This is a genomic window from Paenibacillus sp. Y660, from assembly GCF_057221575.1.
This window is the reverse complement of record NZ_JBXBBJ010000014.1, coordinates 1-57671: the sequence shown is the minus strand read 5'-3', so window position 1 is coordinate 57671 and position 57671 is coordinate 1. Positions and strand designations below refer to the sequence as shown.

At 45.0% G+C, this 57671-nt stretch carries 46 protein-coding genes (1 of these 46 running past the window's edge); 14 read left to right on the top strand and 32 right to left on the bottom strand.

Annotated features, from left to right (window positions below):
* Both AC2TDN_RS16520 and AC2TDN_RS16515 read right to left on the bottom strand, forming a co-directional pair.
* A protein-coding gene (locus tag AC2TDN_RS16520; RefSeq protein WP_482068346.1) for a carbohydrate ABC transporter permease crosses the window boundary here: on the bottom strand, nucleotides 1-834 show its 5' portion. Its footprint begins 120 nt before the window's first position; only the first 834 of its 954 coding nucleotides appear in the window; its start codon is at nucleotides 832-834; the stop codon falls past the left edge of the window.
* A gap of 143 nt (nucleotides 835-977) precedes the next feature.
* Nucleotides 978-2291, bottom strand: a complete 1314-nt coding sequence (locus tag AC2TDN_RS16515; RefSeq protein WP_484689017.1) for an ABC transporter substrate-binding protein — start codon at nucleotides 2289-2291, stop codon at nucleotides 978-980.
* Between the two features lie 215 nt (nucleotides 2292-2506).
* On the opposite strand from AC2TDN_RS16515, the gene AC2TDN_RS16510 reads away from it, so the two are divergent.
* Both AC2TDN_RS16510 and AC2TDN_RS16505 read left to right on the top strand, forming a co-directional pair.
* Nucleotides 2507-4249, top strand: a complete 1743-nt coding sequence (locus AC2TDN_RS16510; protein ID WP_484689015.1) for a cache domain-containing sensor histidine kinase — start codon at nucleotides 2507-2509, stop codon at nucleotides 4247-4249.
* Nucleotides 4246-5739 (top strand): response regulator transcription factor, encoded by a 1494-nt coding sequence (locus AC2TDN_RS16505; protein WP_484689013.1) that lies wholly within the window; start codon nucleotides 4246-4248, stop codon nucleotides 5737-5739. Before AC2TDN_RS16510 ends, AC2TDN_RS16505 begins: the two co-directional genes overlap by 4 nt.
* A gap of 87 nt (nucleotides 5740-5826) precedes the next feature.
* Here AC2TDN_RS16505 and AC2TDN_RS16500 read toward each other — a convergent pair whose 3' ends face one another.
* The 3 genes from AC2TDN_RS16500 to AC2TDN_RS16490 all read right to left on the bottom strand — a co-directional run bounded on the left by AC2TDN_RS16500 (nucleotide 5827) and on the right by AC2TDN_RS16490 (nucleotide 9021).
* Nucleotides 5827-6702: a carbohydrate ABC transporter permease gene (locus AC2TDN_RS16500; protein WP_484689011.1), complete on the bottom strand. Its 876-nt coding sequence runs from the start codon at nucleotides 6700-6702 to the stop codon at nucleotides 5827-5829.
* A gap of 21 nt (nucleotides 6703-6723) precedes the next feature.
* Nucleotides 6724-7527, bottom strand: a complete 804-nt coding sequence (locus AC2TDN_RS16495) for a carbohydrate ABC transporter permease (protein WP_484689007.1) — start codon at nucleotides 7525-7527, stop codon at nucleotides 6724-6726.
* 159 nt (nucleotides 7528-7686) lie between these two features.
* Nucleotides 7687-9021, bottom strand: a complete 1335-nt coding sequence (locus tag AC2TDN_RS16490; RefSeq protein WP_484689005.1) for an ABC transporter substrate-binding protein — start codon at nucleotides 9019-9021, stop codon at nucleotides 7687-7689.
* 782 nt (nucleotides 9022-9803) lie between these two features.
* Here AC2TDN_RS16490 and AC2TDN_RS16485 point away from each other — a divergent pair.
* Nucleotides 9804-11150, top strand: a complete 1347-nt coding sequence (locus AC2TDN_RS16485) for a lytic polysaccharide monooxygenase (RefSeq protein ID WP_484689003.1) — start codon at nucleotides 9804-9806, stop codon at nucleotides 11148-11150.
* Nucleotides 11151-11285: 135 nt separating this feature from the next.
* Here AC2TDN_RS16485 and AC2TDN_RS16480 read toward each other — a convergent pair whose 3' ends face one another.
* The 3 genes from AC2TDN_RS16480 to AC2TDN_RS16470 form a co-directional block, all read right to left on the bottom strand.
* Nucleotides 11286-11702, bottom strand: coding sequence for a VOC family protein (locus AC2TDN_RS16480; protein ID WP_484689000.1), 417 nt, complete (start codon nucleotides 11700-11702; stop codon nucleotides 11286-11288).
* A 113-nt stretch (nucleotides 11703-11815) separates the two neighbouring features.
* Nucleotides 11816-12265: a DUF1801 domain-containing protein gene (locus AC2TDN_RS16475; protein ID WP_484688997.1), complete on the bottom strand. Its 450-nt coding sequence runs from the start codon at nucleotides 12263-12265 to the stop codon at nucleotides 11816-11818.
* Nucleotides 12266-12383: 118 nt separating this feature from the next.
* Nucleotides 12384-13664, bottom strand: coding sequence for an MFS transporter (locus AC2TDN_RS16470; RefSeq protein WP_484689145.1), 1281 nt, complete (start codon nucleotides 13662-13664; stop codon nucleotides 12384-12386).
* A gap of 191 nt (nucleotides 13665-13855) precedes the next feature.
* Between AC2TDN_RS16470 and AC2TDN_RS16465 the strand changes: the two genes are divergently transcribed.
* From AC2TDN_RS16465 to AC2TDN_RS16455, 3 genes are all read left to right on the top strand, one after another.
* On the top strand, nucleotides 13856-14452 hold the full coding sequence (locus tag AC2TDN_RS16465; protein WP_484688995.1) for a TetR/AcrR family transcriptional regulator: 597 nt from the start codon (nucleotides 13856-13858) through the stop codon (nucleotides 14450-14452).
* A 97-nt stretch (nucleotides 14453-14549) separates the two neighbouring features.
* A complete protein-coding gene (locus AC2TDN_RS16460) occupies nucleotides 14550-15098 on the top strand; it encodes a helix-turn-helix transcriptional regulator (RefSeq protein ID WP_484688991.1) in 549 nt (182 codons plus the stop codon).
* Nucleotides 15085-15924 carry an alpha/beta fold hydrolase gene (locus AC2TDN_RS16455; RefSeq protein WP_484688989.1) on the top strand — a complete coding sequence of 280 codons (840 nt, stop codon included), beginning with the start codon at nucleotides 15085-15087 and terminating at the stop codon, nucleotides 15922-15924. Before AC2TDN_RS16460 ends, AC2TDN_RS16455 begins: the two co-directional genes overlap by 14 nt.
* Nucleotides 15925-16041: 117 nt before the next feature.
* Here AC2TDN_RS16455 and AC2TDN_RS16450 read toward each other — a convergent pair whose 3' ends face one another.
* From AC2TDN_RS16450 to AC2TDN_RS16440, 3 genes are all read right to left on the bottom strand, one after another.
* Nucleotides 16042-16335 carry an ethanolamine ammonia-lyase light chain EutC gene (locus AC2TDN_RS16450; RefSeq protein WP_484688987.1) on the bottom strand — a complete coding sequence of 98 codons (294 nt, stop codon included), beginning with the start codon at nucleotides 16333-16335 and terminating at the stop codon, nucleotides 16042-16044.
* Complete coding sequence (gene eutB / locus AC2TDN_RS16445; protein WP_484689141.1) at nucleotides 16304-16504, bottom strand: ethanolamine ammonia-lyase subunit EutB; 201 nt, start codon at nucleotides 16502-16504, stop codon at nucleotides 16304-16306. The genes AC2TDN_RS16450 and eutB overlap by 32 nt, the downstream gene beginning before the upstream one ends.
* 81 nt (nucleotides 16505-16585) lie before the next feature.
* Nucleotides 16586-17614 (bottom strand): glycoside hydrolase family protein, encoded by a 1029-nt coding sequence (locus tag AC2TDN_RS16440; RefSeq protein ID WP_484688984.1) that lies wholly within the window; start codon nucleotides 17612-17614, stop codon nucleotides 16586-16588.
* 505 nt (nucleotides 17615-18119) lie between these two features.
* Between AC2TDN_RS16440 and AC2TDN_RS16435 the strand changes: the two genes are divergently transcribed.
* A complete protein-coding gene (locus tag AC2TDN_RS16435) occupies nucleotides 18120-19829 on the top strand; it encodes a methyl-accepting chemotaxis protein (protein WP_484688981.1) in 1710 nt (569 codons plus the stop codon).
* 82 nt (nucleotides 19830-19911) lie between these two features.
* Here AC2TDN_RS16435 and AC2TDN_RS16430 read toward each other — a convergent pair whose 3' ends face one another.
* Both AC2TDN_RS16430 and AC2TDN_RS16425 read right to left on the bottom strand, forming a co-directional pair.
* On the bottom strand, nucleotides 19912-20118 hold the full coding sequence (locus AC2TDN_RS16430; RefSeq protein WP_484688980.1) for a hypothetical protein: 207 nt from the start codon (nucleotides 20116-20118) through the stop codon (nucleotides 19912-19914).
* Nucleotides 20119-20126: 8 nt separating this feature from the next.
* Nucleotides 20127-21155, bottom strand: a complete 1029-nt coding sequence (locus AC2TDN_RS16425; protein ID WP_484688978.1) for an AraC family transcriptional regulator — start codon at nucleotides 21153-21155, stop codon at nucleotides 20127-20129.
* 175 nt (nucleotides 21156-21330) lie between these two features.
* Between AC2TDN_RS16425 and AC2TDN_RS16420 the strand changes: the two genes are divergently transcribed.
* The gene (locus tag AC2TDN_RS16420) at nucleotides 21331-21912 is read left to right on the top strand and encodes an NAD(P)H-dependent oxidoreductase (protein WP_484688975.1); all 582 of its coding nucleotides are present in this window, start codon (nucleotides 21331-21333) and stop codon (nucleotides 21910-21912) included.
* An 85-nt stretch (nucleotides 21913-21997) separates the two neighbouring features.
* Here the strand turns inward: AC2TDN_RS16420 and AC2TDN_RS16415 are convergent, their stop codons facing one another.
* Nucleotides 21998-23002 (bottom strand): alpha/beta fold hydrolase, encoded by a 1005-nt coding sequence (locus AC2TDN_RS16415; protein ID WP_484689139.1) that lies wholly within the window; start codon nucleotides 23000-23002, stop codon nucleotides 21998-22000.
* Between the two features lie 353 nt (nucleotides 23003-23355).
* On the opposite strand from AC2TDN_RS16415, the gene AC2TDN_RS16410 reads away from it, so the two are divergent.
* Nucleotides 23356-23736, top strand: a complete 381-nt coding sequence (locus AC2TDN_RS16410; RefSeq protein ID WP_484688972.1) for a GNAT family N-acetyltransferase — start codon at nucleotides 23356-23358, stop codon at nucleotides 23734-23736.
* Between the two features lie 180 nt (nucleotides 23737-23916).
* Here the strand turns inward: AC2TDN_RS16410 and AC2TDN_RS16405 are convergent, their stop codons facing one another.
* The 7 genes from AC2TDN_RS16405 to aceA form a co-directional block, all read right to left on the bottom strand.
* Nucleotides 23917-29334, bottom strand: coding sequence for a PQQ-dependent sugar dehydrogenase (locus AC2TDN_RS16405; RefSeq protein ID WP_484688968.1), 5418 nt, complete (start codon nucleotides 29332-29334; stop codon nucleotides 23917-23919).
* A 264-nt stretch (nucleotides 29335-29598) separates the two neighbouring features.
* Entirely contained in the window at nucleotides 29599-31293 is a 1695-nt protein-coding gene (locus AC2TDN_RS16400) for a M3 family oligoendopeptidase (RefSeq protein WP_482068366.1), read from the bottom strand.
* A 133-nt stretch (nucleotides 31294-31426) separates the two neighbouring features.
* Nucleotides 31427-31813: a hypothetical protein gene (locus AC2TDN_RS16395; protein ID WP_484688963.1), complete on the bottom strand. Its 387-nt coding sequence runs from the start codon at nucleotides 31811-31813 to the stop codon at nucleotides 31427-31429.
* 205 nt (nucleotides 31814-32018) lie between these two features.
* Nucleotides 32019-36272 (bottom strand): chitobiase/beta-hexosaminidase C-terminal domain-containing protein, encoded by a 4254-nt coding sequence (locus AC2TDN_RS16390; protein WP_484688961.1) that lies wholly within the window; start codon nucleotides 36270-36272, stop codon nucleotides 32019-32021.
* Nucleotides 36273-36559: 287 nt separating this feature from the next.
* On the bottom strand, nucleotides 36560-37906 hold the full coding sequence (locus AC2TDN_RS16385) for a DRTGG domain-containing protein (protein ID WP_484688959.1): 1347 nt from the start codon (nucleotides 37904-37906) through the stop codon (nucleotides 36560-36562).
* Nucleotides 37907-38044: 138 nt separating this feature from the next.
* A complete protein-coding gene (gene aceB, locus AC2TDN_RS16380) occupies nucleotides 38045-39661 on the bottom strand; it encodes a malate synthase A (RefSeq protein ID WP_484688957.1) in 1617 nt (538 codons plus the stop codon).
* Between the two features lie 72 nt (nucleotides 39662-39733).
* Nucleotides 39734-41020 (bottom strand): isocitrate lyase, encoded by a 1287-nt coding sequence (gene aceA, locus AC2TDN_RS16375; RefSeq protein WP_482069556.1) that lies wholly within the window; start codon nucleotides 41018-41020, stop codon nucleotides 39734-39736.
* 580 nt (nucleotides 41021-41600) lie between these two features.
* On the opposite strand from aceA, the gene AC2TDN_RS16370 reads away from it, so the two are divergent.
* A complete protein-coding gene (locus tag AC2TDN_RS16370; RefSeq protein ID WP_482069555.1) occupies nucleotides 41601-42542 on the top strand; it encodes a serine O-acetyltransferase in 942 nt (313 codons plus the stop codon).
* A 94-nt stretch (nucleotides 42543-42636) separates the two neighbouring features.
* On the opposite strand, the gene AC2TDN_RS16365 is transcribed toward AC2TDN_RS16370, so the two are convergent.
* The 6 genes from AC2TDN_RS16365 to zwf all read right to left on the bottom strand — a co-directional run bounded on the left by AC2TDN_RS16365 (nucleotide 42637) and on the right by zwf (nucleotide 49634).
* Nucleotides 42637-43230, bottom strand: coding sequence for a TetR/AcrR family transcriptional regulator (locus AC2TDN_RS16365; protein ID WP_484688953.1), 594 nt, complete (start codon nucleotides 43228-43230; stop codon nucleotides 42637-42639).
* 39 nt (nucleotides 43231-43269) lie between these two features.
* Entirely contained in the window at nucleotides 43270-43749 is a 480-nt protein-coding gene (locus AC2TDN_RS16360) for a DoxX family protein (RefSeq protein WP_482069553.1), read from the bottom strand.
* 195 nt (nucleotides 43750-43944) lie between these two features.
* Nucleotides 43945-45354 (bottom strand): NADP-dependent phosphogluconate dehydrogenase, encoded by a 1410-nt coding sequence (gene gndA, locus AC2TDN_RS16355; RefSeq protein ID WP_484688951.1) that lies wholly within the window; start codon nucleotides 45352-45354, stop codon nucleotides 43945-43947.
* Between the two features lie 93 nt (nucleotides 45355-45447).
* A complete protein-coding gene (gene fsa, locus AC2TDN_RS16350; protein WP_484688948.1) occupies nucleotides 45448-46110 on the bottom strand; it encodes a fructose-6-phosphate aldolase in 663 nt (220 codons plus the stop codon).
* A gap of 19 nt (nucleotides 46111-46129) precedes the next feature.
* Nucleotides 46130-48124 carry a transketolase gene (tkt, locus tag AC2TDN_RS16345; RefSeq protein ID WP_484689136.1) on the bottom strand — a complete coding sequence of 665 codons (1995 nt, stop codon included), beginning with the start codon at nucleotides 48122-48124 and terminating at the stop codon, nucleotides 46130-46132.
* Nucleotides 48108-49634 carry a glucose-6-phosphate dehydrogenase gene (gene zwf, locus AC2TDN_RS16340; protein ID WP_484688945.1) on the bottom strand — a complete coding sequence of 509 codons (1527 nt, stop codon included), beginning with the start codon at nucleotides 49632-49634 and terminating at the stop codon, nucleotides 48108-48110. Before zwf ends, tkt begins: the two co-directional genes overlap by 17 nt.
* 187 nt (nucleotides 49635-49821) lie before the next feature.
* Here zwf and AC2TDN_RS16335 point away from each other — a divergent pair, with 187 nt between their 5' ends.
* Both AC2TDN_RS16335 and AC2TDN_RS16330 read left to right on the top strand, forming a co-directional pair.
* Nucleotides 49822-50703 carry a LysR family transcriptional regulator gene (locus AC2TDN_RS16335; RefSeq protein ID WP_484688943.1) on the top strand — a complete coding sequence of 294 codons (882 nt, stop codon included), beginning with the start codon at nucleotides 49822-49824 and terminating at the stop codon, nucleotides 50701-50703.
* Between the two features lie 186 nt (nucleotides 50704-50889).
* Nucleotides 50890-51534, top strand: a complete 645-nt coding sequence (locus tag AC2TDN_RS16330) for a transmembrane-type terpene cyclase (protein WP_484688941.1) — start codon at nucleotides 50890-50892, stop codon at nucleotides 51532-51534.
* 69 nt (nucleotides 51535-51603) lie between these two features.
* Here AC2TDN_RS16330 and AC2TDN_RS16325 read toward each other — a convergent pair whose 3' ends face one another.
* The 5 genes from AC2TDN_RS16325 to AC2TDN_RS16305 all read right to left on the bottom strand — a co-directional run bounded on the left by AC2TDN_RS16325 (nucleotide 51604) and on the right by AC2TDN_RS16305 (nucleotide 55416).
* A complete protein-coding gene (locus AC2TDN_RS16325; protein ID WP_484688939.1) occupies nucleotides 51604-51873 on the bottom strand; it encodes a DUF1292 domain-containing protein in 270 nt (89 codons plus the stop codon).
* A 230-nt stretch (nucleotides 51874-52103) separates the two neighbouring features.
* The gene (locus tag AC2TDN_RS16320) at nucleotides 52104-53090 is read right to left on the bottom strand and encodes a cell wall hydrolase (RefSeq protein ID WP_482069546.1); all 987 of its coding nucleotides are present in this window, start codon (nucleotides 53088-53090) and stop codon (nucleotides 52104-52106) included.
* Between the two features lie 133 nt (nucleotides 53091-53223).
* Complete coding sequence (locus AC2TDN_RS16315) at nucleotides 53224-54150, bottom strand: NAD(P)-dependent alcohol dehydrogenase (RefSeq protein ID WP_484688936.1); 927 nt, start codon at nucleotides 54148-54150, stop codon at nucleotides 53224-53226.
* Nucleotides 54151-54319: 169 nt separating this feature from the next.
* Nucleotides 54320-55057: an SDR family oxidoreductase gene (locus AC2TDN_RS16310; protein WP_484688934.1), complete on the bottom strand. Its 738-nt coding sequence runs from the start codon at nucleotides 55055-55057 to the stop codon at nucleotides 54320-54322.
* Nucleotides 55058-55152: 95 nt separating this feature from the next.
* Nucleotides 55153-55416, bottom strand: a complete 264-nt coding sequence (locus tag AC2TDN_RS16305; protein WP_484688932.1) for an Atu4866 domain-containing protein — start codon at nucleotides 55414-55416, stop codon at nucleotides 55153-55155.
* 160 nt (nucleotides 55417-55576) lie between these two features.
* Between AC2TDN_RS16305 and AC2TDN_RS16300 the strand changes: the two genes are divergently transcribed.
* Both AC2TDN_RS16300 and AC2TDN_RS16295 read left to right on the top strand, forming a co-directional pair.
* Nucleotides 55577-56497, top strand: coding sequence for an AraC family transcriptional regulator (locus AC2TDN_RS16300; RefSeq protein WP_484689133.1), 921 nt, complete (start codon nucleotides 55577-55579; stop codon nucleotides 56495-56497).
* Between the two features lie 181 nt (nucleotides 56498-56678).
* Nucleotides 56679-57326, top strand: a complete 648-nt coding sequence (locus AC2TDN_RS16295; RefSeq protein ID WP_484688930.1) for a transcriptional regulator — start codon at nucleotides 56679-56681, stop codon at nucleotides 57324-57326.
* Nucleotides 57327-57671: the final 345 nt, after the last annotated feature.

The following is a 57671-nucleotide window of genomic DNA, read 5'->3' as shown; positions in this document are numbered from 1 at the left end:
TAAATTGTACATCATCGTTGAAAGTGACATGGAAGCGTAGCCGGGACCACCGTTAGTCATCGCAATGATGACATCAAACAGCTTCAGGCCGCCGATTATATTGACCACGATATTAACCGTAATCGCAGGCATTAGCAATGGAATCGTAATATTTTTAAATCGGGCAAACCAACGAGCACCGTCGATTTCAGCCGCTTCGTAATAATCCTTGGGAATTGACTGTAATCCAGCCAAATAGATAATCATGGCAATACCCATGTATTGATAAGTATTTACGAATGTAATAATCCATACAGCCATCGGCCCATTAGAGAGCCAATCCTTTGGCGCCATTCCGAACAATGCCGTAATATCATTTAAAGCTCCATTGTTATACTGAAAGATGAAATACCAGATGTAACCCATAATAAGCGGGCTAATAATAACCGGAAGATACACAACGGTACGGATTAATGCCTTAGCCCGGATCTTCTGATCAAGAAACAGCGCATAGGCCAGACCAAACAAGTTTTGAAGCAATGTGCTGCCAAGACCGTAAATCAATGTATTTTTGAAAGTCGTTATCACTTTTTGGTCAGATATCATCATTTTGTATTTCTCAAAGCCGACCCAGATCATATTTTGCGAAAATCCGTTCCAGTTATAGAAGGATACTTGAAAGCCTCTGATAAGCGGATAGAAAATAAAGATGGAGAACAAAATCAAAGCGGGTACATACATCAAATTCAATAGGCCTGGAAAACGAAACAGCTTTTCGAAACGACTCGATTTCCGTTTATTTGTATTGTAAATCACTTGATCTGTCGACTTGACGACAATTTTTCCAGCTGGCATCTCCAAACCTCCTTCCTCATGTACGGCTTCTTTTTTTTTTCAAAAATGAGCCGCGGCCGCATGCGTGATTAGCCGCATTCGGCCGCCGCTATCTTCGTATGCCGTTTTCTAAGTTGTTCTTTTGTTATCGCTTGTTATTAAAATTATTTGCTTACTGCTCTCAGACGCTCAAATTCCTGCTGCATGTTTTTAGAGAAGTCTTCCACTTTAATGCCGCCTGCCAACAGATCGGCACCGTTTTTGCACATTACATCCCACATTCCGCTCGGCAGGAATACGCGGTCGAAGTAAGGAATGATGCGTGTATCATTATATTTTTCATAGAAGGCTGTCAGGTCACCTGCATCAACTTCAACACCGCTAAGACCTGGAGGAAGCGCAGACGATTTAGCCATTGCTGCGATATTTTCCGGTTGTGCAAAGAATGCTACGTACTTCTTAGCTGCATCAATATTCGCGGAATCCTTCCAAACGCCGAATGTTGTTTTTTCTCCACCTGCAAATGTTGCAGTATCACCCTCTTTAATAGTAGGAACCGGCATAAATCCGCCTTTGAATTCAGGGTTTAGCTTCTTAGCTTCTTCAATAATGTAAGAACCGTAAAACTCGAATGCTGTTTTGCCTTCAGCAAGCGCCTGAGCATCATCGCTGTATTTCGCTGTAAGAACGTTTGTGTTCAAGTAGCCTTTTGTTTTCAGATCCAAGAACATCTGTGCAAGCTGATCCCATTTCTTCCAATCAAATGTGCCATCTACAAACGATGCAGAATCATTTTCTGTTGGGCTAATGAAGAGTGGTGTAGCAAAGTAGTTGAAAAATTGCCCAAGCGTCCAGCTGTCCGCACCACCGATATGGAAGGGAACAACTTCGCCTTTGCTTTCCGTTTTGATCTTTTCAGCAGCAGCCATTAGCTCGTCATATGTCTTTGGAATTTCAATGCCATACTTCTCAAGTACATCAGCGTTATACGCCATACCGGATTTGTCTTGATCCATCGGCAGCGCATACACTTTACCGCTTGCATCAATTACCGCTGGCTTGATCGCCTCTTGCAAACGGCTTACCCATTCCTCATCCTTCAAGTCAGCCAAGTAATCGCCGTAACGAATTTGTGACCAGCCATGTGTCGAGAAAACATCCGGAAGCTCATTCGAAGCCATTTTCAGCTTCATAATGTTCTCGTATTCACTGCCTGGAGCAGTAAGCTCAACTTTAATATTCGGATTTTCAGTCATAAACTTTTCAGTCAGCTCTTGAATCAATGCCGCTTGCTCGCCTACTACGTTCGTTGATGCTGTAATCGTTACTGGCTTCTCTGTGTTTGTGCTAGAATTGTTCGCATTGCCACCATTAGTAGCGCTTTCATTTTCCTTTGAACCTTGTGAGCTGCAGGCCGACAGCAGGAATACCAGGACCAGCGTCAAAAACATCAATCTTTTCGTGTGCTTCATCGTCATCTCTCTCAATCCCCTCAATGTTTGTTGTCTTGTTGACTACGCTTACATAATAGCATGCAAATGTGACACGTCCATATGCTAAAGTTCTACGAAGTTTGCGCTGATTTCTACACCAAATTTTGAAAACGTCTACAAGTTGGTTGACATTCGTGAATGCGATTTCATATGCTATGCATGAGAGTTGGCAACCAATCACATTAAAGGAGGGGCTGCAGTTGAACGGTGTTCATACGCTGCGCTTTAAATTAACGCTCATCTATTCGCTCAGCATCGTAGCTCCATTTATAGTGCTGGCCTTTGTCCTGCCCTACTATTTCCAAGGCCTGCTAACGAAGGATACGCAGCAGCTTACAGCGAATACGCTGGCGGCTGTAGCAGAGAATATTGAAACCTATTTCGACGATTTGGAGAGGTTAACCGCCTCTCCTTATTTAAACGACAATGTTATTCAGGCGCTAAAAATCAAAGCAGGCAATCAGTATGACACGGCCAATGACTATGTTCGACTGCAAACCGACCGTGCTCTGACGAGTACGCTTTCTACTTTCTTCAGCAACACGAGAGAAGATATTATTAGTACAATTGTCATACCTATTACTGGACAAGCTTACTTGAATTCACGCGATCATACGTTGAAGCTCATACATGATTATCCATTCGAGGGAGAAGACTGGTACAAAAAAGCGGAAGCTGCCAACGGAAAAGCAGCTTTTATCAATTCGCATCATCAAGCCTATTTGAACAGTGATTCGCCAGCCCAAGTGTTTTCTGTCGCGCGGCTCCTCAAAGATCCGGAGTCCGGTCAACCGCTTGGCGTTATAATGTCTGACGCGGCAACAAGCGTGCTTCGCAAAATTACGGCCAACATTCATTTTAATGTCAGCTCCAGCGTTGCCATCCTGGATGAGAACAATCAAATCATTTATGCCAATCAGCCTTTATCAGCCAAAATCGTGCAGCAAATGAAAATGAAGCCGGAATCCATTAAAGACGGACAAGCTGAATATGCAGCCGTTTACAATAAGATCGATTCAGCAGGCTGGAGCATCGTCGCTTTACTCGACAAATCGCAGATCAATGAAAAAACAAGCTGGATTTACGAGACAGGGGTTTTGCTATCCTTCGGCGGCTTGCTCGTAACGTTTCTTCTCTTCTTATACTTGTCGCGATGGATTGTTGAACCGTTCAAACGAATGTACCACGTCATGATGGAAGTCAAGCGAGGCAATATGAAGATGCGCTATGAAAGCAAAGGCAGAGATGAGATTGCGCAATTGGGAGGCGCACTAAACAGCATGATCTCTCAGATCAATGAACTCATCAACTTGCAGTACAAAGCAGTACTCGCGCAAAGAGATGCCGAATACCAAGCTTTGCAGGCGCAGATTCAGCCTCACTTTCTATATAATACGCTCAATGGTTTTATAGCCTTGAACAGAAATGGAGATAACAAGAAACTAGAGAATGCGATTTTTTCCTTAAGCGGCATGCTTCGCTATATATTGCGGGATCATGCATTGTCTACCGTGGAGAGAGAATTTGCGTTCCTATCCCAATATTTAGAGCTGCAGCAATTGCGTTTCGAGGATGATTTAACGATATTCATTCATTATGATCATGAGCTTGCGGGCTTCAAGCTGCCGAAGCTGCTGCTGCAGCCGCTCGTTGAGAATGCTATTATCCACGGCACTGAACCTGACGATAAACCAAATGAGGTACGAATCATTGCCCGCACGGTAGTTGGCAAAGGCGGGCAGCTTCTTGCCATTGAGATTTCCGATAACGGAGTAGGCTTTGAAATAAAACCAAATATCGATAAGGAACATATCGGCATTGCCAATGTAAGAAGCCGGCTGCAGCTTGCCCATCCGGATTCCGAGCTAATTATCAACAGCCGCATCGGCCATGGAACCGTAATCAATATTTACATCCCCATAAAGGAGGACCATTACAAATGAATATTATACTAGCAGATGATGAGAAGCTCGCTAGGCATGTTTTAGTGAGCATGCTTAGTGAAATGGACCTCCCTATTCAAATTAAAGGCGAAGCCAAAAATGGAGAGGAATTGTTAAGACTAATCGAGCAGCATCAGCCCGATCTTGTGTTTGTCGATATCCGTATGCCTAAGCTTAATGGGATCGAATCGATTCGAATCGGAAAAAACCTTTCTCCGCATACGAAATGGATTATTATATCGGGCTTTAATGATTTCGCTTATGCGAGAGAAGCACTGCTGCTTGGCATCACTGATTATTTAGTCAAGCCCGTACCTCACTCTGAATTGGAACAAGCTGTGCGGCTGGTTCTTGCGGAGCGTACTGAAATGATGATGCGGTTGAATCGACAGTTCGAATATGATCTGTTGTCCGTGCTTCACAGCTCGAGCGAGCTGGATCATTCCAATCTGCGACTGCCTGAGCAGATGAAACGCTACCGATATGCCATCACCTTGCTGAAAGCGTCGTTGAATGGTTCACAGGAGGATGCCGGCCCGCAGCTCGCATTTAATCATCATCAGATCATAAAACCGCTGCTTTCTCGCAGCGATATTCGCTGCTGCTTGATTAAAATGCCGCAAGGCTCGACCATCTCCTTCCTAGGATGGGATCCGCAGAGTGAACGGATCGGCGAATCGCCTCTTGCCATATACAACCGCCAGCTGGCGTTTAACTTCAAAGACTCACGCTCGGATTCATTTTCTATCTATGCCCTGCAAGCGCCAATATGCGAGGAAGTAGGTATAATTCCGGAAACAATTGCACTGCTTCACCTTTTTACGCCTCTGCTTTCACTGCTTCCGACTGGACATCTGCATCAGTGTGACGATTTGAAGCAGCTCGACAATCTTGAAGGTCATTTAAAAATCGGCAATTGGCTAACCCGTGTAACCCAGCTTCATTTGCAGAATGATTATTTGAATTATGCAAAGGCGCTTACTGCATTTGAGAAGGACCTGAAAAGCATTGTCCTAAGAAAACCTGCCGATTGGTCCCATGCTGCTGCTTTTTTGAATCGTCAGCTGCCCTGCTCACTCATTGGGGAAAGCTTGGAGGAGTGGGTGCCAAGTCTGCAAGCTTGCGGAATAAACATGCTTCATGTGATGTCTGATGCCAATCGTGAGCAAGGTGATTTGATCGCAAAGGTAATCGCCTATGTCGACCAGCATTATATGAATGACATCGGAATTGCCCAGCTTGCTGAGGAAGTCGGTATGAGCCCGAACTACTTAAGTGCGATTTTCCACAAAAAATACGGAACCACCTTCACCAAATATTTAATTGAAACCCGGATGCTTAAAGCGAAAGAACTGCTATTGTCGCAGCCAAATCTGCAGATTCAGAAAATCGCCGAGCAGGTCGGGTATTACAGCCCGCGCCATTTTACCAAGCTATTCACCCAATATTTTGGCAGTTACCCTTCAGAAATACGTGAGCAGTTCAAATAGTGGGGTAGCCGGTCAGGGTACAATAGACACAAAAACCCCCGCAATGCTTCTTCCATTGCAGGGGGTTTTTGCGTCTCTTATGATCAATCAACCTTTGATAGCACCTTCGGTCAGGCCTTTCTCAATAAATCGCTGAATGAACAAGTATATAATTAATACGGGGATGACCGTAAGGGAAACGGCGCTGGCCATAAGTCCAAAATCGGTTCCGTATTGTGAACTAATCTCATTTAATAGAGCAACGATCGGACGTACATTTTCCTTGTTAACAAAAATTAACGAGGAGAACAAATCGTTATAGGACCATAAAAATACGAAAATACTGGCTGACGCAAATACCGGTCTTGAAACAGGTAAAAATATTTTCGTAAACATGGAAAAACGATTACATCCATCTATAAAAGCCGCTTCCTCTAAATCCTTCGGAATGGTAGCCATGAATCCGGCAATAACTAGCGTAGCAAAGGCTAAATTGCCCGCGGTTTGAGGAAGAATCAGTCCTAAGTAAGTATTAACCAGTTTCCATTTGATAAGTATCTCGTATACCGGTACGATAGTCGCAAACGTAGGAATTAATAGCGTTGCGACAAGCAGGGAGAAAATAACGTTTCTGCCCCGAAAACGGAATCTTGCGATTACATATGCCGCCAAACCGCCAAATACTAATACGAGCAGCACGCCGCTTACGGACATAATCAAGCTGTTCATATAGCTCTGACCCATATTGATTCGATCAAACGCATTTTCATAGTTGATCATAACGGGCTTTGACGCAAAGCCAAACGAGTTGTTCATAACATCTCTGGACACTTTAAACGAATTGTTCACGACCCAGAGCAAAGGATATATGGTCGTTAGAGCCCATAAGCTCAAGCAAAGGTATACAAAAATATCGCTGGCAGCAAAACGTTTTTCCATCGTCGATTTCTTCACTTTGCGAGTCTCCACATTCATTTGTTGCATTTCCGGTCCCCCCTTCCACAGTTAGTAAGTAATTTCTTCTCTTTTGAGCAAACGATTCGTAATCACCGACAGCACTACGCCAAATACAACGATAAAAATCGCCACCGTTGAGCCATAGCCGAAATTCAAATCAATCAGCGCTTTCTTGTACATGTAGGTTCCTAGCACTTCCGTGCCGTTCTGTCCTCTCGCCAAAATCCAAATGAAATCAAATACTTTGAGCGTACCGGTAATCGCAAGTATCAAGACGACTTTAATATCGCTGACAATGAGCGGGATGGTTAAATAAACGGTCTTCTTTATGCCGGAGATTCCTTCCATCTTCGCCGCCTCGTAGAAATCCGAAGGAATCTTGGACATCGCCGTAAGGAACAAGATGAAATAAAAGCCTACGTAATGCCATACTGTTGGAACGGCGATCGCCCGTAGAGCGCCCGTCTCGCTAAGCCACAAGATCTTTTCCAATCCTAGCTTAGCCAAAGCGCTGTTAAGCAGCCCGAACTGGTAGTTGTAAATCAATACGAACATCAAAGAGATCGCTGCGCCGGAAATGACGATTGGGAAAAAAAACACGGTTCGGAAAAATGTTTTCCCCCACTTCAAGCTATCCACCATAACCGCCAATATTAATGCAATGCCTACCTGGAAAATAACAACATAGAGCATAATCTCTAATGTGTTAAGCGTTGCTGCACCTAGCATTTCATCCGAAAAAAGCCGCTTGTAGTTTTCAAATGCAACGAACTTCTTATCAAAAAAACCGTTTGTCCGAAAGAAGCTCAAATATATGCTTTTAAGAAAAGGATAATAAATAAAAATCGACATTAAAACCGCAGCCGGAAACAAAAATAAAAAGATATACTTCCTATCGCCCTTCATACAATCACCTACGGTGTAAGTTTTTTTGATCTTGAAAAGATATCGCCGCCCTTGCAAGTAGAGGGGCGGCGGATATCATTTGGAGCATAACGACATTATTTCAGCTTACTTATTCGCATCCTCGATTTTCTTAGCAGCCTCAAGCGCTTCTTTCGGCGTTTTCTCGCCCGTTACGATTGGTTTAATAAATGAACGAATCGTCGTGAAAGTCTCAGGAGACATTTTGCTGTCTACAGGCATGCTGATTGAAGCAGCCTTAGCAGCCATTGCAAATCCGTCAAGAACAACTTGCGGATGACCTGTTACTTCTACGTCAGCTGCTGGCGTTCCGCCATTGGCTTGAGCGATCGTTTGGATGCTCGTTTTCGAAGTAACATGCTTCAACAATGCGATAGCTGCATCTTTTTTCTTCGCATCGTCGAACGTTTTTTGAGCGAGATAGAAGCCAGTTCCGAATCCGCCTACGATATCATTTCCGCTGCCTTTACCGCCAGCAACGGCAGGGAACGGAAGTACCGTAGTTTGGGCTTTGCGCTCATCGCTCATGCCGCCAATTGCCCACGAGCCTTCAATCAGCATGGCAGCAAGACCTTCGTAGTAGTAGTTCTGAGCCATTCCAAGATCGATTGTTGCAGCATCCTTAGGGAATCCGCCAAGGTCATATAGTTCTTTCAAGCCCGACAAGCCGAGCTCCCAGTTAGGATCAATTCCGTCTTTTAGACCTTTTGCTTGGCTTTCAGGACCGGCAGCAGCCAGAATCGAATGCTCGATCAGGTAGTGCGATTGGTCAAATGGCGCGGAGATTGGAATGATTCCTTTTTGTGCAAAAACTTTAACAGCCGTTTTCAGCTTTTCCCAATCTGTAGGAAGCTCAACTTTGTTGTCTTCAAACAACTTCTTGTTAACGAACATCCCCTCGTAGAAGCCGGTTACAGGAATGGAGTAGATTTTGCCGTCCGCTTGTTTAGCAAGCTCAAGCGCATCAGGGATAAAGCCGCCTTTCCATTCTGGATCAGCGTCCAGGATGTCATTCAACGGCACGGTTTTGCCAGCGTTTACAAAGCCTTCAGCATCTTTGCCGATGAAGTAGAATAATAGATCCGGCTCGTTGCCGCTGTTCATATCCGTGTTCACTTTTGTTCTGAAACCGTCGTCATTCGCAGACATGATATCATTTTCAACCGTAATGTTAGGATTTGCATCCGTAAATTCTTTCAGAACCTTCTCAAAAGCTACTTTACCAGGGTCCGTACCACCGAATGTGGAGAATACGCGAAGCTTAACTTTTTCTGCCTCTGGCGCTTTCGTCGCTTCGCCTTCTGGCTCCGCGCTTGGCTTATTGCTGCTGCCAGCCTTATTGTTACCGTTATTGCCGCATGCTGACAAAATCAATACGCAGATGAGTGCTAGAGACAGAAACAATTTTGTACTTTTAAACATTTTTGTTAATCCCCCTTAAAATAGTGTTATTTTGTATATGCCGCTTCTTGCTGCTACTAAAATTTTATGGGATAGTTTAGTTCATTTCAATGGGTCATTTGGTAAAATAAGGGGTTAATATCTCTAGAAACAGGGGTAAAAATATGCGGCTATTCGGGGTCAAGGGATAAAAAAATACTATTATTTTTTGCCGATTGATGCCTTGGTGAAAAAGCTTCCTTTCGATGCTTTCTTTATCTGTCTTAAGCTGAATCAGATTGCTATCGTGATGTCTGGCGTACTGCAGACGGGCTTTTTTGTTTAATATGATAAAGAAGACCTATTGCATATATTAGTATCCATACAACAAACCTTGCAGCTCGCAAATCAATTTTCATTCAAAAAGCTAGTGGCTGCGCACAATTGACTACTATTTATGACCATTTTTTTCTTGTTAATGATGTCATAAATCATGATTTTGATAAAATAATCCAAAATACTCTCATAATTATTAAAAAAGTGTAGTACACTGATTTCAGTCGCAGTTCCAATGACAAATATATCCCCCCCTCCGAGAATGTTCCTACCGGTAAATCACACGGCTTCGCCAAAAGACCATTTCATAGCGTTCAACTTCTATTTCCGATTCTGATATGAACTCATTATGAGTTTATATATACAGCTCCCATATGAAAGGAGGCTTTGTTCCCCCATCAACGGCATTGTTTTTCGACATGTATATTTGCTATTTGTTTAAGCGCTTATACATTTCGGCAATACCCAATTTGAAGGAGGTTAATTCATTGTCAACCATTCGTTTATCCCATTTTAAGGTGAAAAGTTTCCGCACTTACTTGAGTATTTTGATTATTACCGCACTTGGAATGACGCTTTTCTCGCAACTGCTCTTTGCCCATGGCTACGTTGAAGGTCCTGCCAGTCGCGCCGCCCTCTGTAAATCAGGTCAAAACACAGATTGTGGAACGATTGTCTATGAACCTCAAAGTCTAGAAGCGCCCAAAGGCTTCCCTGCTGCGGGACCTGCAGACGGTAAGATCGCGAGCGCAAACGGAGCTTTCCCGAAGCTTGACGAGCAATCGGCTACACGCTGGTCGAAAGTGAACATTTCCTCCGGTCAACATACATTTACTTGGAAGCTTACCGCCAATCATTCAACAACAAGCTGGAAATATTATATTACGAAGCAAAACTGGAATCCAAATGTTGCTCTCACGCGCGATTCCTTCGATTTAACGCCATTCTGCTCGGTTAATTACAGCGGTCAACCGCCTTTCTCCTATTCGAATACTTGCAACGTGCCTGCCCGCACCGGCTATCAGGTCATTCTAGCTGTATGGGAAATTGCCGATACTGCAAACGCCTTCTACAATGTGATTGATGTTAATTTCAGTGGAAGCAATCCCGGTGATACGCAAGCGCCTACTGCGCCTTCTTCCCTAACGTCGCCTGCCAAAACATCCACCAGCGTATCCTTGGCATGGAACGCTTCCTCGGATAATGTGGGTGTTACCGGCTACCGCGTTTACAGAGGCACATCCTTAGTGGGTACGGTGTCCGGTACGACGCTATCCTATAATGTTACCGGATTAACGGCAAACACAGCCTACACCTTCAATGTCAAAGCGATAGATGCTGCTGGCAATGCATCAAGCGCAAGCAACTCTATTTCCGTTACGACGAATGCTCCTGTCGGAAACGACACGCAAGCGCCTACTGCGCCTGGCGGACTGCATGTAATGGGAGCACCGACCTCATCGAGCTTAATGCTGATGTGGAACGCTTCAACAGACAATGTGGGCGTAACCGGCTACAAAATTTATCGCGGCACAACGCTGGTAGCAACCGTTGCCGGCACTGCATCCTCCTATACGGTAACAGGACTTAGCGCAAGCACTACTTATACATTCAAAGTGCATGCAATCGATGCTGCAGGCAATCAATCCGCTGCAAGCACTGTAAATGGCACAACCGCAGCCGCTTCCTCAGCACCTGCATGGGCACCTAATACGGCCTATACAACTGGAGCACTCGTTACGTACAATGGTTCCTTGTATGAATGTCGTCAGTCGCATACTTCGATTGTAAGCTGGGAGCCTCCAAATGTTCCTGCGCTTTGGTTGTTGAAGTAGTCCCTTATTCGTAATGAAGAAAGACCGGCAACGAGCCTGTTGACTCGTTGCCGGTCTTTCCCTTTGTTCGCTTTATCTGCACGATCAGAACTACACTCAAGAGCCACGCCGCTTAATAAGCCTTGGATACTTCTTCTACGCCTTTGGCATCTTGTTCATATCCATATACAGAACATTCCACCGATGGCCATCCAAATCGACGAAGCCGGCTCCGTACATCCAGCCATCTTGCTCTTTCGGCTTACTGTAAGCTGTTCCGCCCGCCTTAACCGCCTTTTCAATTAGCTCATCTACTTCTTCCTTGCTCTGCGCATCAATGGAAAGCAAAACCTCGGTTCCTTGCGCAGTATCTGCAATTTCATGGTTTGTAAATCTTTTGAAGGTGGCGTCCGGAACAAGCATGACCATAACCTTCGCTTCACCGATAACCAAGCCTGCCATGTCGTCGCTGTTGAAATGACGCGGATGAAAGGTAAACCCAAGCTCGCTGAAAAACGCTCTTGACTGATTAAGGTTTTTAACCGGAAGACTTAACCAAAATTCTTTTGGCATCGCAATTGCTCCTCTACATAAATAAAAGTTGATATTGTACGTCCTTGTCCTTCATTTTAGCATAACCAAACTGCCTTCATTTCTTCTAGATTGCTTTATATTTAATAGATTTACTAAGTGCTGGAATGGTCTAGCCACATCGCAATCACTTCAACGAGCTTATCCTTCTTAGCTTGTACATCTTCCATATCTGTAAATTTCACGAATGCCCGATCATCCGCGACCCATTCCAATAGCCCTGTCGCATCATCGAACGATTGACGCTTAACGGCATTGTCCTTCACCTTTGCACCTGAATGAAATATAAGCCGAAAAAATCCTTTCCCTTGCAGGTTAAACGTCAACCTATCTTCATTTTGGAATTGAAAGCTCGGAGCATTCCATTTGATGTGTTCATTTAACCTCTTATTCGCGCTTAAAATGATTGTCCGAACCTCTTCGATCTCCTGCTTGAGCGGATGTTCCAGCTTGTTCAAAAATTCAACAACCTGTTGATGTCCCTTCTCCAATTGTGCCGCTGAATCCAATTCAGCTTTTTTGGATGCTTGATTATTCGTTGTCACAGACCATTTCAGCTCCTTCTGCATAGCTAATCTTAAGCACTATAGTAGCATAAAAAATAAGCCAAAGCTTTCCAGTTTCATCATCGCCTGCCAAGTAAATAATTTTTGTTGCCCACTTCTACTTTTCTCTTCTAGTCCTTTCCGTCAAATGCCGGGTAAACGCCCAAAAGAGCAATGCCAATATGCTGACTGAGGCACCCAGGATGCATACGCCAATCCAGCCCGCTTGAGCGTAGACTAGCGTCGAAGCAATCGAGCCGACAGCGCTGCCGATGGAATAAAAAATCATGTAGCCCGCTGTAAGTCGACTTCGCGCATCAGGTCGAACGCTCAAAATCATACTCTGGTTCGTAACGTGAACGGCTTGCACCGCGAAGTCCAGCGCAATGACTCCGACTATTAATGCCCACAAGGAGTGCTCGGTAAAGCTGATCGGCAGCCATGATCCAATCAATATAACTAAAGCGATTCCGGTTGTTCGCTGACCTAGTCCTTGATCCGCAAGCTGCCCTGCCCGCGCTGCCGCTAATGCGCCCGCAGCACCGGCAAGCCCAAAGGAACCGATAACGGTATGTGAAAGCGATAGCTCCGGCGCGCTTAACGGCAGCACAAGCGAAGTCCATAATGTACTGAACGCCGTGAAAATAAGCAAAGCGATTACAGCGCGAATGCGCAGCACCGGTTCTTGAACAAACAGCATAAATACCGAGCGCAGCAGCTGCGGATAAGTTATCGTGGCCTTAATCCTCTCTCGGCGCGGCAGCACCCGAAACATAGCGATAGCCATAAACAAGGTCAAGGCTGCCGAAACTACATAAACCATTCGCCATCCGGCGAAGTCGGTCAAAGCACCGGCGAAGGTACGTGCCAGCAGTATTCCGATCACCACACCGCTCGTTACGAAACCGATCGTCCGCCCGCGATCTGCCGGCTTAGCCAGCGTCGCCGCAAACGACACCAGCACCTGTACGACCACAGCAAACAAACCAACCACCGCCATGCCTGCAAACAGAATGATTTTCGTAGGCGCGATGCCGACCGTTAACAGCGCAAATACCGAAAGGAGCAGCAAACTGACAACCAGCTTGCGCCGATCCAGAAGGTCGCCAAGCGGCACCAATAAGAAAAGCCCTAACGCATAACAAATTTGCGTAATTGTAATGATCATGCCTACGGCAGCATGATTAATGCCAAACTCGCTTGCTATCCGATCCAGCAGCGGCTGCGCGTAATAGATATTCGCTACGGACAGCCCGCTTGCGACAGCAAACAGCAGCGTCACGATCCGTGAAAGAGAAGGCGCAGAATCGTCCAAGACATGCTGTCCTAGTACCGTTTCCCTTGCTATTCCGTTTGCTTCCCTTACATCGGCCCGCTTCTTCGCTTGAACCTTCTCCATACTCACACATTCCTCTCCTCGTGGGGCTCAGGCGAATTCACTCCAACACACCAAATAATTATTTACCAATCGGTACGTTATTATAGCGAGAAATATATAACAGCATTCCTCTATTGTCAATAAGTTTGACAGATAACTGCCGAAATCATAAAATAATATCATACTGATCGTTATGGAAAGAAGGGATCACAATGGCAAGACTTCGTGAGTTTGATGAGCAGAAGGTTTTAGAAGCAGCGATGCAATTGTTTTGGGAAAAGGGATACGAGGCAACCTCATTAAGCGATCTAACAGCCACAATGGGCATTCAGCGTCCAAGCATTTACGCTGCTTTTGGTGACAAAAAGGAGCTTTTTGAAGCTGCCCTTCGAAAGTATACGCAGCAGCATTCCTCCAACGTCAGAGCTCAACTGCAAAAAGGCACGTCAGTCAAAGAAGCTTTTCGTTTCTATTTTGAAGGCTTGGTAGCAAATGAATACGATGAAAAGCTGAACCGGGGATGCTTTTGTATCAATACGATGGTAGAGCTTGCTCCTCATGATGCCAAATTTGAAATTGTTACTAGGGAACATCAGATGTATTTAGCAGTCCTATTCCAAGAAGCGATTGAACGGGGAATGCGATCGGGGGAGCTTGATTCTGCTACGAATGCAGCTGCATTAGCACAGATGCTTGTTGTATCTCTTATCGGTTTGACTGTGCTAATGAAATCTAAACCCGACCGAGCATTTGCGGACAATTCTGTTGCCATGACGCTATCCTTGCTCGATAGACCTGTTCATTCGTAAATGATGCTCCAATTGCTGTTTCTCTGCAACCCCCTTCACATATACCTAATAGGTATGTTATGATCAAAATATCATTTTAGCGAAGGAGGCAATTGCATTGGAGTTTGTAATACTGGGTCTTCTTATGATTCGCCATTTAACACAATATGATATAAAAAACGCGCTGCAGCAAAAAGTATCTCCCTTTTTTAGCGCCAGCCTTGGAAGCATTCAAGCCGCATTAAAGAAGCTGGAGAGCAACGGGCATGTCGATCTCCAGGAAGCCGTTGAAAATGGAAGAAGAAAAAAGATCTATTCGATAAATCCGCTGGGCAGGCAGTATTTTATGGACTGGATGCTGTCTTCCATTGCCCCAAATCGTTTGGAGCAGGACGTACCCACAAAATTGTTTTTCTTAGGACATCTATCTCCTTCGAATCGTCTTGCACTTGCAAAGGCTGTCGCCTTGCAGCTTGAATTCGCCATTCAAGAATTCGAGACTGCCCAAAGGGAATCCAGTCAGAAAGCCGTGCCGGAACATCTTAAAGAGACGTTCAGATTCCAGCTTAAAACGTTGGATCTTGGCCTCTTTTATCACCGAAGCATGCTGGCATGGTTTAAAGAGCTGATGACTGAACTGGAGGCGGACGATAATGAAGAGCGATAAAACTTTTAGAAGGCTGGCGTTCAGAAACGCACAATTCACTTACTACATCGCAGGAGATAAGGAAAAAGAATCGATCCTGATGCTGCATCCGGCATTTACGGACCATCACATTTTTGATGCGCAAACGGAATATTTTCAGAAGAGTTATCAAGTAATCGTTCTAGATATGCCTGGACACGGGGAAAATCAAGTTAGCGGAACTAAAGTCACCCTTAAGGATATGCCTGAAATCATAAACCAGCTTTTGTTGGAAAACGACATTGTTGACTGTCATATTTTAAGTGTCTCCATGGGATCACTTGTCGCGCAGGCGTTTGCTGATCGTTATCCGGAACAGATAAAGTCAGTCATCATCGCGGGAGGTTATTCGATACATAAGGCGAATGAGCAGGTATTGAAGAAGCAGCGAAGCGAAGGGTTAAAATGGATCATGTATGTATTATTTTCGATGAAAAAATTTAGAGCTTATTTATCCGCAGCATCATGCCACACGGAGCAAGGCCGCGCTGTATTTGCCAAAGGAGCGCAGCATTTTACTCGAAAATCTTTTTCAGCTATGGCTGGGATGAATGCTTTTTTTATCAAAAAAGATACTCCGATGCCTTACCCGCTCTTGATCGTCGTTGGAGAACATGATCTCAAACTTATTCAAGATGCCGCAAGGGAACTGCATGAATTAGAATTACATTCCCAATTGGTGATCATGCCTGGGGCAGGTCACTGTGCTAACGCAGATGCGCCAAGCGAGTTCAACCTTATCGCGGACCGCTTTTTGTCAGCTATAGCAGATCGCAGCCCAGTAACCTTTCCTTCCAATTTGAAGTAACAGGAAAAGCTCCATCTATCACTCATTTCCGTCCAAAATCGCTTGAAATAACTGGAGAATTTCCCGTTAATCCTGCTCGGAGCTCGGATGGCTATTCTTCCATCTTGGCAGAAAATATTAAATAATGAGTTTAACGCCGCTAATTTGCTGCTCAATCATTTTTCTTAAGATCGAACCGATATGTGCCCCTGCCTCAACAGGAAACCTCGTGTCAACTAATAATAAATTAAATTCATCCAAGGTGGCAGCATTAACCTCACCATATACCGAATCAACCGCATGCGCATGATCCAATCGCAGCTTTAACAGCTCTTTCGTTAAAGGCCGCGTTCCGGTTCTTCCGACATCGATACGCGCTGGCGTATGCCGTGCCAGACCTTCAAACATAATTAATCGCTGCTCTCTGTCCATTTTCTAACCTCCACTTTAATATACAAAACGAACGGCATCCCCTGCATCCGCAGTCAATCGACCAGTAGTCAATGACTTCCTGCGTGGCATGCAGCAGCGATTTAATGTTCTCTGTTGTATCTATAACAGGATTGATACCGATGACCGCATCGCCAATCCCGTAGCTGATCTTTTCAATATAAACGGCCTCCGATTATTTATCGGAAGCCGTTTATATTAATGAGCTGCATGTTCACAGCGGCATCTTTATTTATTTTAACGGAATAACCATGTTCCATGTTACGCCTTCAAATTCCCAAGGCCTCTCGCCCTTTCCGGTAGCTAGAAACAGATGCGTCGGCTTTCCATCGTGGAATAAGAGATTAGGACGCTCAAGATTGCACTGCAGGCTTGTTGTCCCGTCATCCCATGTCACGCTGCGCGTATAGGACAAAGGATTCGGATGCAGGTTCCAATGAATACAATCCTCGCTTGTAGCATACACGCCTGCGCCCCACTCTCCCGTAAGGCCGCCGCTGTCATTCTTATAGTCATCCTTCATCAGCACATGAAACAGTCCATCCGCATACCAAAGGTATGGATCCTCCACGTGGAAATCCTCATTGTCAAAACGGAAAATCGGCAAATCGCTCAACCGCTCGAACGGTCCTGCCGGATGAGGCGCTTTCGCAATGCCGAGCTGAAGCGTCGCGTTAGCATATTCACGAGATTTGTATATCATATAAGTCGTTCCATCCGGCAAAATAGCAGCCGAGGGATTGGTTGTAATGGTACAGTCCCAGTGGCCTGGCGTCCTTGGCTCCAAAAGAGGTGTGTCGATTCGCTTCCAAGGTCCATAAATGGAATTGCTGGTAGCGAGTCCAATCCTTTTGCGATTCCAAACTTCAAGCGCACGACCAGAGGATATATCCTCTCCCGGTGACGGGATAGGCCCGCCGTAAGTCGTACCGAAATAATAAAGATAATACGTACCATTCCAAAATTTAATAGAGGGGTTATGCTGATTCAGCGCATCAAAATAGGAACGATCCCGAGGCTCGAATATGACCTCTTCAAATTGATAGGGACCTTCCGGTTTGTCACTCACTGCTCTTACAATTTCACAATTAAACAACCATTGCGCGCCAAAACCAAGATCTTTGCGCCATCTCGATGCAAACAAATGGTATTTTCCATCTTCCCCTTGAATGGCAGAACCGCACCAAATGTAATAATCGTCCATATGGAAGCCGCCATTTTTTGGTGCTGGAAGCAGCCTATTATAAATCGGATTTTCCATGAATTATTCCCTCCAATTACATAGCTAACCAAGCAGACCAAACCTGTAAAACTAGAAGCTCAAAAAAAGTAGATTGGAAAAATAGCATGTTTCTCACGACTGCTAGCAGCAATAACAATTAAAGTTTAAGCCGCAAGTTTAACAAAATCAACATCTAATATAACGACATTTTCCTAACCATTGCTTCATGTCCAACTAAGCGGTCACCTGCATTGTTTCCGAGCAGCATAAAACAATGGAGAAAACGAAGGCAGCCTTTTGTATAAAATTAAAATGTGATTTTTTTTTTTAGGAGAACTATGGTTGGATGCTCGTACGTTCGAGATTATTTTTTAACAATAAATTTAGAGTATTATTCGACAAAATGTGATAATATTCTACATATAACAACTAGTAATTTATGGTAATTATTATCCAGATAATCAATTGTCTTTTTTCGAAGCAATCGATTTCACCTTGATGTAAGATCCACAATTACTAAATAAAAAATAAGGTGGAAAAATGGATGAAATGGATCATGAATTTAAACACAGCGGTAAAATTGCTCACAGCTTTTCTATTAATTTCTATTATTTTAGCCGGTGTTGGATTCTACTCCTTACATCATTTAAACGAAATGAAGAAAAACTTAAACGAAATATATGACAATTATCTAATTTCAATTAAAAGCTTGAGCATGACGGGAACCAACTTCCAAAAGTTAAGAGTTGTGGTCCGAGATATTAGCAATGCGTCAACGAAGGAAAACAAAGATAAATTAGCTAAAAAGATTCCTGCATTAAAACATGATATCATTAAACTTTTAGATGAATATCGAGTTATTAATCACACTCCATCAGAGGTGGAACTGTTAAAAACGTTTGAGGCCCAATTGGACCAATACGTAATACTATTTGATAATGCGATTCAACTTGCCTATCAGAATGACCGGTCGGCATTCCTAGCTTTTCTTCCTCAAATGGCTTCACTAGGGTATCAAACAGAGGAGACATTGGACAAGCTTATCAATATCAAAGTAGTGCTCGCTACTAAACAAGACGCGGAATCTGAAACTGACTATTCCAAGGCACGCAATATGACGATCATTGTAGTTGTTGTTGCTTTTCTAATAAGTGTTTTAATGGGGATCGTTATCGCCCAATCGATCACAAAACCACTTAACAAAATATTGGCCATTGTGACAAAGGTAGCGGATGGAGATCTACGGGAAAAATCGAATATCAATTCCAAGGATGAGGTAGGCTTGCTTGCCAAATCCGTAAACATAATGATAGATTCTCTCCGATCCTTATTAGTTGAGGTAAGTCATTCCTCGAGTCAATTGGCTGCTTCTGCGGAGCAGCTGTCGGCGAGCGCAGAGCAATCCACCAATGCCTCCGAACATATTGCGAGCATCTCTGAAAATATAGCGGATGGTGCCAATCTTCAAGTGCATTCAGTCGGTGAAAGCGCTCGAACGGTTCATGATGTCTCAGAGAAAATACAACAAATTGCTTCTCATGCACATTCTGTTTCCGAAACGACAACAAAAGCTTCGGAGAAATCAGCCGAAGGTGGACTAGCCATTCAAACGGCTGTGAAGCAAATGAATTCCATTAGCGGTTCAGTCGATGGTTTGGCCCACGTAATCACTCAACTGGAGGATACTTCTCAAGAAATTAGCCAAATCACCGCTGTCATCACGCAAATTGCTCAACAAACGAATTTGCTCTCGCTTAACGCAGCTATCGAGGCAGCCAGATCAGGAGAACATGGACGCGGCTTTGCTGTCGTAGCCGGAGAAGTAAAGAAGCTTGCTGAACAATCTTCACAATCTACGGAGAAAATCTCTGCTCTGATTCATGCTGTTCGAGATAAAATCGTATTGGCTCAGTCCTCTATGCAAGTGGCGACAAAAGAAGTCAATATGGGAATGGAAGTCGTGCAGGCCGCGGGAAGCTTATTTTCTGAAATTGAGCTATTTGTAGAAGAGGTTAACCATCAGGTGCTAGAGGTTTCGGAGGCTTCTCAGCAAATTGCCTCCGGAACAGAGCAAGTCGTTCAAGCCTTTGAAGGAATCTCAAAGCTTTCACAAACGACTGCATCCGGGACCGAAAATGTGTCTGCTGCAACAGAAGAGCAGCTCGCCTCCATGCAAGAAATTTCATCTTCCAGTTTCGCACTAACACAAATGGCTGAGGAATTGCAAATTTTAGTTGAAAAATTCAAGATGTAAGGTATTAATAACTTAGCAGCGGACTCCACGCCCACGAACATTAAAACGCGGAAATTCAGAGCGCGTAATGCCGTGGGCTGGTTTATTTAATACCATCGAGCAGCTTGCGAAGCGTCTGTTGACAGTCTTCCATCGCTTCGGCAGCATCAGCTGCATTCGCTATTTGCACCAGCCAGAGCGCTGCCTCATTTAGTGCACCTGACAGCAAATGTGTTGCTGCATCCAGCCTGACATTCTTCAGATAGCCTTGTTTTGATAAATCAGCGATAATGCTATCAAATAAAAACACAGCCCTTATCAGACTGTGTTAGCTGCTTGCTCATTCATTATTTTTGTCCTGTACTGCCCTGGCGTAAGCCCCGTCCACTTCTTAAATGCGCTCTGAAACGCGCTTGGCTCTGAAAAGTGCATGACGTAAGCAATCTCGCCAACCGAATATTCCCATTTCCTTAAGTAGCCCATTGCCAATTCCTTGCGTACGCGAATAGAAAGATCATTGTATGTCGTTTTTTCTTCCTTCAATTTATTTTGAAGCGTTCGCGTGCTTATTCCGAAGGATTCAGCCGTTTGCTGCAATGCCGGGAAAAAGGATGGAATACATTTTTTCATCCATTGTACAACCTGCTCTGAAAACTCGCTTGCCGGCATCAGCTCATCCTTGGCTTCCTGCGCAATCGCCTCGAATACGCCTAGCAGCTTGGCATCGGAATACATAACGGAATAGGACAGCACATCCTTGCTCATACGCAGAACATTCTCATCACCGCCAAATAAGGGAACTCTTCCAAACACTGACATGTAAGGGCTCGTATCTGTTGGAGCGTCATGCGCAAACTGAATTTCTTCAAGCAAAATACGCCGGTTGCTGAGTCTGCAAATTAACCGATAAACGGAGCTCGCCATATCCTCCATACAATGACGAGACTTCTGCTCGGTATGCTGTAAAAACAGCCGAATAAGGACATCTTCTCCCTGCACTTCCCAGTCCAGGTTGAATCCATTGGACAAAATCACATTATACCGCTGGTATGCGGTTAACGATTCAACAATCGTGCTGGAATGCATCATCACATAACCGAGAATGCCCAAATCTCCGAACTCCATAAATTCACCTTGGTGCAAACCAAAATGATCGTCTTGCGTGTAATGTGCGGCTGCGATCGTCAATCGTACCAATTCCTCTCCCGAAATACGCGCTTCCACATCTTGCAGAAGACTAGCATCAAACGAAGCATAGCTGCAATATTGCTCTGTATCATATCCTTTGTGAACGATTGTCTTCATAATCGGATATACCATCGAGATGGCCACGCCATGACTCTTCAAGCTACAATCCTCCTTTGCGCGAATCAGCAACATTTTTTGCGTCATTGATCATTTATTTCGATTTGAAATCGTATTAAGCTAAATGTAGTCAAACACCACTATATTATATCGCAAGCAACTACGATCGTCAGCGATCAACTGAATGAGTGGCATTGAATAGAGGAGGAATATCGATATGAAATCAAAAATTGTCGTCATTACCGGACATCCCGATTCACAAAGCTTCTGCTCGGCCTTGTCCAAGGCTTATATAGAAGGGGCAATGAGCAGCAATGCCGAGGTTCGATCCATTGATTTGAGCAACATTCAATTTGATCTGAACTTAAGTTTCGGTTACCGCCAAAGAACCGAGCTGGAGAAAGATCTGATAGAGGCTCAGAAATTAATTAGCTGGGCGGATCATCTCGTATTCGTTTATCCAACCTGGTGGGGCGCGATGCCAGCCATCCTGAAAGGCTTCATTGACCGTGTGTTTTTGCCTGGCTTTGCTTTCAAATACCGTGAAAATTCCAGCCTATGGGATAAGCTCCTGCGCGGCAAATCTGCTCACTTAATTGTCACGATGGACACTCCGCCTTGGTACTACAAATGGGTTTACAAGAGTGCCGGCCATAATGTAATGAAACGCAATATTTTGCAGTTCTGCGGTATTACGCCTGTACGCGTGACGGAAATTGGGCCTGTTAAGCCTTCATCAGCAGAAAAGCGCGTCAAATGGCTCGAAAAAGTAAAGAAGCTCGGCTCAAAGCTAGCATAGGGAATAAAGGAATGGCAAGACCGCATTTGAAGGGAGAAGCTTCTGGCGCTGCTCCGTTCAAATGTATATTTCATAGGATAACCGCTTAAAAGGCGAGTTGATCCCAAGTTTTTTTCAACCATTCTGCGAATAACGCTTTTTCCTCAAACTGCGGATAATGAGCTGATTTTTCGAAAATAACAAAATCCTTTAGAGGTGCTTCCAGCCTCTCAAAGTATTCTCTTGCCGCGTTTGCCGATGTCATATAATCATACTGTCCCATAACAAAATAATAAGGAATGTCCAGCCTATCAACGATGGTAGTAATGTCGTTTTTTGATTCTTCCTCCAATAAGAGCTCCTGCGACACCGAAACCCCTTTTAGATAACGAATGACATCAAGTAAATTATATTCGGGTTGAAAAAGAAAACCAGTGTAATAATCCATGTTATCATCAATTAATCTTGCTGCTCCGCCATATTTCCGAATCATGCTTCTTGGCGTAGAAGCTTCCCCTTGCTCGACTCGCCCTCGAAGAAGCTCTAATCGCTCCGCATCTTTCAAATTGCCGGCTATTTTTGCTTTCTCGATCGTATAATTCAAACTGTCCAATTCGCTTTTCACCGTATCGGCAACCTGCCCAATACCAATATAAGCAACAAATTTGTCAGGTGCTCTAGCCGCTGCTTTCATTCCAATATAAGTGCCGAAAGAATGACCGATCAGCAGCACTTTTTCTTGTCCAAGTTCATCTGCAACATAATCTGTCAGAGCGAGCAGATCATCTACGAGCAAATCTGTTGATAAATGGGAGTAGTCCTCCAAAAAATGATACGATTTCCCGCTACCTCGCTGGTCATAATGCACAATAGTAAAATTTTCCTCGAGCAAATCTTGATATTTTCTCACATAAGGAATTTCGGAGCACCCTGGACCTCCATGCACAAAAATGACAATCGGATTGCGTTGGTCTGCTCCCCTAATCATGACCTCATGCCCCGTGCCATTGATCGTAACCTGCTCTAATGAGCTTATGCTGTTAGCTCCTTTAATTTGCGGTGTCCATGTTGGAAAAACTAATCCGGCAGCAACGAGCAAAGCAATGATCATTATGCTTATCTTTGCTATTTTTATCGTTTTTCTTTTCAATGGATGGCTCCTTTAACACAGTATAATTACTCTCTATTTTATATGATCCGGGTCTAAAATAACCATTATTTTATCATAGAGCTCCCCCGTTTTATGTTATAGTCTTTATTAGATTAATTGGAGGCGATAATAATGAAAAATTATACAACCGGACCCATTCTAGAAGGATAGCGCCTACTGGTCCATAAACTGCGTGTTTTCCTTCACCATTGAGGGTGCTGCAACTATGCCTAAATATGAATTAATAGCTATGAAATATGATTCTAAGGAACAAATCGATGCAATCGTTATACTAGAGCAACAATGCAAACATTTTGAACAAATCAATGGTGCAGTGCTCATCTCAATCCTTTGGCGATTCAGAGGAATGGACACGCGAATATTTTACCCGTACGAATGAGCCTTCTCGAGTGACCTATATCGCCTTGATGAATAGCGTGAATGTCGGCATCATCCGAATCAATCACATCAATCCATCGACTGCCGTTATTCATGATTTTTGCATACTCCCTACCTATCAAGGAAAAGGAATGGGGCGTGAGGTTCTTTCGAAGGCTGTAAGTATATTGTTGGAAGAACAACGCACCCACATCCGATTAGGAGTCGTCACCGAAAATAAGCGTGCATTAATTCTATACCAAAGCGTTGGTTTTGAAGTAACTTCCGAGAACCAATACTACGCCTGCCATCTATAAAGCAAAACGTTAATGCTTCACTTACTATAAAAAAAAGGGTGCCCCTAAAGCCTTTGGCTTTTGGGACACCCTCATTTCCGCTGGCGGAGCGCCCTGCCGCCCGTTTGAAGGCTGCTCTCAGATAAAAAAGGCTGTCTTTAAAGGTCGATAACCTTTTGAGACAGCTCCTTAAAAACATCATTACTTCTTGAGCAAATTATAGATGATCTGTGCCGCTTCCGCGCGCGTAGTTATTCCTTTTGGCATGAACTCCCCTGCACGGCGTCCTTTGACCAAGCCTAATTCTCCCGCTGCGTTCACGTAATTTACTGCCCACGATGAAACCTCGCTTGCATCGCTAAACTTCGATTCCATATAAGTGTCAATCTTCTTGCCGCTCATCACTTCATAAGCTCTGATTAACATCGTGACCATTTCTTCACGGGTAATGTTATCCATCGGATGAAAGAGAGATTCGCTCTTGCCCGATACGATTCCGGCTTTCACCGCAATCGCTATTGCCTCCGCATACCAATCATTTGCTTTTACATCCGCGAACTTGATTTCCCCCGATGACGATAGCTTTAACGCATTCACGAGCAGTGCCGTAAACTCCGCACGGGTAATGGCACGATCTGGTTCAAAGGCCGTTGCGCTCGTTCCTTTCACAATGTGCTTGGCCGTCAGCTCTTGAATCGGCTGCAATGCCCAGTGCGTCGATGGCAAATCTGCAAATGTCTTCTTAAACTCCAGCACGGCATATTTGCTGAAATGCGAAACAGCAGCGACCATCTCTCCGTCCATGTATTGCCCTCCGATATATTCAAGCGTACCGTTGTCGGCGAGGTAATATATGCCTGCCAGGCTCTGGTTCAAAGAGCTGTCTACTTTCAATCGAATCGTTATCGGTTGATTGAATTGAGCTAAATGAGAGGACTTTCCGTCCTTTGCCACGACTGCCAAGCTGAGCTCATATACTTCGCTGGAAAGCTTAAGCTGAGCTTGGCTTGACGATTCTCCTGCTGCTATAATTCGGTCTGCCTCCGTCGCCGTTAGCGGATTGAAATCTAGTACGATAGTGCCATCCTTCATGTCAGTCGCTGAAGCGAGCGTTTGCAGCTGCTTCAACACTTCTGCCTGTATCTCAATGGATAGGTTGTCATTCGAAATAGCGAGCGCATGGGTGGCAAGCAAGTCGCCAGCGTTGAAAGGCAATACGATTTGTTTCACATCATTCGCTGCCTTAATGGCAACCTTGCCGTCTACTGCCGGCTTGTTCAGCTCCTGCAATTTGACGGTGTACGATGCTTTGTTTTCGCTGCCGGTATTCGTTGACCCGTTGTTATTTCCTGAGTTGTTCGAGTTGTCTGAGCCTTGATTGCTCTTGGCTGGCACAATGACTTCTATTGGACCAGTAATCGCTTTCGTTCCGTCGGACGTTCTAGTCACTTCGAGTATGAGTGTCAAAGCTGTTTGATTGCTAGGCGGCACAATCGTACCGTCTGTCTTAACAACAGCTGGTTCGCTCGAAGTCTTTATCGACACCGAATATCCATCCGGTACTTGCGGCAGCGTTATACGTGCAGCGTCTTTCGCAGGTGCAGCAATCGTTATAATCGTCGCTGCAATTTCCTCCGCTGTCTGTGCAGCAACGGTAGGCGTAAGCTTCACAACGCGATCTTTATTCGGCGTCGAATGGTTGCTTGATGAAATATAAATGTTGCCCTCTGCATCCTCGAACACATCTCTAATCCGTCCATACTCTTTATTGAAATACGCCTCTGTAATTATTCTTCCATCTTCAAAGGACATCAGCATCAATTGCGATCCTCTTAAATTCGTGACCATCAGTTTGCCTGACCACGGTCCATGCTTGATAAACGCAATGCCAGAAGGTGCTAATCGGTCGGTGCCGGTATGGAAAATCGGGGTACTGAGCGTTACTTCATCCACAACCATTTCCAAATCTCCTTCTATAATCGGCCAACCATAATTGCCCCCTGGCACAATTCGATTAATTTCTTCATGACCTGCATCGCCATGCTCGGAGCTGAACAACGCATCCGTTCCAGGCTGCCAAGCCAGTCCTTGCGGATTTCGATGTCCATAGCTGTAGACGTATGAATCAGCGGTTGGAAGACCAACAAACGGATTACCCGCTGGCACGCTTCCATCCAGCTTCAGTCGCAAAATTTTGCCGCCTAAATCATTCAAGTCCTGCGCTTTGGAGGAAACATAGGTTTCACCCGTAGTCACATACAAATAACCGTCAGGACCTATCTTCATTCGTCCGCCGCTATGATTGCCGTTTCCGGTAGCTGCCGTAGCTGGAATATTGTCCAGCAGCGTTTTGTCAATCGCAGCCGTATTGCCATCTGCAGATACGATCAAGCGCAATACACGGTTAGCCGCAATTGTGTCCGATTTAATATAAGACTGGTAGACATACATGTATCGATTCGTTTCAAAATTTGGATCAAGCACGATTCCGAGCAATCCGCTTTCTCCTTTAAGGAATAAATGAGCTGATAGATCAATAACAGGCTGTGCTGCCAAAACGTCATTGCGCATTAATCGTACTTTGCCATTTCGTTCCGTAAAATAGAGCGTTTTATCCGGCGCCATGTCAAACGCCCATGGAATATGAAGATCTTCAGCAATTACCTCCACTTGGTAAGGCAAATCCGTCTTTTTAGGAATGGCAGCTGCAATCGTATAGCTTTGGGATGTCAAACCGTCTTCCGCTGTGACGATAACTTTATCCCCGGAAGCAAGCGATGCGCCAGGTTTTTTCTGAACCGGTTTTTTAGGCTCTCGGCTGCCGCCTGTGCTCATAACGACTAAAGACTGGACAGAGCCATCGGTCGATTCGAAATGACCCAAAATATCCGCTGCCTTTGCGCCGTTTAGTACAGAAAGCGTATGCTTCGATAAATCTACGGCTGCCAGATAAGGATGCGGGCCCTTCAATTGAATATCTGTGTTAGCGCTTTTTACAACGCCAGATGACTTGGCTGGTACTAGAACAGGTATTTCATTCGTTGCAGCCGACAAGCCATCCGAGATTCTGGTCACTTCCAACACGAGATGAACAGTCGTATCCGTATCTGGAGGAGTGATCGTTCCATTTGAATGAATGACTGACGAATTCAACGATTGTTGAATTGAGATCGTATAGCCGTCCGGTACGGTTGGCAGCGTCAGCTTCGCAGCATCCTTCGCTGGAGCAGGGATCGAAGTAATTCCGCTCACAATCGCATGAAGATCAAGATCTCCATCCGCTTTCAATTTGGTTAGCTTAATATAATCGAAAGTGAGATTATTAGCTGTGCTTTCGGCATTTCTGCCCGTTACTACGAATCTGAATTTATGATTGCCCGCCGCTGTGAGGTTGATCCCGCCAAGATTTGCAACCGGGAACTCCTGCGTAGCCTTATACTGATCTACTGGCGGGCCCTGTGGTACGCCATCAACATATAGCTGGGAAATCCCTCTATTTTTATTCGTTTTGTAACTGAATTCAACCTTATATTTGCCAGCCTCCTTCACATCCAACGTTAGTTCTACCCAATCGTTTACAGCCGGGGAAGATGTAGTCTGAAAATATTGCCCTGAGCCTGAGTTGCCGCCTGATGCTTTGCCCGTGGACGGGCCGCCTTCATTAACCGCAAATGGAAGTGTCGAAGCTGCATAAATGATGCTTTCAATAGGCTCTGGATCAACAGGACCGCTGTTAGTGCCTGGCACCTTCACTTGAATGGGTGAACTCTCTTTGGTGACGCCATCGGAATCCCTCTTGATTTGAAGTATGAGACTTACCGTTTGATCCGTTGCAGGCGGGGTGATCGCGCCATCCTTGCTGATCACATGCTCAGCGCTTGAGCTCAAAATGGTTACGCTGTAGCCGCCAGGAAGCTCAGGCAATAAAATCTTTGTGTCGCCCAGCGCTGGCGCCGCGAGCGTCGATAGTAATGCAGCAACATCTTCAATCGGGTCTGTGCTTGTTTTGACAAACAGAGCTTCTGCATCATAGCCTTGGCCGTCGCCGCTTATCATTTTGGCACGAACTGTCGTCGTTTGGTCAACAGAAAAAGGTCCGTTATAGAGAGCGGAGCTAGCGGTAGGCTCACTGCCGTCTGTCGTGTAACGGATTTCCGCTTGCGGATCATACGTTGACAGGGCAACCGTCTGCGTACCTGAGAAATGAGCTCCATATGGCTCCATGATTAGCTTTGATATTTTCAATAGCCGGGTACTGCGGGGCGCGATGCTCTCACTATAGGATGACATCGTGCCTAGCTTAGCGTGAGACCACATGTCGCTCACTAGATATTCGCCCGTTAAGCCCAAATCAGCATTAAAATCGATAGCTCTTGTCTGTGGGGTATCCTCACGGTTAAATAATGCGACAACCCAAGTGCCGTCAGGCAGCTTGCCTTTCCATATTTGGCTAAGTGGATTTGTATTGTCCGTAGATAATGGCTGTGCGTAAAATCCGCGCTTATTCAAATCTAGAATTTCCCAATTCGTGTAGTAGTATCCATTTTTTCCGATTTCATTATATTTATCGCCAATATTTATGCTGCTGCCCGCCATCGCAAGCAAACTGATTCTTGTTTTCTTCTCTGCGTCGGTGCTCGCATTGCCGCCCGTGCTAAGAACGGTGTAATCTCCGTCAATAGCAACTTTCCCTCGTCCAGACAAATCGGAGAAAGAAATAAACCCATCAAACAGATTGTAGGCTGGCGGCCAAGTATCCGTTTTCGTTACGCCCTTGCTTCGATTGCTGGTGTGGTACCATAAGCCTGGACTTGCCGCATCCGTCCTCCAATCCTCGCTCGCTCTCAGCAGATTCGCCGTCGTCATTTCATCCTCGGCATGATTGACGTTGTTGGTGTTGGCATAATATAAAATAAGCTCGTCGCCAGCCGCTTCACGAATCCATGCATATAATTGCTTTACCGCAGCGTGTCCGTAAGCGTTCTCATAATATCTCAAAAAGTCAATCTTAAGCAGATCCACGCCTTGACTTATAAAATATTTAATCATCCCCTGTACGTATTCCTTAGAGCCCTCTGCTTCCGGATTTACCATATACCTGGTTTGATGCATATATTTCGCATCTTTAATTACGATATTTTGCAATGGAATATTCGTGCCAACAACCTTCAAGCTGTCATCTTGGACAAAATCCTGATGAAGCCACGAAGGATTATAATAGATTCCCAGCTTCAGCCCTTTGGAATGCACGTAATCCGCCCAATATTTCCAGCCATGCTCCCAGTTGTTGTAAGTCGTAAGGTAACCATTCTCGTTGCGGGTGGTCGCATCTCCAACCCATCCGTCCAAGCATATATATTCATAGCCGTACTGCTTAAACTGATCAGCGATCCAGTCGGTATTTGCTTTCATGAGCGGTTCGGTAAAGTTTCTGCTGTACGGGGTCGCGTGCCAGCCCAATACACCCGTTACTTTCTCGTTGTTATACTTGCTGTCTGATGCGTGTACTTCCGTATCTCCTAGAATGGTGTCTGTGAAAACACCTCCAAATACGACAGCAAAAGAAACAACGACGATAAATGCAGACTTACATTTAGTCAACGTTTTACGATAACTCACAATAAATAACCTCCGCTTCGATTGATTTAATACGAGCTTCCTTATCCCCCTTTTCGTTATATTTTTTTCAATTAAAAGGTTCATTTTGAAATTACTGCTTAAGAGATTTCTATCATAGCCGATATTCCCTTTTTTTCGAGTTAAATATCGTTTTCCTTTTGTTTGATTTCATTAAAAAAAGCAGCCGAAATGGCTGCTTTTACATGTAAACGGTATGAAAATCGGCATCAAATTGTGCCTTTCCGCATGCTTTATTCCCTTATTTTAAAGAGCCATATCGTCAACACTGTCCAGCCAGCTCTCGATGCTGCCGATGACCGAGGAAACGCAGCCGTCCTCGAACGGAGATTTCAGCCCAGCTACTCTCACCAGCTCCGTAAAGGACAAACTTCCGCCAAGGCAGCAAAGCTTCACATAATCTGCCCATGCCGCAGTACGATCCTCATGCATCTGTTTCCAGAACTGAAAGGCACAGATCTGAGCCAGCGTGTAATCAATATAATAAAATGGCGTGCGGAAGATATGCCCCTGCTTATGCCAGAAGCCGCCTTGCTCCAGATATTGATTATCCGCATAATTGCGGTGAGGCAAATATTTGCGCTCAATTTCCCGCCATGCCTCTTTACGCTCGGCTGGTGTCGCATCCGGGTTCTCATAAATATAATGCTGGAATTCATCCACCGTGACGCCGTATGGAAGGAAAATCAAGCCGCTTGCTAAATGGTCAAAGCGGTATTTATCCGCATCCTCCTCGAAGAAGAGGTTCATCCACGGCCAAGTGAAAAACTCCATGCTCATGGAATGAATCTCACAAGCCTCATAAGTAGGAAAACTGTATTCCGGAACCTCAAAATTCCTGCTCTCATATACCTGGAAAGCATGGCCCGCTTCATGGGTTAGAACGTCGATGTCGCCTGATGTCCCATTAAAGTTGGAAAAAATATATGGAGCTTTGTATTCGCTAATATAGGTACAGTATCCTCCGCTTTGCTTGCCCTTCTTGCTGACGAGATCCATCAGATCGTTATCCTGCATGAAGCGGAAAAATTCATCCGTCTCCGGAGATAATTGTTCATACATCTTCGCGCCATTGCTCACGATCCATTCCGGATCTCCCTTAGGCGTCGCATTTCCTGATTTAAAGCTGAAATTCTCGTCGTAGTACAATAGCTGATCCACACCGATTCTTGCTTGCTGGCGCTCCCTCAGCTTCGATGCGATCGGCACAATTCCCTCCAGCACTTGTTTCCGGAAATTCGCTACCATCTCGGCCGTGTAGTCGGTTCGTGACATTCTTGCATAGCCAAGCTCGACGTAGTTGCTGAAGCCAAGCTTCCTTGCAATCTTTGTCCGCACCTTAACTAGATCATCATAGATGCGGTCAAACGTTTCCTCGTTCTCGGCCATGAAGCCCGATGACGCTTCCGTAGCGCGTCTTCGCATATCGCGATCCGTTGACTGCTGGAATGGCGCGAGCTGTGAAAGCGTCCGCTCCTCGCCCTCGAACATAATTTTTGCCGATGCAATCAGCTTGTCGTATTCCGTCGTCAGCTTGTTTTCCCGCTGCAGGTCCTCAATAACCTCTGGGCTAAAAATCTTAAGCGCCAGCTCTGCCAGCTGAAAAAGCTGGCGACCCCACTTATTTTCCAATTGAGTCCTGAACTTTGAATGCACGAGCGAGTGGTAATAATCAGTTAAGTATTCCTGTACGATCGGCCCGTTCTCGTCAAAAAAGTCCTGCTCCGCTTTATAAAACTCATCGTTCGTATCAATGGAGTGGCGTATGCTCGCAATTTGCTGCTGCGTATCAAATTCGCTTCGAAGCTTATTAAATGCAGCCATAACCTCATCCTGCTTCTCATAGCTGTCAGCTGCATTAAACGATTCCAGCAGCACTCTGATCTTTTGCTCCAACTCCTTAACATCAGGACGCTCATAACGATATTCATTAAATTTCATGCCGGCACCTGCCCTCTCTATCTTTATGAATGTAATTAGTACATGAACTCATTTCCCAATTATATCCTAAACGAGTGGAAAGTACCTACATGTCTATGTGCTTAAATTTGATAAAGCTGTTGAACTTATATTCTCAATTTCCAACATCGTCCAACAGAAACCCATCGCTATTTTCAATTTTCCATTCCAGCTGCTTCATATATTCAATCATTAAAGAGCATGTCTCTCTCCTGATTGAACCAGGCATATCTCTAATTTGAAGCTGTATCATTTTTTCAAAATCTTTGCTTTTCCTTTTAACAGGGAATCCTCTTTTATTTTGATAATGAAGCAGCAGCTTTAACGAAGCTTCCCACTTTTCCAGCTCGATCATTAATACTAGCAGCTTGTATTGATTATCTGATTCAGGACTGAAATTAAACCTCTCACAGCTTTTTCTGTTTTCAATTTGTGATTGAAGCACTTTGATCTTCGCTTCAATATCCTCAATAATCTCCAACATATCGTCAGCACCTCCCAATGAAACGGAACACTTGTTCCCCATTTTATTAGAATGCCCTTTTTTTAGAAAAATAAACAGGAGCGCTTGTTCTACTTAAGATTACGATGGCAGCCTTAATCAAAAAAAGACTCTCAATTCGATTTCCGAATTGAAAGTCTTTCTTGAATGCCTTTTTTTTCTACTGCCTTAGATAGAGAAACCTAACGTACAACTGCAACACTGTTTAATTAACTGGTACAATTGCATATTTGCCGAGTTGCTTGACTGAAAAATGGACATTGCTTGTTGATGAATTGTAACTGCTATTCTTTACGATTTCCAGCTTGCCTTCGTTATTGATAAAATAAACGACAATTTTATTTGGATCTTCACCTATTTTCAAGGTGTAAGGCAGATTAATTTCTAAGCTTCTGCCTCCAAAATCACTTACTGCATTGCCATCTAGTACGAGATTAAAATCCAATGCTGTGTTTTGTCCGATTATAGCTTGTGTCGCAGGCGGCAGCATGTCTTTGTCAACCTGCTTCACAGAAAGCTCTAGAACAGCTGCATCCGTACCATTTTTATTGACCAGCATGTCGGAAGGAATAAACGTATTCGCTGAACCCGTATTTATAACCAAGCCTGTATTCTGCTTCAGACCCGCGACAGGGGCGAGGACTGCGACCTCCTTGGTGCCTGCATCTGGTTTAATCGTGATATTGATTAATTTATTCGTCGTTTTTGCCGCAGCAGTATTCATATCATCAGCACTTAAAACTACACTAGCTTTGCCGGCTGCATCAGTATCTATATGCACCATGATGTTTCCATTTAAATCTACTGTTGTTACTTGTCTAGCATGTACCGTAACAGTCGTCGTTGCCTTGAACCCGCCTTCTTTCGTTGTCACCGTTATGGTCGCCTTGCCCGGAGCTATTGCGGTAACTTCTCCTTCGCTGCTTACCGTTGCAACTGCAGAACTGCTGCTGCTCCATTCTACGTCATGATTCGTCGCATTCGCAGGTAGGATTTCTGCTTGCAGCTGAGACTTTTCGCCCTTCGTTAAGCTGAGTTCTGTCTTGCTTACGTTCACACCCGTTACCGCTACATGAGGTGCTTTTACCGTGATAGCTGTCGTTGCCTTGAAGCCGCCATCCAGCGTTGTAACTGTTATGGTTGCTGTACCAGGTGCTTCAGCGGAGACTTCTCCCGCACTGCTTACTGTTGCAACAGCCGAGTCGCTAGTGCTCCACTCTATGCCAGCATTCGACGCATTCGCAGGTGCGACTGTCGCAGCCAGCGTTGACTTATCTCCCGTCGTTAGGCTGAGAGCTGTCTCGCTAACCGTCACACCTGTTACCGGAACAACACGCGGGATGATTCGAGCATCAGCCCAGTCACCGTGATCGCTGTTCGAAGGGTTATTTGTAGGTGTGCCTGCATCGTTGACAATAAGTGTAAGCTCGTTTACACCTACGATGTCCAATTCAATTGGAATGCCTGCCGCTGGACCGTTCACCGTGTTCATTGTCGGGCTCTTATAAAGAGAGAATCCATCCCCCAACACTTCAAACCAAAGGGTGGTAGCTGTGCCCTTCTTATTTTGGACGTCGTCAATACCGATTACAGCTTTAAAAATACCGTATCCGCCGCCAATGTTATATTTAATAATTGAAGTTGCATTGACTCCGATCCCTTTTGCATAAGTTACGCCATTGACCTTAATCGGCGTTGTAGCGCTGTTAATGCCATGATCCTTCAGCGGTGGATGCCCCGCCCAGCCGGTCGTTGCACTTACCCAGTTCAAGTCGGAAAGATAGGCAGGTGCGCTTGCCGGTTCTGGCAAAGGACCTGTGACGATGCGATAAGCAAAGGATGCGACATCGCTGTTCGAGTACATTTCCTTCACAGCAATAGCCTTTATCGTTGTCGATTGAGCAATGTTAATTGGTCCTGTATAAAGCGTACTGTCTTTCGTCGGCGTATCGCCGTTTGTTGTGTAATAGATCGAGGCGCCTTCTGTTCCAGAATCAAGAGAAACCTGGATCGCCTGATCGTAGCGTCCCGCTGCCTTGTTAGCTGTTGGTGTATTCGCCTTTGGCAACACTATTGCATACGCTAAGGTCACTACGTCACTATCTACCCACTCATCCTTGTACGCAATCGCTTTTACGGTCGTTGTTTTTGTAATTGCGATAGGATTTACATATTTGCTGCTGTTTCTAGTCGGCGTCGTGCCGTCAACCGTGTAATAAATGTCCGCACCAGCTGTAGCCGTGCTTAATTCAATCGATAAAAAATTGCTGTGCGTGCCCGGCTCTTTATTCGGAGTCGGTTTATCCACAATTGGTGCGTTAATCGTATACTCATAAGAAGCGACGTCGCTGTCCAACAGATTTTCACTGGCGGTAAACAGCTTCATAGTAGCTGTTTTTTGAATGACGAACGGGCCAGTATAAAGATTTGAGTTTCTTGTTGGCGTTTTCCCGTCCAATGTGTAATAGATTTTTGCATCTGGAGTTGAAGTTGACAACGCTACTTTAATCGTTTTATCGAACATGCCTGATGGCTTGTCGCTGACAGGCGCTTCTGCCTTTTCTGCTGCACCAGATGTGCTGACCTCTGCTAGAGAAGTTGCACCAACCGCAACCGATGTCGTGATGTAGCTTACCTTTTCGCCGTTCACTGTTTTATGAAGTGCGGGTTGATCAGTTCCATTCACGTTAATCGTAGGATAGTTGCCATAGAAACGCGCTTCCCACGTAAGCGGTTGTGAACCGGATCTATTTTTAAATTCTGTTTTGGTGTTACCAGTATGAGATACGCTAATATCATTTTGTCCCATTTGCAGGAAATCTACTTTGACATCGGGAACTTCGCTCGCAAGCCTTGGCGCGGTTACAACCGAATGCTGCGGCGCATTAGGCTCAATGCCCATCAACCCTTCAACAATGTTGCCGATTAGGGTATACGAAATTTCCGGATACTCGCCGTTTGTCAGCGTACCTGAAGCAAATTGCTCATGTCTGTTCGGTCTTGTTTCCATAAGGAATTTCAACCATTTCCAACCTTCGTTTACCCGGTTATACGGATAGAAAGTATCTGGCAAATAGCTATATGCCTCGACGTTCGCAGGAGAATTAGGTTTATCCAGTGTCGCCTTCGTAGTCGGTGTTGCATAGATCAAACCGTTGCCGATTTGGCTCGAAATATAATCGAGGTAATTGCTGTTTCTTTGACCTGGCTCGGTAATGAGCTTCATTGGCATAAACCAGCTGTTCTCTTTGCCGAAATCGGTATATCTCGTTACTTTGTCAGCATTCAATGCTCTGACATAGTTGCCTGTTTTGTCGCCGTTCTTAACGCTCCACTCATTGTTGAAATAATTTTTAAGGTCCTGCGCTCTAGCGAAGGCTGCCGTTGATTCGGCATTCAAGCCTTTTGCCTTCAGCATGTTCGCATAAGCCAGCAATGCTTGATACTGTGATCCGATCGCATCGCCCGCTTCGATAATCGGTTCTCCACTTCTCTCGTTATAGCTTGCTGCACCAGCAAATATCCCGCCGCCTGTGCCCTCAGCAACGCCATTGCCGTTCGTATCATGCAGCGTAATATAATCCGTTAAGACCTTCGTGTAGAAATTCCACATGTCAGGATCATTGATGTATGCGTCATTTCCTGTCCACAAGTATTGCTTATATGCCTTCTCTACCAACTCGAATTGGATCGGTACCTCGCGTACAAAGTTCGTGTCGCTTTTGTAGTCAATCGTATAGTTGGAGCCGTCAAAGTTATACGCCCAAAGGGTGTACCATTTTCTAGCTGCCGTTGCCCCTTTAGCAAAGGTTTTGAACATGCTGAAGTTTTCATTGTCAAGCCCCAGCATATGTCCTCCTGGCGCTTGATGGACAAAGTCTCTGCTATAGAACGCAGTGCGATGTTTATATCCCGCCCAATAAGATGGGATATAGGAAAACGGACCTGGTTGACCACCCGTTTTGTTCACGTTGACCGGTCCGCTCTTGCCCGTTTGGACAAACTCAAGCGCTTGACCGATTGCCCAGTCAAAATTGCTTTTTAGAAGCGCATTTGAGGAATCAAGCGTAATCCTTTTTTCGGCTAGCGAACCCGTTACAGTCCAGATCTGAGGGCTGTCCGGTTCACTGTCGCTCGTTACCGTGTAGGTAACAGGTGATGTAAAATCTTTAGCCTCGCCTGAGGCAGGGGAAATCGTTGCGCCAGATGAAACCGCGATTGTAGGTGTAAGCGTTGTCAAGTCAGTGCCAAAAGGCATTTTAAAATGTACAGTATGTGCGCTCACATCAATAATAGAATTGCCAATTTGATCAGCTACAGCAAATGAAACAATGTTTTTTTGAACGGGTGCTTCTTCAGCATGAACGGATAAAGCAGGTCCAATAGCTGTGGAAAAAGTTGTTAACAACATCGAGAAAAACAAGACCAAACTTAATACTTTCTTTTTCCTTCTCGTCATTAGGAATCCCCTTTCTTTGAAAAAAATATGTTTCTATGCAAATCATACTTTCTATACAAACTAAATATAATGTCACATAACTACGATGTAAGCGCTCTTTTCTACTGATTATTGTTTATTACTATAACAATGTATATTTTTACCTTTATTAAAATTGGATATTTTTCTTTCAATTCCAACTATATCTATTTATTATCAAGTTTATTACAATTATAGAATTTTTAATCATTATGAGTGAACATAAAAAAAGACCTTCAGCTTGAACTGAAAGTCCTTCTTAAACGCCATTATTGGCCAAGCCAGCGTGCCGTAACGATTGATTTTACAACCATCTTTGATCCGGTGAACATACCGACTTCGATTTTACAAAACCTGCGGGTAAGCTCGATGACGGTAGGTATGATTTCCACAATGCTGTCAATCTCGACAGTCGCAAGGTAATAAGTAGAGGTGCTGTCGATGAGCAAATCCCCTTTTCGATGCTCTTTCATGGTTCGGTTGACAGACTGCGTAACTAAGCTGCCCATCATTCCTTCCGATATGTATCCGACTTGGTTGATCATTTGGGCGGTAACCCTGCCACGGAAGCGCAAATCGCCATTGTCAGTTCTCGATTCTTCGAAGACTGACCATATTTGATCCTCGAAGGTTTCACCATATTGCGGCTGCATCTGAACATATTGCATCGCTTTAAGCACATCTTTCCGGCTGATGACACCGATTAGCTTCCCAATCTCGTCGATGACCGGAATGAGCTCTATTCCTTCCCATACCATAGTATGGCTTACCGAAGCGATGGACGTATTGACCGTAACTGTAATGGGATTGCTCGTCATCAACTCGGCCAGCTTCTGACCACCGGGAGCCCCGATGACGTCCTTGTTCGTAATCATGCCGATCGGTTTATGCTTGTCGTCCACAACGGGAAAACGGTTATGTTTCGTTTCTTCGATTTTTTTCACTAATTTTTCAACGCTATCGCTGCCGCTCATGAATACAACTTTTACGTCCTTGCGAAGAATATCTCCAACAAGAATAATTTGCTTCTTGATCATTCGCTCATAAATCGCACGGTTAATCAAATTAGCGACCGTAAAGGTATCATAAGTGCAGCTTATGACAGGCAATTCAAGCTGATCTGCAAGCTCTTTAACTTCGGCTGTCGTATCGAAACCACCGGTAATAAGCACCCCGGCCCCTAGCGTCAAGGCGCTGGAGTGCGCTTTGTTTCGGTTGCCGACGATTAGCAAATTACCTTGTTCGATATAGCGGATCATCGCTTCCAGCTGCATGGCGCCGATCACGAATTTATTTAATTCCTTATGCAAGCCAGCCGCCCCGCCAAGCACAGTTCCATCGACAAGTCTCGTGATCTCTTCGAACGTTAATTTATCGATGCTCTGTCTCTGACTCTGTTTCTTCTCGATTCTGGTCGTGCCCGCACGCCCGTTCGTGCTAACGATTCCGCGATTTTCCGCATCCTTGATAGCCCGGTAAGCTGTACCCTCGCTGACTTCCAGCGTAAGTGCGATCTTGCGGACGGAAATCCGCGAGCCCACCTCGAGACCTTGGATATATTGAATGATTTGATCATGCTTCGTCGAAAACTCGTCCAAATCCGTGATTGCTCCCACCTCATCTCCGCCCTGTATTCCATTATTATATATGAAGGAGAATCAAAATAACAAAGGGATAAATAGATAAAGCTTCCATCCCGTTCTTATCCCATACAGGATAGAGCAGTTGGAAGCTTTATCATTTTCACCTTTCGATCATGCTTCTACTGATAGCAGAGAGGCATAACCGGGATTAGTGAGGAAATCTTCGAAGGTGTCGCATATCGTCATCTCTTTGAAAATCGAACTGGCTATTCCATATTTACGTTCCGTATAGAGGTCAATACCGATCTCGCTTTTGATTTTCTCCAATTCCTCTTGCAAGATTTCTTCAAACATCTCGGCCGTAACCTTGCGCCCATCCGCTAGAATGCCACCCGGATGATGAATCCATTGCCAAAGCTGAGCCCTTGATATTTCTGCGGTCGCAACATCCTCCATCAAGTGATGGATCGGAACAGCACCCAATCCTCTTAACCAAGCTTCAAGATATTGAACGCCAACGGATGCGTTCATTCTTACTCCCTCTTCGGTTATCTCACCTACTGGGATTTCCAATAAGCTTTCGGAAGTAATCTGCAGCTGATCCAGCTGCTTCTCGACCTGATTAGCCTTAGGCATCCAGGTATTGAACACTTCCATTGCTACGGGCACAAGTCCTGGATGGGCGACCCAAGTTCCGTCATGCCCGTCTGTCACTTCCCTAAGCTTATCCTGTCGCACCTTCTCCATAGCGACCTCATGAGCAACCGGGTTATTCTTGATAGGAATCTGAGCTGCCATGCCCCCAATGCAATGGATATTGCGTTTGTGGCAGGTTTTTATTGCGAGCAAAGAATATGCCCTCATAAAAGGAGATGTCATCGTAATCATACTGCGATTGGGCAATATGACATCCGGTTGATTCCTTAGCTTCTTGATATAGCTGAAAATATAGTCCCAGCGTCCGCAGTTCAATCCGACAATATGCTCGCGAAGCTCATAAATGATTTCATCCATTTCGAATGCGGCAAGAATCGTTTCGATCAATACTGTAACTTTAATCGACCCTTGGTCAATCCCCAGTTCCTGCTGCGCAAACGTAAATACATCATTCCACAGCCGCGCTTCCCGGTAACTTTCGATTTTGGGAAGATAGAAATATGGACTGCTTCCTTTACGGATTAATGTCGCGGCATTGTGAAAGAAGAACAATCCAAAATCGAATAGGCTTGCGGAAATAGGATTTCCATTAATGGTTACATGGTTCTCCACCATGTGCCAGCCGCGAGGACGGACCTTTAATATGGCCGGTTCCTTATTGAGAGCATAGCGTTTCCCATCAGGGCTCACGTATTCAATCGTGCCATTTACCGCATCTCTAAGATTTATCTGCCCGTCAATCGTATTCGACCAGGTAGGTGAGTTCGCATCCTCAAAATCAGACATGTAAAGCTTAGCTCCGGAATTCAAGGCGTTTATAACCATTTTCCGGTCTCCCGCTGGCCCCGTAATCTCGACTCTGCGATCTTGCAGTTCCTTCGGAGTACTTGATACACGCCAATCGCCATTCCGCACTTCCGATGTTTCTTCCAAGAAATCCGGCAGTTGACCTTCGTCAATGTCCTTCTGCCTTTTTTTCCTAAGATTAAGAAGTTCGCTGCGCGTGGGTCCGAATTGCTTCTCCAGCTTCTTGACGAAAGCTAATGCTTCAGAGGTTAGAATTTCCCCATATGCAGCATTTCGGATTTCCCCTGTAACTTCCAAGCCGCTAAGCTCCATTTGTTCATTCATCTTAGCCCTCCTTTTCCGTTTAACATTTGGGAAGATTGAGTATTAGCAACTGAATTACTAACAACTGAATTACTAGTAACTGAATTGATCCTGCTCCGTGGAACCTGTCAAAGCTTTCGTTGTTGAGGTGCCGCCTGAAATAACTTGCGTTACTTCATCAAAATATCCTGTGCCTACTTCCCTCTGGTGGCGAGTAGCCTCGTAACCGTCTGCTTCGATGGCGAATTCCGCTTGCTGAAGCTCGGAGTATGCAGACATCCCGCGTTCTTTATAACTTTTCGCCAAAGTGAACATACTATGGTTCAGCGCATGGAATCCAGCCAGGGTAACGAATTGGAACTTGTAGCCGAGTTGGCCTAATTGCTTCTGAAACGAAGCGATTTCCTCATCGCTCAGCTTCTTCTTCCAGTTGAATGATGGCGAGCAATTATAAGCAAGCGGCTTGCCAGGGAATCTCTTATGGATCGCTTTCGCAAATCGCTCTGCTTCCTCCATATTAGGCTCCGAGGTTTCACACCAGATCATATCGGCATAAGGAGCATAAGCGAGACCTCTTGAGATGGCTTGATCCAATCCATCCTTAACATAGAAGAATCCTTCCGGCGTACGTTCACCCGTTAAGAACGGTTGATCATTCTCATCAACATCACTCGTCAGCAAGCGCGCTGCATTGGCATCCGTTCTTGCAATCAATACCGTGTCTACTCCCATAACGTCTGCTGCAAGTCTAGCCGCCAACAGATTGCGAATCGCTTGCTGCGTCGGCAAGAGCACTTTCCCTCCCAAGTGGCCGCACTTCTTCTCCGACGAGAGCTGATCTTCCAGATGGACAGCCGAGGCGCCAGCTTCGATCATCGCTTTCATCAGTTCAAAGACATTTAAAGGACCACCGAAACCTGCTTCTGCATCGGCAACGATCGGTGCGAAGAAATCAATATCGCTCTTGCCTTCGGAGTGCTGGATTTGATCCGCCCTCTGCAAAGCTTGGTTAATACGTTTTACAACGTTAGGAACACTATTGGCCGGGTACAAGCTCTGGTCCGGATACATGTGGCCCGACAGATTCGCATCGGCAGCAACCTGCCAGCCGCTGAGATAAATCGCCTTCAAGCCTGCTTTAACTTGCTGTACCGCTTGATTTCCTGTTAGTGCGCCTAATGCGTGAACGTAATCCTCCTCCTGAATCAGCTCCCAAAACCGCTGCGCCCCGCGTTTGGCCAAAGTATGCTCCACCAGAACCGACCCGCGAATCCGAAGTACTTCCTCCGGCTTATAGGTACGAACAACACCCTCGTATCTTTTGGACTTCCAGTTTTCGAGCAATACTTGAACATCGTTGTTTGTCTGTTGCTGATTCATAAATATACCCCTCTCGGATGTTTGAATGTTTTCACTTAGAAATGAATGCGCTTACTTATTACACTTTCTCCAAACAGCCATTTCCTCCGCATCTGGTGCATGGGGTAATTTTCAACCCCTTGCACTTCACGCAATCCCGATCTTCCTCAAGATGCGAACTAGAACAACACATGCAATCAAGCTCTCCATTTCCGTTACATGTCGGACAATCCATTTGAAGCCCCTCCTTTGTGTTATATAACAATTAGTTGTTTATGTTGTTCATTATATAACTAAATAGGCTGTTATACAACAATTATTTTTTTGGCTATTTTAGTTATATAACAAAACGAAATGATTTCGATCTTGGGGTTGGAATTGTGATACGGTTTTGCATTTTTATAAGCTGGAAATTCCCCGGAATGATATATTTCTTGACAGAATATTGGTCTATAAATATAATTTAATTATTTTTTAAACCTATAAGAATAGTTTGTTATAATGATGAGAGATCATGCGCTTAGCACTGAGCGGATCTCTGTCCGCTCTGATCAGCCGCTACTATAGCATTTAAAGGATAACCGTTGAGGAGGAAGTACTAATGAGCAAAAATTTTCACAATCACATCAATAGCCTCGTCTCTGCGATTGCTTCCAGTCATCGAGAGGTTCCGCTGACGATATCACTGGACTCCCATCCACTTCCCAACGCAGATACCATTGTCGAAATCATCCATTTACTTAGAGAACTGCTGTTTCCCGGATACTTCGGCAAGCAAAACATCAGCAATGAAACAATGGAATATCGCATTGGCGATGTGCTGATTGAGATCCATGAAAAGATGTCGGAGCAAATCGGCCGTGTTTTAAGGCATCCGATCAACAAAAACAGAACTAACGTCGATATTGAACAAGAGACGGAGAGAATCGTTTACGAATTTCTAAGTACAATCCCGGAGCTGCGGAATGTACTTGCAACTGATGTGCAAGCTGCCTTTGACGGAGATCCTTCGGCTAACCATACGGATGAGATTATCTTCTCGTATCCCGGAATTTTCGCTGTGAGCATTTACCGATTGGCGCATGAGTTGTATTTATTGTCCGTTCCTCTCATACCGCGTATGATGACCGAATACGCCCATGGCGTTACGGGGATCGATATTCATGCTGGAGCAGCCATCGGCTCCTGGTTTTTTATTGATCATGGTACAGGGGTAGTGATCGGGGAGACGACAGTCATTGGGGACAGGGTGAAAATCTATCACGGCGTTACGCTTGGCGCGCTCTCTACACGAGGCGGACAGTTGCTGAACGGTGTGAAGCGACATCCTACGCTAGAGGAAGATGTGACAGTATACTCCGGCGCTTCTATACTTGGTGGAGATACGATTATCGGCAAAGGCGTCGTGATTGGCAGCAATGTCTTTATCTCAAAGCCAGTTCCAGCAGGAGCAAAAGTTACCGTAAAAAATCCCGAGCTCGTCATCAAGGGCCGCGCTCCGCAAGAATTTAATCAGGAGCCGTTTAACGACTGGGCCATCTGATCTTACTAAACCTATAAATCGAAAGTACGGCAGAACCTGAATATAATCAAAAAAAAAGAGCCTCTAGAAGTCGCTTCTAGGGCTCGATTTGCGTTTATTGGATTTTCAGCATACCGACCATAAATGAAGATAAATCTTGGGCAGTACATGCAATGGATGTAATAGGAAAGGAAGAGCGGGCACGCAGCCCAAGCGTTAGCAAAACGAACATTTCAGCTGTTTTGGCCGCATCAACCGATTCTAGAATAACACCGTGCTGCTGGCCGCTCTTAATCCATTGCTTGGATAAATACACGGAGCGCTCATAAAAGTTTTTCAGCACCTCCGCAACCGCAGGCTCATCCTGCTTGCCAAACAAATACATGAGAACCTTGTTCGTCACGTCCTGCTCGTCTTCCAGCTTCGCAAGGTTTTCTGAAATTTTTTGCATCGGTCCGTCGAACGTTTTTGGAACCTGCTCCACTTCGTTCATAAATTTCTTGTTGGTCTCTTCGAGCTGTTCTTGCAGCACCCAGGCAAAAATTTCATTTTTACTCTTAACATAATGGAAAATAGCTCCCTTGGATAATCCCGATTTATCCATAATGTCTTTCATGGTGACTTCGTGACAGCCTTTTCCCGTTAACAGCTCTTTGGTTGCTTCAAGCAATTGCCGTATCGTTTGTGCCCTGCGTTCCTCTTGCTTCAAAATAATTCCTCCATCATCATCATACCGAATTATGACTAATTATATCTCTTTTGCTCTTCGTTGTATGGTTGTGCGACGGCGCATATGGAATATCAAGACTGCGATAGTCGCTGACAAGAAGACTAGCTGCATAAGCGTGCGCGGCACCAAAGTGTCTGCCGATTTATCCGCTATGCCAGCGAGCGCAGCATACACATTCGCCGGGAACATTGCGATGAGCAAGGCGGTTAGACCACCGGCTGCCCAAGGGGCAGTCCTCTGGTGCAGCAGTCCCGCAGCGCCAGCAAGCTCCAATATACCCGTAATGGTGACGATTAAGCCGGGACTAGGCAGCGCTGGCGGAACCATGCTGATGAGGTCCGCGCGCATAAAGACGAAGTGGACGACACCGGTCAATACAAACATAGCCGCTAGCCCGCCCCGCAATGCAACCGACCAATGACGCAACCGGCGCACCCCAGCGGCTCCAGCAACAAGAATCGCCAGCGTGACGGCAACAAGAACAATAAGTGGCTCCATTCGTGATCCCTCCTGCATTTCACTATTTATATGTTTATAATATATACCGACTAACGGTTTGTAAATAGGTGAAATTGAAAAGCACTCCTATATACGATAATGAAAGCTAAAAAATTCATTATCAACCATAAGAGTGCTCTGTTTGATGTTACATTAATCGACCAGATGAAATGATTGCATTAAAAAGGTTACTCGTTATTTCATCCATTGGAAATGAAAGCTGCCTTGTTGGTCAAGCCGCTCGAAAGTATGCGCTCCAAAATAATCCCTTTGCGCCTGCAGCAAATTAGCTGGCAGCCTTTCAGAGCGGTAGCTGTCATAATAAGCTAAAGCGGAAGAAAAAGCAGGAACCGGAATTCCTCTCGTTACAGCAATAGCTATTACATTTCTCCATGCTTCTTGGTAGCTTTCAACTACGCCTCTGAAATAATCGTCCAAGAACAGGTTTTTCAGAGCAGGATCCCGATCATAAGCATCCTTAATATTTTGCAGGAAGCCGGCGCGAATAATACAGCCTCCGCGGAATATCATCGCAATGCTGCCATAGTTCAATCCCCATTTGTACTCGTCGGAAGCGGCTCTCATCTGTGCAAAGCCTTGCGCATACGATGCGATTTTGCTCGTGTACAAAGCTTTGCGAACGGCCTCGATAAACGCCTTAGGATCGCCATCATAGCAAGGTGCCTCCGGGCCATTCAACCACTTGCTTGCTGCCACGCGTTCTTCTTTCATGGCGGAGATAAACCGTGCAAACACGGATTCCGTAATAATGGACAATGGAACTCCCAAATCGAGTGCGCTTTGACTGGTCCATTTCCCGGTACCCTTTTGTCCAGCCGAATCAAGGATTACATCCACCATCGGCTTGCCTGTATCCGGATCTGTCTTGCCGAAAATGTCAGCCGTTATTTCGATTAAGTAACTATCCAGCTCGCCGTTGTTCCATTCCGTGAATATGTCATGCAGCTCGCTTGTATTTAAATGCAGTACATCCTTTAGCAAATGATACGCTTCGCCAATGAGCTGCATGTCGCCGTACTCGATGCCGTTGTGCACCATTTTAACATAATGACCGGCGCCGTCTTCACCGATGTAAGTGGAGCAAGCATCGCCGTTAACTTTGGCTGAAATTGCAGTCAAGATTGGCTCTACCAGCTCATAAGCGTCCTTTTGTCCGCCTGGCATAATGGAAGGACCATTCAGCGCTCCCTCTTCGCCGCCCGAAATACCGGCGCCGATAAAGCGGAAGCCTTTCGCTTGCAGATCTTTATTTCTTCTTTGCGTATCGGGGAAATGCGCGTTTCCGCCGTCAATGAGAATATCTCCTTGACTGAGGTAAGGCAAGAGCTGATTAATCGTATCGTCAGTCGGCTGTCCCGCTTTTACCATAATCAATATTTTACGCGGCATCTCAAGCGCTTGGACAAACTCCTCGACACTGAAGGTGCCTGCGAAGTTTTTACCTGACGCTTCCGCCAAAAGCTCGTTCGTTTTCTCAGGTGAACGATTATATATAGCAACCGAGAACCCTTTGCTTTCCATGTTCAAGGCAAGATTTTTGCCCATGACGGCTAAGCCGACCACGCCAATTTGCTGTTTTTGCATCGTATATACCTCCCTGATTATCGAGCAGAATGCGGAAAGCGATTGCCGGTGCCATAACCGTCACAATGCAATCCGCATTCTATGAATCCATTCTTAAAGTGTTTTTTTCCAATCGGCTGCGAATTTCTCCATCCCTTGATCCGTCAATGGATGCTTCGATATTTGTTCGATAACCGTGAACGGAATCGTTGCGATATGCGCGCCTGCCATCGCTACGCGAGTTACGTGATCCGGATGGCGGACAGAAGCAGCGATAATTTGCGCGTCCAGGCTATGAATGCGGAATAATTCGGCTACCTTCACGATTAGTTGGACACCATCCTCCGAAATGTCATCCAAGCGGCCCAGAAAGGGGGAGACATAGGTAGCGCCTGCACGAGCAGCGAGGAGCGCTTGGTTCACCGTGAAGATCAGCGTAACATTTGTTTTAACGCCTTTTTTGGTTAAATAACGGCAAGCCTCTAAGCCTGCAAGCGTCATTGGAAGCTTGATCGTAATGTTTTTGTCATGATTATTGATTTTGATCAATTCATTCGCTTGCGCGATCATTTCGTCTGCTGTAATCGCATCTGGCGTGACTTCAGCGGACACGGATTCAACATCAGGCACTTCTTGCAAAATTTCAGCAATGCGGTCCTCGAATTTCACTCCTTCTTTGGCAACCAAAGACGGGTTCGTCGTTACGCCGGATAAAACGCCAATTTTGTACGCTTTTTTAATGTCTTCCACATTTGCCGTATCAATAAAAAATTTCATAATGATCTACCTCCATTTTTTAATTGCTGAGCAATTCTTTAGTCAGGCGAACCACATTATTTACTGAAAAACCGAAATACTCCATAACTTCATTGCCGGGTCCTGAAGCGCCGAACGTATCGATGGACAATACTTTTCCGGTTGGTCCCGTGTAACGCTCCCAGCCGAGCGAGATGCCGGCTTCAATAGACATCCGCTTCGTGACGGAAGCAGGAAGGACAGTCTCCTTGTACGCTTCGGATTGCCGGTCGAACAGCTCTCTGCTCGGCATCGCAACTACGCGTACAGACAGGTTTTCCCGCTCCAGCTCCGCTTTGGCGCTAACCGCAAGAGAAACTTCTGATCCCGTTCCGATAAGGATCACATCCGGCTGATCGTTCGTTTCCGTCAGCACATAAGCTCCTTTGGCCACCCCGTCAACATTTGCTTTCGTCGCTTCATAAACGGGAAGGTTTTGGCGGCTCAGGACAAGCGCTACCGGGCCTTGTTTTTGCTGCAGCGCATACGCCCATGCGTTTGCCGTTTCATTGGCATCCGTTGGCCGGATGACCGTAAGTCCCGGAATCGTCCGAAGAGCTGCGAGGTGCTCGACTGGCTCATGAGTCGGGCCATCTTCCCCAACGGCAATCGAATCATGGGTAAAGACATAAATGACAGGCAGCTTTTGCAGAGCAGCCAAACGAATCGACGGTCGCAAATAATCGCTAAATACGAAGAAAGTGCTGACGAACGGTTTTACGCCGCCATGCAGTGCCATGCCGTTGCCGGCTGCGCCCATCGCATGCTCGCGAACGCCAAAGTAGATGTTGCGTCCCGCATAAGACTCCACCGCAAAGGTTTGCTCTCCGCTAATATCCGTCATCGTAGAATGCGATAAATCGGCGCTGCCTCCAAAAATCGATGGAACGGATTTGATGTAGTGATTGATTGCTGCACCGCTTGCTATACGGGTAGAAACGGTTTTGGACGCGTCAAACGTAAGGATGTCTTCCGCTTCAAACAAAACAGACCCGTCGATAACCTGCTCGAGCTCCTCGCCAAGCGAAGGATGCTGCGCTTTATAGGAAGCTAACAATCTGTTCCATTCTTCTTCTTTTGCCCCGCCTTTATGCTTAAGCTGTTCAAAGTGGGTTTTGACTTCATTTGGAACGGCAAACTCTTCCTCGTACTGCCAGCCATAAACCTCCTTGGTTGCCTTTGCCTCTTCCTTGCCAAGCGGATTGCCATGCGCTTTATTCGTTCCCGCTACCTTCTTGCTTCCATAGCCGATAATCGTCCGAATTTCGATAAGGGTTGGCTGCGAATCGTTTTGCTTAGCTGCTTCGATCGCTTTCGTAATTTGAGCTGCGTCGTTGCCGTCCTCGACTCTTATATATTGCCACTGAGCCGATTCCGCTCTTTTTTGTATATTTTCCCCAAAAGAAAGGCTCAGCTCTCCATCCAGCGAAATATCGTTGGAATCATACAATACAACTAATTTGCCCAGCTTCATATGACCCGCCATAGACATTGCCTCGTACGCGACGCCTTCCATCAAGCAGCCGTCCCCGACAAGCGCGTACGTATAATGATCGATTACCGGGAAACCGCTCTGATTGAATTTCGAGGCTAGATGAGCTTCGGCCATTGCCATTCCGACAGCCATAGCAAGACCTTGACCTAAAGGTCCTGTCGTTGCTTCTACGCCATCCGTATGACCAAATTCAGGATGCCCTGGCGTTTTGCTGTTCAGCTTGCGAAACTGTTTTAAATCTTCAATCGACACGTTATATCCTGACAAATGCAGGAGACTATAAAGTAAAGCCGAGCCATGCCCCGCAGAGAGAACAAAGCGGTCGCGGTTAAACCATTTGGCGTGAGCCGGATTATGATTAAGCAGTTTGGACCAAAGGGCATAAGCCATTGGCGCAGCACCCATTGGCAAGCCTGGATGGCCTGAATTAGCGCTGTTTATTGCATCAATAGACAAAGTTCGGATCGTATCAATAGCTAGCTGGTCAATGGTTTGTGTGATAGGCATATTGTTCTCCTTTTATCGTTTCTATTTCTTGCTCTGGCTTGGAATCGAACCACCAATGATAGCCGTCTCTCGCGAGCAGCTCATCGGACTCGGCAGGGCCGTAAGTGCCGGCAGCATAAAGATGAAGCGGAACAAGATTTTCTTCAAATGCGTGCAAGATCGGTTGAACCCATTTCCAGGACAATTCAACTTCATCCCAGTGCGCAAAGAACGTTGGGTCTCCGTGCAAAGCGTCGTACAGCAAATTTTCATAAGCTTCGGGCACATCATTGCGACTTGTGTGAAAATCGATTTGAATCGGTTTGAACTCCCCTTTTTGCTGCGGGTCCCTTGTATTTAATTGCAGCGTAATGCCTTCGTTTGGACTGATTTCAAATACCAACAGATTAGGAATTTGACTTTCGTCATTAGCCCGAGAATGCTGCTTTAAAGGTTCTTTGAATTCGATAACGATTCGCGTAGATTTCTCCTTCATTCTTTTGCCGGTTCGAATATAAAAAGGGACGTCACGCCAAAACACATCGTCGATCTGAAGTCTAGCGGCTATAAATGTATCATTCATTGATGTTTGCGCAATACTTGGTTCGGAAGTATAACCGATAACGGGCTTTCCTTGGATCGTTCCCGCTTTGTACTGGCCGCGGATAACGCTCGCTTTCACATCCTCTTTTTGCAGCGGCTCGAGGGATTCCATCACCAATTTCTTTTTAAAGCGCACATCCTCGGAGCTGCTGTTTTTCGGAAGGTGAATGGCCAGCATCATAAGCAGCTGCAGCATATGATTTTGGAACATATCTCTAACAGCACCTACATGATCGTAATAGCCCGCTCTTTCTTCAACGCCGACCGTTTCGTTTGCCGTTATCTGCACGTTGGCAATGTAACGATTGGACCATAAGGCCTGAAGAACCGGATTCGTCTGCTGCAATACTTCAAGCTTCTGTACCATCGGTTTGCCAAGATAATGATCGATGCGAAAAATTTCATGCTCCGCAAAAGCTTTACTCAGCTTTTCATTCAAATCCCGGGCAGACTGCAAATCATGGCCAAACGGTTTTTCAATCATCAGCCTCTTCCAGCCATTCGCGGAACCGAGGCCGCTTTCTTTGATGTTCGCTGCTATCGTTTCAAAAAATTCCGGACCAACGGATAAATAAAACATGCGATTCGGCGCCAAGTCCAGCTCTTGCTCCCTTTGTTCAATCAACTGCAGAAGCTTCAAGTAATCCTCTTTATGGCCTACATCCAAAACGCTGTAACGGAATGCGCTTATAAAGCTTTTCACTAATGCAGGATTGCTCGCCTCGCGTCTAGAGAAGGTACGAAGAGACTGCTCGACATTTGCCTGAAATGCTTCATCAGATAGCTCTCTTCTTCCAAGACCAATGACTGCGAATGATTGCGGCAGCTTTTGGTCAACAAATAAATTAAATAAGGCAGGGTAAATTTTTCTTTTGGCTAAATCCCCAGTTGCTCCAAACAAGACAAGCGTTGTTGCGTCCATTTTTATTTCTCCTTCCAGCATCGTTTCTCTCGGTATCCTTTGGGCATAGACCATGGCGATAGCGGTTGTAACAGCAATGCTTTCACCGTTGCCTCACCCTTATGCTCTGGTTTCTTTTTCTTAATTCCACTATAATACGAATATCACCTATACAAGTAATTAATATATTTCACAGGAGCTATAGACCATGTCTATGAACAATTATGAGCTGTATAAGGTTTTTTATTGGGCTGCCAAGACAGGCAGCTTAACTCAAGCTTCCAAATTTTTGTATATCACCCAACCGAGCGTCAGCCATGCCATCAAGCAGCTTGAAGAAAGCTTTGGCATCACATTGTTTTACCGGAATTCCAAAGGCGTTGCTCTAACACAGGAAGGCGCCATCCTCTATTCCTATATTGAAAAGTCTCAAATCTTAATCTCGCTCGCAGAAGAAAAGCTGGCTGCACTAAAAAATCTGGACAGCGGCGAACTTCGGATCGGCGGAAGCGATTCGCTGTTCAAGCATTATTTGCTGCCTTACTTAGAGGAATTTCATCAGAGCTTTCCCGGCGTCAAGCTTCAACTCATTCATGGAACGACGCCTGAAATCATTGCATTTTTAAAAGAGGGAAAAATCGATTTAGGCGTCGTTCGAATGCCTATCGTCGATCCGCAGCTTGAAGTCAAGGAAGGCATCCAGCTGCAGGATTGCTTTGTAGCGGGGGCCCGCTATGCCGAGCTTAAGGACACAGTGCTGTCGCTTGAGCTGCTGCTCCAATACCCCGTCATCCTATTTTCGCGCAATAGCCGGGCACGCATGGCCATTACGGAATTATTCCAAGGCTACGGCCTGGAGCTCAAACCTGAAATCGAAGTCGGAAGCGTAGATCTTCTCATCGAGTTTGCGCGGAAAGGACTTGGAATCTCTTATGTTACTAGAGAATTTGTTTCCAAGGAGCTGGATGAAGGCTCCCTCTTCGAGATTCAATTAGACGTGGAGCTGCCGCCTTCTCAGGTAGGAACGATGATTATGCGCAACATGCCGCTTTCCAGTGCGGCAAGTCATTTTATTGAGCGTATTAGATAGCAACTAATCATGCGGCAATACAAAAATGGTTGAGCAGACGACAAGTCGGCTCAACCATTTTTTTTGTATTTAGTGCAGTCCACCGCTATTCTGCCTAAGGTCTACATAAATGGCTTGTTTCATATACATAGACAACCTATATTCATGTCCAACGACTATTTTCTGAAAGGAAGCGATAGCCCCCGTATGGAAAATCTGTTGCCGCTAAACGTACAATTTTTGCTGCTGATTGGGGTAGCCCTATTTTGGACTATCGTCTATATTCTCGTTATTTATAAAGGGTTTAAGGATAAGTTCTGCGGAATGCCCCTTGCCTGCATATGTGCAAACGTTACATGGGAGTTTCTATTTACGTTTTTTATGCCTTTCCATCCGCTTCAGCAAGTTGTAACTTTCATATGGTTCTTATTGGACTGTATCATTCTGTATCAATATCTCTTTTATTCCAAAGGTTTATATTCAAAAAGCACGCTTTATACCTCCGTCTTCTCCTTGCTCGTTATCGCTTTACTGCTTCATTACGGAATGGCGGTGGAATTCCATGATAAAATGGGGGTTTATTCAGCCTTCGGCATCAACCTGATGATGTCTGTTCTCTTCATAAGAATGCTGCTGATCAAGGACCTTCGAGGCCAATCTTTATCTATTGCTTATTTCAAAATGATAGGAACCGTATGCGCCTCCGTCTTCTGCTTCATGCTCTATCCGCAATCCATGTTATTGATGATTATGTATGTGTTGATCTTTATACTGGACATCGCGTACATTTTGCTCGTTTACAACCATTCAACTCAAGTAACGATAGTCGCTTCGGGTTCGGAATTCCGTTAACACAACGAGGCTGCCATTTAAATAATGTCAGCCTCATCCTAAAGTTTGCGCTATATTGCATTCTTCTCCTTATCTTTCCTCTAAAGCTGCTTCAAAAGCCGAAGAAACTTTTTCAAATTCCTCATCTTTTTCGATCACCGAAAGCTCATCATTCTCATTGACTTGCAGGAAGAAAACATCTATATCCTCTTTTTCATTCTCTCCAGCCTCAAGCTCGTCCAAGTATGCGACTGCTATATAATGTTGGTTCTCCAAATCTAGTGAACCCAATACCTCAACCTCTTGTTCAACTCCCTCATCGTCCACTAACGTGAGAACTTCACCGTTTTCAATCTCCATATTAACCCTCCCTAAATCATATTATTTCTGAAGTATTGTTCCACAAAGCATTAAAAAAATTCATTAATTATCAATCCTATATCTTAGTGCCATAGAAGCAGCCGATTAGCATTAGAGTCATGATCCACATTTTGATATCCCCCTTCTACATGTATATATATGCGCGCGAGGCCACTCAAAAAAAAAAAAAAAAAAAAAACCGCTATGGCCAATGGCCATAACGGACTTTCCTATTTCGCAAAACTATGATGGCCGATCGTCGTAATGACGTCCAGGCTGGACCAAAACGATCCTTTGGAAACCTCGGGATTGAAGAAGTAAACAGCGTTCCCGACGTTATTTTTTCCATTTAAGGCATCCTTAGCCGCGCGCAGAACGCTTGCGTTAGGTTTGCTTTTGTCAAGAGTACCGTTATGGGCCGGAGGAAACTGCTTCCCTGAATAAATTACGTCGCGTACCGAATCCGGGAAGCTTGCACTTTTCACTCTATTCAATATTACGTTCGCTAAGCCAAGCTGCCCCTCATAGGATTCATATCCGGCTTCAACCATCGTAATTTTGGCGAGCAGCATGAGGTCCGATTGCGTGAACGGTTCTGCTGCTTTATCGTAAATCGTAGGTATAACGACCTTAAGCTTCGTTCCCGGTTTGATCACCGCTTTGCTGTCCAGTCCGTTTCGCTTCAATAGCTCAGTCTTGGTGCCGCCAAATTCCTTGCTGATGTGATCCAATCCGTACTCTTCCGTTATGACGGCTGGCTGTACCATTACTAGTTCGACAACATCTAGCTCCGTATTCAAATTCACGTTTGCATGCAGCAATTCCGCCAATTGGCGCATAGGAGCATACAGCCTGCCCTCTGTTAGTAAAGGTACCGTTTCAAGCTGGTAGCGTGCTTCATTGAAATAAACAACCGGCACTCCATTTCCCAGCACGATCGAATCGCCCAATACGGTATGTATCGTTACTTCTTCATTGACGTTATCCCAGCTTGACTTCGCGCCAAACATTTCAGCTATGCGAGCTACAGGCGCGTACAATCTTCCATCCTGCATAAAAAAAGGGTCTTTCATCTTTACGGTTTCGCCATTAAGCTTTATCTTCATATTATTAGCTTCCCCAGCGGATACGGTGGACATTGGTCCGATATAAAGCAGTAGCAATCCTAAAACCATTGCCATAATAAGCCTTCTAACTGGCTTGTTTTCTCTGATCATACGTACCTCCCAGCACTTGAAGTTGGTGTAATCTGCCAACGTTAAGCTTCTGGGCAAAATTATATCACAGCTTAATAGGTCTTTAGGATTAACATTTTCACAGAATTGAACGAGAATGACAAAATAGTGCGTGTTAGACTTTGTTACCTTGCACCACAGTAATGACTACATTTCCTCTTTTGTGCCCTTTCTCTACGTATCTGTGAGCTTCAGGAATTTGTTCCAGCGTATAGCGCCGATCAATAACTGACTTTAATTTTCCTGCTTCAATAAGCTCTTTGAGAAAATTTAAATCTCCAGTAAGCACCTTTGCTATTCCCTGCCCTTCAACGGACACAAATTTCCCGTTCGCAGTCAGTGTTTTCTTGCAAGCTGATTTCGAAATTTTCCCAACTGCATCAAAGATGAGATCATAATGCTCTCCATTTTGCGTAAAATCCTCTTTCGTGTAATCGATTGCCTTATCGGCTCCCAGCGATTTCACCAGCTCAAAATTTGCGGAACTGCATACCCCGGTAACCTCTGCCCCATAATACTTGGCAAGCTGTACCGCGGAAGTTCCTACCGCTCCAGAAGCCCCATAGATAAGAACCTTTTGTCCGTTTTGGATATGAGCTTTTCTAAAAAAGTGCAAGGCTGTCGTTCCGCCAAAAGGAACGGCAGCTGCTTCCTCATAGGTCACATTAGCCGGTTTTATGGCCATAAATCCAGTTTCAGGCTGACAGGTGTACTCGGCATAACAACCAAAATTCATTTCTGTTATTGCAAAAACCTGATCACCCTTTTTAAATCGTTTTACTTTTTTGCCTACTGCTTCGATTTCTCCGGATAACTCTACCCCAAGTATAGGCTTTCTCGGTTTTCTGATTCCTAAAAATAATCGCATGGGGATCCAGAACAAGAGAGGGCTGTTGAAACCTCGAACTCTACAGTCACCTGATGTTACTGTCGTCGCATGAACTTTTACCAGTACCTCATTGTCTTTGGGAGCAGCTTTTTCTACCTCTTTGAGTTGAAGAACATCCGGTGATCCATACTTTGTGCATACAATCGCTTTCATGCGCTTCCTCCATACCTCAATTTGGCATTAGTATAACGCATCACGGGTTTGACATCTAGATCCTAAAGTGTTGTTTTGAGCATACTTTAGGCAATTGTAACGCTGCTTCAAAAAAAAAACCGTTTACCCCGTAATGGAATGGGTAAACGATTGATTGGCTATTTAATGTTTAAGCAAGACTTGCCGTTGGCCTTACAATGATTTCATTCACATCCACATCGGCTGGCTGCTCAATAGCGTATAGCATTGCGCGAGCAATAGCTGACGCTGGAATTGAAATTCGCCTAAACTCCTTCATGACCTGCCTTGCTTCATCATTTGTGATACTCTCTGCAAGCTCAGATTCCGTAACACCCGGTGATAGAAGCGTCACGCGAATATCGCCTCCCACCTCTTGGCGCAAGCCTTCAGAGATGGCGCGTACTGCATACTTCGTAGCACAGTACACTGCTGCAGTTGGAGATACTGAATATGCGCCAATAGAACCCATGTTAATAAACTGACCGAACCCTTGTTTCTTCATAATTGGAAGGCCAGCAGCGATGCCATGTAGAACGCCTCGAATATTTACATCGATCATGCGATCCCATTCTTCAACGTTTAGAGCATCCAAGGGCGAAAGAGGCATAATGCCGGCATTATTAATCACGACATCGAGACGTCCGAAACGGCTTTGCGCAAAGTCAATAAATGACTCCATTTGTTCATGCTTGGTCACATCCAAGGTTTTATATTCAATTGAACCTCCTTCTGAGCGAAGCGAGGATGCAAGGGCCTCCAATTTTTCTGTTCGTCTTGCACCAATGACGAGATGTGCACCATTTTGAGCGAGCAGACGCGCAGCAGCCTCACCAATACCGCTGCTTCCTCCTGTAATGACTACAACTTTACCTTTAATGTTAGACATTATATTTCTCCTTTGATTATCTTATTATTTTCAACTTTACTTGACTGTTTCTGCAACCATTTGGATAATAAATTGGAATGAATGGTCTGTATGGCTTACATTCGTTTCTCTCGAAACAGGATCATACCAGCATGGTAGAGAACCCCTTCTCGGAAATCGCCATCGGCAGTAAAACCAGTGTCATCCCGATACTCGATATGATCTCCTTCAATTGTATAGCGGCCTTGATAGGCACTGGCTTTATTGCCGCGAGCCTCATCGTAGCGCCCATTAGGCAAAAGCTCATGTCGAATGTTGCCATCTCGAGTAACCCACATGCCTGCATAGGAATGCTGTTCTGCGTGATGTCTATTTTCCATTCTCTCATCTCCCTCGCATAGATTTTTTCTTTTATTTGAGTCACATTCATTATGTAACAATTAGAATTTCAGGAGATAGCATAATTGCACATAATTATTGCCTAATCCTCCAAATAGCCATAAAATGAAGCAATCAGAGGTCAGAAATGGAGGAGTTATGATGACAAGTGAAATGAGGCAGGAAGAAGAGGTGATGAAGCAGCAAAAGGAATTGGCACTGCTCATAGACCGTTTTACTAAAAATGACGGCACTTACTCGACAGCCATTCCTTCCATGCATTTCATTCGAGTGTCCAAACAATCAGAACCTATACATTCGATCCATAAACCAGCATTGTGTATTGTAGCGAATGGATCGAAGCTGGTTATGCTGGCTGAGGAATGCTATCAATATGATCCAGCTTCTTACCTTGTCGTCTCCGTTGATTTGCCTATTTCCGGACAAGTCATTCAAGCGACTTCAGATTCCCCTTACTTGTGCCTCCGGCTTGATTTTGAACCGGATCAAATTTTTGACATCATCAGAGAGTCCAATCAAGCATGGGACAAAAAAGGCGACTCCGGTCGCGGATTGTTTATAAGTAAAACAAAGCTCTCGCTTCTTGAGGCCGTATTGAGGCTCGTTCGCCTATTGGAAACGCCGCAGGATATTCCCGTACTTGCACCTTTGGTCATACGTGAAATTTTTTACCGGATCCTACAAGATGAACATGGCGATTCCGTCAAACAGTTCGCCCAAATGGGCAGCCGTGCACAACGTATCGCGAAAGTCATTGATCTAATCAAGTATGATTTCGTCAAGCCGCTGCGTATCGACCAATTAGCAATGGCAGTAAACATGAGTCCTTCATCCCTACATCATCATTTCAAGGACATTACGGCCATGAGCCCTTTGCAGTATCAAAAACAGATCCGATTGCAGGAAGCTCGCCGTCTACTGCTTTCTGAGACTATGGACGCTGCCGATGCTGGATTCCAAGTTGGCTATGAAAGTCCATCTCATTTTAGCCGCGAATATGCTCGAATGTTCGGACTTCCCCCTATGAGCGATATCAAACGTCTCCGCGACTCCTTAACTTAACTACTTCTATTTGACTAATTGTTGATTTGAATTGTACGATATTTAAATAAGTAATGTTGAGGTCGTGAAGAACACGCCGCTTCCATGCAATGGACTTCCTAATCATGTAATAGGGGGGGGATTGTATAGGGGCGGCTTTTTCTTTTCTTTTCTCATTTAAAAATTCAAGAGGAAAATCCCAATGTCGCGGTTTGAGCAGCAATATGAGGAATGGATACAGGAAAATCTTTGCCATGAAAAAAATCCTAGAAGACTTGAACTCCTTCATAAAGGACTGGGGCACGGAACGGTCGAGTTTCTACGGTCTGTTTGGTTTCCTGCTGTCGGAAATTTTAACTGCTTGTATCCAGAGTGGGAAGTACGTGATTTCAGCAATGGCTATCGTTATTTGGATCTTGCCTACATGCCTGGCGGCGCCAAAGGCGGAATAGAAATTCAGGGTTACGGGCCTCATGCGCGAGATCTTGATGTGAGAAGATTTAAGGATTTATGTCGACGTCATTGCCTGTTGTCATTAGATGGGTGGACATTTCTCCCAATTGCTTATCTGTCTATCGTCGATGAACCAACACAATGCCAGCAGCTAATCCTGTCTTTTATCGGAAAGTTTGTCGCTTCGGACGTCCCATCAACACTGTCTTGGCTTGAGGCCGAAACCGTTCGGTTTGCGCGTCGGCTTTTGCGGCCCATCACTCCACTAGAACTCACCAATCATCTAAGAATAAGTGATCGACATACAAGACGTATATTGCATGAGCTAGTAAAATTACAAATACTAGACATAGCTAGCGGCCAGGAACGGGCTCGCACTTTTAAGCTACGGTTGTAATTCCAAAATGGTTAATAAGCACAAACGTTACCCATCTTTTCGCGGACACAGAATCCGTTGATAGTAAATTCAAATTGGAAAATAAACTCAAAGCGTTATCCATCAGAATTTTCCGGACACAGAATCCGTTATTTGCTCAGGTCTGCTGTTTTTCTACATACTTTCGGACTCAGAATCCGTTATTCACTCAAAATAACGTAAGTTGGTCCCGATTAAACGGTAATAAAATTCCTGTAGGTGCTAAGAAATGGCCTTTGAATGAAAAGGAGCGCCTCTGGTACGATAGGGTTGCACGGGGTCAAAGCCCTTATTACCTATCATCCAAGGAGGACGCTCTACTATGAA

Bases quoted from the DNA above. Each gene is read 5' to 3' on its own strand.
- AC2TDN_RS16515 (WP_484689017.1), bottom strand. From the start codon at position 2,291: ATGACGATGAAGCACACGAAAAGATTGATGTTTTTGACGCTGGTCCTG.
- AC2TDN_RS16505 (WP_484689013.1), top strand. From the start codon at position 4,246: ATGAATATTATACTAGCAGATGATGAGAAGCTCGCTAGGCATGTTTTA.
- AC2TDN_RS16500 (WP_484689011.1), bottom strand. From the start codon at position 6,702: ATGCAACAAATGAATGTGGAGACTCGCAAAGTGAAGAAATCGACGATG.
- AC2TDN_RS16495 (WP_484689007.1), bottom strand. From the start codon at position 7,527: ATGTCGATTTTTATTTATTATCCTTTTCTTAAAAGCATATATTTGAGC.
- AC2TDN_RS16490 (WP_484689005.1), bottom strand. From the start codon at position 9,021: ATGTTTAAAAGTACAAAATTGTTTCTGTCTCTAGCACTCATCTGCGTA.
- AC2TDN_RS16480 (WP_484689000.1), bottom strand. From the start codon at position 11,702: ATGCCAAAAGAATTTTGGTTAAGTCTTCCGGTTAAAAACCTTAATCAG.
- AC2TDN_RS16470 (WP_484689145.1), bottom strand. From the start codon at position 13,664: ATGGAGAAGGTTCAAGCGAAGAAGCGGGCCGATGTAAGGGAAGCAAAC.
- AC2TDN_RS16465 (WP_484688995.1), top strand. From the start codon at position 13,856: ATGGCAAGACTTCGTGAGTTTGATGAGCAGAAGGTTTTAGAAGCAGCG.
- AC2TDN_RS16455 (WP_484688989.1), top strand. From the start codon at position 15,085: ATGAAGAGCGATAAAACTTTTAGAAGGCTGGCGTTCAGAAACGCACAA.
- AC2TDN_RS16450 (WP_484688987.1), bottom strand. From the start codon at position 16,335: ATGGACAGAGAGCAGCGATTAATTATGTTTGAAGGTCTGGCACGGCAT.
- AC2TDN_RS16440 (WP_484688984.1), bottom strand. From the start codon at position 17,614: ATGGAAAATCCGATTTATAATAGGCTGCTTCCAGCACCAAAAAATGGC.
- AC2TDN_RS16435 (WP_484688981.1), top strand. From the start codon at position 18,120: ATGAAATGGATCATGAATTTAAACACAGCGGTAAAATTGCTCACAGCT.
- AC2TDN_RS16420 (WP_484688975.1), top strand. From the start codon at position 21,331: ATGAAATCAAAAATTGTCGTCATTACCGGACATCCCGATTCACAAAGC.
- AC2TDN_RS16415 (WP_484689139.1), bottom strand. From the start codon at position 23,002: ATGATCATTGCTTTGCTCGTTGCTGCCGGATTAGTTTTTCCAACATGG.
- AC2TDN_RS16400 (WP_482068366.1), bottom strand. From the start codon at position 31,293: ATGAAATTTAATGAATATCGTTATGAGCGTCCTGATGTTAAGGAGTTG.
- AC2TDN_RS16390 (WP_484688961.1), bottom strand. From the start codon at position 36,272: ATGACGAGAAGGAAAAAGAAAGTATTAAGTTTGGTCTTGTTTTTCTCG.
- aceB (WP_484688957.1), bottom strand. From the start codon at position 39,661: ATGAATGAACAAATGGAGCTTAGCGGCTTGGAAGTTACAGGGGAAATC.
- aceA (WP_482069556.1), bottom strand. From the start codon at position 41,020: ATGAATCAGCAACAGACAAACAACGATGTTCAAGTATTGCTCGAAAAC.
- AC2TDN_RS16370 (WP_482069555.1), top strand. From the start codon at position 41,601: ATGAGCAAAAATTTTCACAATCACATCAATAGCCTCGTCTCTGCGATT.
- AC2TDN_RS16360 (WP_482069553.1), bottom strand. From the start codon at position 43,749: ATGGAGCCACTTATTGTTCTTGTTGCCGTCACGCTGGCGATTCTTGTT.
- gndA (WP_484688951.1), bottom strand. From the start codon at position 45,354: ATGCAAAAACAGCAAATTGGCGTGGTCGGCTTAGCCGTCATGGGCAAA.
- fsa (WP_484688948.1), bottom strand. From the start codon at position 46,110: ATGAAATTTTTTATTGATACGGCAAATGTGGAAGACATTAAAAAAGCG.
- zwf (WP_484688945.1), bottom strand. From the start codon at position 49,634: ATGGACGCAACAACGCTTGTCTTGTTTGGAGCAACTGGGGATTTAGCC.
- AC2TDN_RS16335 (WP_484688943.1), top strand. From the start codon at position 49,822: ATGTCTATGAACAATTATGAGCTGTATAAGGTTTTTTATTGGGCTGCC.
- AC2TDN_RS16330 (WP_484688941.1), top strand. From the start codon at position 50,890: ATGGAAAATCTGTTGCCGCTAAACGTACAATTTTTGCTGCTGATTGGG.
- AC2TDN_RS16325 (WP_484688939.1), bottom strand. From the start codon at position 51,873: ATGGAGATTGAAAACGGTGAAGTTCTCACGTTAGTGGACGATGAGGGA.
- AC2TDN_RS16320 (WP_482069546.1), bottom strand. From the start codon at position 53,090: ATGATCAGAGAAAACAAGCCAGTTAGAAGGCTTATTATGGCAATGGTT.
- AC2TDN_RS16315 (WP_484688936.1), bottom strand. From the start codon at position 54,150: ATGAAAGCGATTGTATGCACAAAGTATGGATCACCGGATGTTCTTCAA.
- AC2TDN_RS16310 (WP_484688934.1), bottom strand. From the start codon at position 55,057: ATGTCTAACATTAAAGGTAAAGTTGTAGTCATTACAGGAGGAAGCAGC.
- AC2TDN_RS16305 (WP_484688932.1), bottom strand. From the start codon at position 55,416: ATGGAAAATAGACATCACGCAGAACAGCATTCCTATGCAGGCATGTGG.
- AC2TDN_RS16300 (WP_484689133.1), top strand. From the start codon at position 55,577: ATGACAAGTGAAATGAGGCAGGAAGAAGAGGTGATGAAGCAGCAAAAG.
- AC2TDN_RS16295 (WP_484688930.1), top strand. From the start codon at position 56,679: ATGTCGCGGTTTGAGCAGCAATATGAGGAATGGATACAGGAAAATCTT.